Source organism: Oxalobacter vibrioformis (assembly GCF_027118995.1).
GTDB lineage: Bacteria > Pseudomonadota > Gammaproteobacteria > Burkholderiales > Burkholderiaceae_D > Oxalobacter > Oxalobacter vibrioformis.
This window is the reverse complement of sequence record NZ_CP098242.1, coordinates 1-55171: the sequence shown is the minus strand read 5'-3', so window position 1 is coordinate 55171 and position 55171 is coordinate 1. Positions and strand designations below refer to the sequence as shown.

63 protein-coding genes and 1 pseudogene (1 of these 64 cut by a window edge) are annotated in these 55171 nt (G+C 53.0%); 35 read left to right on the top strand and 29 right to left on the bottom strand.

Annotation, left to right across the window (positions count from 1 at the left end):
* On the top strand, window positions 1-387 hold the 3' portion of the coding sequence (locus tag NB640_RS00315; protein WP_269309154.1) for a PadR family transcriptional regulator. 57 nt of this gene lie to the left of the window's left edge; 387 of the gene's 444 nt are visible here — the last part of the coding sequence; its start codon lies beyond the left edge, outside the window; its stop codon occupies window positions 385-387.
* Complete coding sequence (locus tag NB640_RS00310; RefSeq protein WP_269309153.1) at window positions 384-2963, top strand: heavy metal translocating P-type ATPase; 2580 nt, start codon at window positions 384-386, stop codon at window positions 2961-2963. Before NB640_RS00315 ends, NB640_RS00310 begins: the two co-directional genes overlap by 4 nt.
* Before the next feature lie 93 nt (window positions 2964-3056).
* Here the strand turns inward: NB640_RS00310 and NB640_RS00305 are convergent, their stop codons facing one another.
* The 4 genes from NB640_RS00305 to NB640_RS00290 all read right to left on the bottom strand — a co-directional run bounded on the left by NB640_RS00305 (window position 3057) and on the right by NB640_RS00290 (window position 5387).
* Window positions 3057-3746 carry a phosphatase PAP2 family protein gene (locus NB640_RS00305; RefSeq protein WP_269309152.1) on the bottom strand — a complete coding sequence of 230 codons (690 nt, stop codon included), beginning with the start codon at window positions 3744-3746 and terminating at the stop codon, window positions 3057-3059.
* A gap of 179 nt (window positions 3747-3925) precedes the next feature.
* Window positions 3926-4171, bottom strand: a complete 246-nt coding sequence (locus NB640_RS00300; protein WP_269309151.1) for a hypothetical protein — start codon at window positions 4169-4171, stop codon at window positions 3926-3928.
* Window positions 4172-4279: 108 nt separating this feature from the next.
* Window positions 4280-4759, bottom strand: coding sequence for a Cys-tRNA(Pro)/Cys-tRNA(Cys) deacylase YbaK (ybaK, locus tag NB640_RS00295; RefSeq protein WP_269309150.1), 480 nt, complete (start codon window positions 4757-4759; stop codon window positions 4280-4282).
* 133 nt (window positions 4760-4892) lie between these two features.
* Window positions 4893-5387, bottom strand: a complete 495-nt coding sequence (locus NB640_RS00290; RefSeq protein ID WP_269309149.1) for a hypothetical protein — start codon at window positions 5385-5387, stop codon at window positions 4893-4895.
* Window positions 5388-5487: 100 nt separating this feature from the next.
* On the opposite strand from NB640_RS00290, the gene NB640_RS00285 reads away from it, so the two are divergent.
* Window positions 5488-5817: an MGMT family protein gene (locus NB640_RS00285; RefSeq protein ID WP_269309148.1), complete on the top strand. Its 330-nt coding sequence runs from the start codon at window positions 5488-5490 to the stop codon at window positions 5815-5817.
* Between the two features lie 97 nt (window positions 5818-5914).
* Here the strand turns inward: NB640_RS00285 and NB640_RS00280 are convergent, their stop codons facing one another.
* Window positions 5915-7045, bottom strand: coding sequence for an MFS transporter (locus NB640_RS00280; RefSeq protein WP_269309147.1), 1131 nt, complete (start codon window positions 7043-7045; stop codon window positions 5915-5917).
* Entirely contained in the window at window positions 7042-7485 is a 444-nt protein-coding gene (locus NB640_RS00275) for an MFS transporter (protein WP_269309146.1), read from the bottom strand. The genes NB640_RS00280 and NB640_RS00275 overlap by 4 nt, the downstream gene beginning before the upstream one ends.
* Window positions 7486-7738: 253 nt before the next feature.
* Between NB640_RS00275 and NB640_RS00270 the strand changes: the two genes are divergently transcribed.
* The gene (locus NB640_RS00270; RefSeq protein ID WP_269309145.1) at window positions 7739-8098 is read left to right on the top strand and encodes a hypothetical protein; all 360 of its coding nucleotides are present in this window, start codon (window positions 7739-7741) and stop codon (window positions 8096-8098) included.
* 11 nt (window positions 8099-8109) lie between these two features.
* Here NB640_RS00270 and NB640_RS00265 read toward each other — a convergent pair whose 3' ends face one another.
* The 4 genes from NB640_RS00265 to NB640_RS00250 all read right to left on the bottom strand — a co-directional run bounded on the left by NB640_RS00265 (window position 8110) and on the right by NB640_RS00250 (window position 13341).
* Window positions 8110-8856 (bottom strand): P-loop NTPase fold protein, encoded by a 747-nt coding sequence (locus tag NB640_RS00265; RefSeq protein ID WP_269309144.1) that lies wholly within the window; start codon window positions 8854-8856, stop codon window positions 8110-8112.
* Window positions 8857-8981: 125 nt separating this feature from the next.
* Complete coding sequence (locus tag NB640_RS00260; protein ID WP_269309143.1) at window positions 8982-11342, bottom strand: HAD-IC family P-type ATPase; 2361 nt, start codon at window positions 11340-11342, stop codon at window positions 8982-8984.
* Between the two features lie 89 nt (window positions 11343-11431).
* Window positions 11432-12007, bottom strand: coding sequence for a hypothetical protein (locus NB640_RS00255; protein ID WP_269309142.1), 576 nt, complete (start codon window positions 12005-12007; stop codon window positions 11432-11434).
* Window positions 12008-12087: 80 nt separating this feature from the next.
* On the bottom strand, window positions 12088-13341 hold the full coding sequence (locus NB640_RS00250) for a sugar transporter (RefSeq protein WP_269309141.1): 1254 nt from the start codon (window positions 13339-13341) through the stop codon (window positions 12088-12090).
* A gap of 214 nt (window positions 13342-13555) precedes the next feature.
* Here NB640_RS00250 and NB640_RS00245 point away from each other — a divergent pair, with 214 nt between their 5' ends.
* From NB640_RS00245 to gloA, 4 genes are all read left to right on the top strand, one after another.
* Complete coding sequence (locus NB640_RS00245; protein ID WP_269309140.1) at window positions 13556-14488, top strand: DMT family transporter; 933 nt, start codon at window positions 13556-13558, stop codon at window positions 14486-14488.
* A 224-nt stretch (window positions 14489-14712) separates the two neighbouring features.
* Window positions 14713-17106: an anaerobic ribonucleoside triphosphate reductase gene (locus NB640_RS00240; RefSeq protein WP_269309139.1), complete on the top strand. Its 2394-nt coding sequence runs from the start codon at window positions 14713-14715 to the stop codon at window positions 17104-17106.
* On the top strand, window positions 17087-17620 hold the full coding sequence (gene nrdG / locus NB640_RS00235; RefSeq protein ID WP_269309138.1) for an anaerobic ribonucleoside-triphosphate reductase activating protein: 534 nt from the start codon (window positions 17087-17089) through the stop codon (window positions 17618-17620). Before NB640_RS00240 ends, nrdG begins: the two co-directional genes overlap by 20 nt.
* Before the next feature lie 48 nt (window positions 17621-17668).
* Entirely contained in the window at window positions 17669-18049 is a 381-nt protein-coding gene (gene gloA, locus NB640_RS00230) for a lactoylglutathione lyase (RefSeq protein WP_269309137.1), read from the top strand.
* A gap of 49 nt (window positions 18050-18098) precedes the next feature.
* Here gloA and NB640_RS00225 read toward each other — a convergent pair.
* The 5 genes from NB640_RS00225 to NB640_RS00205 form a co-directional block, all read right to left on the bottom strand.
* A protein-coding gene (locus NB640_RS00225; protein WP_408637933.1) for an IS3 family transposase occupies window positions 18099-19459 on the bottom strand; the annotation gives its coding sequence in 2 pieces (ribosomal slippage) (window positions 18099-18976 and window positions 18976-19459; 1362 coding nt in all).
* Window positions 19460-19558: 99 nt separating this feature from the next.
* The gene (locus NB640_RS00220) at window positions 19559-19783 is read right to left on the bottom strand and encodes a hypothetical protein (RefSeq protein ID WP_269309135.1); all 225 of its coding nucleotides are present in this window, start codon (window positions 19781-19783) and stop codon (window positions 19559-19561) included.
* On the bottom strand, window positions 19780-20118 hold the full coding sequence (locus NB640_RS00215; protein ID WP_269309134.1) for a hypothetical protein: 339 nt from the start codon (window positions 20116-20118) through the stop codon (window positions 19780-19782). Before NB640_RS00215 ends, NB640_RS00220 begins: the two co-directional genes overlap by 4 nt.
* Window positions 20119-20161: 43 nt before the next feature.
* Window positions 20162-20911, bottom strand: coding sequence for an ankyrin repeat domain-containing protein (locus NB640_RS00210; RefSeq protein WP_269309133.1), 750 nt, complete (start codon window positions 20909-20911; stop codon window positions 20162-20164).
* 300 nt (window positions 20912-21211) lie between these two features.
* Window positions 21212-21346: a hypothetical protein gene (locus tag NB640_RS00205; RefSeq protein WP_269309132.1), complete on the bottom strand. Its 135-nt coding sequence runs from the start codon at window positions 21344-21346 to the stop codon at window positions 21212-21214.
* 161 nt (window positions 21347-21507) lie between these two features.
* On the opposite strand from NB640_RS00205, the gene NB640_RS00200 reads away from it, so the two are divergent.
* On the top strand, window positions 21508-22086 hold the full coding sequence (locus NB640_RS00200; protein WP_269309131.1) for a YdcF family protein: 579 nt from the start codon (window positions 21508-21510) through the stop codon (window positions 22084-22086).
* Here NB640_RS00200 and NB640_RS00195 read toward each other — a convergent pair.
* Complete coding sequence (locus NB640_RS00195; protein WP_269309130.1) at window positions 22079-22753, bottom strand: TetR/AcrR family transcriptional regulator; 675 nt, start codon at window positions 22751-22753, stop codon at window positions 22079-22081. The two genes, NB640_RS00200 and NB640_RS00195, sit on opposite strands and share 8 nt — an antisense overlap.
* Before the next feature lie 93 nt (window positions 22754-22846).
* On the opposite strand from NB640_RS00195, the gene NB640_RS00190 reads away from it, so the two are divergent.
* The 13 genes from NB640_RS00190 to NB640_RS00130 all read left to right on the top strand — a co-directional run bounded on the left by NB640_RS00190 (window position 22847) and on the right by NB640_RS00130 (window position 35514).
* Window positions 22847-24307: an efflux transporter outer membrane subunit gene (locus tag NB640_RS00190; protein WP_269309129.1), complete on the top strand. Its 1461-nt coding sequence runs from the start codon at window positions 22847-22849 to the stop codon at window positions 24305-24307.
* Between the two features lie 16 nt (window positions 24308-24323).
* Entirely contained in the window at window positions 24324-25280 is a 957-nt protein-coding gene (locus NB640_RS00185; protein WP_269309128.1) for an HlyD family secretion protein, read from the top strand.
* A gap of 28 nt (window positions 25281-25308) precedes the next feature.
* Window positions 25309-26832, top strand: coding sequence for a DHA2 family efflux MFS transporter permease subunit (locus NB640_RS00180; RefSeq protein ID WP_269309127.1), 1524 nt, complete (start codon window positions 25309-25311; stop codon window positions 26830-26832).
* A 262-nt stretch (window positions 26833-27094) separates the two neighbouring features.
* The gene (locus tag NB640_RS00175; RefSeq protein WP_269309126.1) at window positions 27095-27838 is read left to right on the top strand and encodes a Rossmann-like domain-containing protein; all 744 of its coding nucleotides are present in this window, start codon (window positions 27095-27097) and stop codon (window positions 27836-27838) included.
* On the top strand, window positions 27835-28389 hold the full coding sequence (locus tag NB640_RS00170; RefSeq protein WP_269309125.1) for a nucleoside-triphosphatase: 555 nt from the start codon (window positions 27835-27837) through the stop codon (window positions 28387-28389). The genes NB640_RS00175 and NB640_RS00170 overlap by 4 nt, the downstream gene beginning before the upstream one ends.
* Before the next feature lie 186 nt (window positions 28390-28575).
* The gene (locus tag NB640_RS00165) at window positions 28576-30453 is read left to right on the top strand and encodes a TonB-dependent receptor plug domain-containing protein (protein WP_269309124.1); all 1878 of its coding nucleotides are present in this window, start codon (window positions 28576-28578) and stop codon (window positions 30451-30453) included.
* Window positions 30454-30537: 84 nt separating this feature from the next.
* On the top strand, window positions 30538-31515 hold the full coding sequence (locus tag NB640_RS00160) for an ABC transporter substrate-binding protein (protein WP_269309123.1): 978 nt from the start codon (window positions 30538-30540) through the stop codon (window positions 31513-31515).
* 31 nt (window positions 31516-31546) lie between these two features.
* On the top strand, window positions 31547-32521 hold the full coding sequence (locus NB640_RS00155; RefSeq protein ID WP_269309122.1) for a FecCD family ABC transporter permease: 975 nt from the start codon (window positions 31547-31549) through the stop codon (window positions 32519-32521).
* Window positions 32518-33303, top strand: coding sequence for an ABC transporter ATP-binding protein (locus NB640_RS00150; protein ID WP_269309121.1), 786 nt, complete (start codon window positions 32518-32520; stop codon window positions 33301-33303). The genes NB640_RS00155 and NB640_RS00150 overlap by 4 nt, the downstream gene beginning before the upstream one ends.
* Window positions 33287-33712 carry a TonB-system energizer ExbB gene (gene exbB, locus NB640_RS00145; RefSeq protein WP_269309120.1) on the top strand — a complete coding sequence of 142 codons (426 nt, stop codon included), beginning with the start codon at window positions 33287-33289 and terminating at the stop codon, window positions 33710-33712. The genes NB640_RS00150 and exbB overlap by 17 nt, the downstream gene beginning before the upstream one ends.
* Window positions 33702-34073: an ExbD/TolR family protein gene (locus NB640_RS00140; protein ID WP_269309119.1), complete on the top strand. Its 372-nt coding sequence runs from the start codon at window positions 33702-33704 to the stop codon at window positions 34071-34073. Before exbB ends, NB640_RS00140 begins: the two co-directional genes overlap by 11 nt.
* Complete coding sequence (locus tag NB640_RS00135; RefSeq protein WP_269309118.1) at window positions 34070-34822, top strand: TonB family protein; 753 nt, start codon at window positions 34070-34072, stop codon at window positions 34820-34822. Before NB640_RS00140 ends, NB640_RS00135 begins: the two co-directional genes overlap by 4 nt.
* Before the next feature lie 89 nt (window positions 34823-34911).
* Window positions 34912-35514, top strand: a complete 603-nt coding sequence (locus NB640_RS00130) for a hypothetical protein (RefSeq protein ID WP_269309117.1) — start codon at window positions 34912-34914, stop codon at window positions 35512-35514.
* A 95-nt stretch (window positions 35515-35609) separates the two neighbouring features.
* Here the strand turns inward: NB640_RS00130 and NB640_RS00125 are convergent, their stop codons facing one another.
* The 11 genes and pseudogenes from NB640_RS00125 to NB640_RS00075 all read right to left on the bottom strand — a co-directional run bounded on the left by NB640_RS00125 (window position 35610) and on the right by NB640_RS00075 (window position 44421).
* Window positions 35610-35765: a hypothetical protein gene (locus tag NB640_RS00125; protein WP_269310471.1), complete on the bottom strand. Its 156-nt coding sequence runs from the start codon at window positions 35763-35765 to the stop codon at window positions 35610-35612.
* Between the two features lie 4 nt (window positions 35766-35769).
* Window positions 35770-35892 (bottom strand): annotated as a pseudogene (locus NB640_RS00120) (hydrolase); the annotation flags it as partial.
* Window positions 35893-35928: 36 nt separating this feature from the next.
* Window positions 35929-36213, bottom strand: coding sequence for a hypothetical protein (locus NB640_RS00115; RefSeq protein ID WP_269309116.1), 285 nt, complete (start codon window positions 36211-36213; stop codon window positions 35929-35931).
* A gap of 30 nt (window positions 36214-36243) precedes the next feature.
* Window positions 36244-36660: a hypothetical protein gene (locus NB640_RS00110; RefSeq protein WP_269309115.1), complete on the bottom strand. Its 417-nt coding sequence runs from the start codon at window positions 36658-36660 to the stop codon at window positions 36244-36246.
* A 302-nt stretch (window positions 36661-36962) separates the two neighbouring features.
* Complete coding sequence (locus NB640_RS00105; protein WP_269309114.1) at window positions 36963-37721, bottom strand: iron ABC transporter ATP-binding protein; 759 nt, start codon at window positions 37719-37721, stop codon at window positions 36963-36965.
* Window positions 37718-38677: an iron chelate uptake ABC transporter family permease subunit gene (locus tag NB640_RS00100; RefSeq protein ID WP_269309113.1), complete on the bottom strand. Its 960-nt coding sequence runs from the start codon at window positions 38675-38677 to the stop codon at window positions 37718-37720. Before NB640_RS00100 ends, NB640_RS00105 begins: the two co-directional genes overlap by 4 nt.
* Complete coding sequence (locus NB640_RS00095; RefSeq protein WP_269309112.1) at window positions 38674-39729, bottom strand: ABC transporter permease; 1056 nt, start codon at window positions 39727-39729, stop codon at window positions 38674-38676. The genes NB640_RS00100 and NB640_RS00095 overlap by 4 nt, the downstream gene beginning before the upstream one ends.
* Window positions 39730-39750: 21 nt before the next feature.
* Entirely contained in the window at window positions 39751-40752 is a 1002-nt protein-coding gene (locus NB640_RS00090) for a siderophore ABC transporter substrate-binding protein (protein ID WP_269309111.1), read from the bottom strand.
* Window positions 40753-41094: 342 nt separating this feature from the next.
* On the bottom strand, window positions 41095-42816 hold the full coding sequence (locus NB640_RS00085) for a methyl-accepting chemotaxis protein (RefSeq protein ID WP_269309110.1): 1722 nt from the start codon (window positions 42814-42816) through the stop codon (window positions 41095-41097).
* Window positions 42817-43100: 284 nt separating this feature from the next.
* Window positions 43101-44222 (bottom strand): MBL fold metallo-hydrolase, encoded by a 1122-nt coding sequence (locus NB640_RS00080; RefSeq protein WP_269309109.1) that lies wholly within the window; start codon window positions 44220-44222, stop codon window positions 43101-43103.
* Between the two features lie 22 nt (window positions 44223-44244).
* Window positions 44245-44421, bottom strand: coding sequence for a hypothetical protein (locus NB640_RS00075; RefSeq protein ID WP_269309108.1), 177 nt, complete (start codon window positions 44419-44421; stop codon window positions 44245-44247).
* Between the two features lie 19 nt (window positions 44422-44440).
* Here NB640_RS00075 and NB640_RS00070 point away from each other — a divergent pair, with 19 nt between their 5' ends.
* The 5 genes from NB640_RS00070 to NB640_RS00055 are packed head-to-tail and all read left to right on the top strand — an operon-like array spanning window position 44441 to window position 47694.
* Window positions 44441-45016 carry an AraC family transcriptional regulator gene (locus tag NB640_RS00070; protein ID WP_269310464.1) on the top strand — a complete coding sequence of 192 codons (576 nt, stop codon included), beginning with the start codon at window positions 44441-44443 and terminating at the stop codon, window positions 45014-45016.
* Window positions 45006-46136, top strand: a complete 1131-nt coding sequence (gene hcp / locus NB640_RS00065) for a hydroxylamine reductase (RefSeq protein WP_332880218.1) — start codon at window positions 45006-45008, stop codon at window positions 46134-46136. Before NB640_RS00070 ends, hcp begins: the two co-directional genes overlap by 11 nt.
* Window positions 46096-46653, top strand: a complete 558-nt coding sequence (locus NB640_RS12935; protein ID WP_332880217.1) for an anaerobic carbon-monoxide dehydrogenase catalytic subunit — start codon at window positions 46096-46098, stop codon at window positions 46651-46653. The genes hcp and NB640_RS12935 overlap by 41 nt, the downstream gene beginning before the upstream one ends.
* Window positions 46654-46685: 32 nt before the next feature.
* Window positions 46686-46985 carry a glycine zipper domain-containing protein gene (locus NB640_RS00060; protein ID WP_269309107.1) on the top strand — a complete coding sequence of 100 codons (300 nt, stop codon included), beginning with the start codon at window positions 46686-46688 and terminating at the stop codon, window positions 46983-46985.
* A 16-nt stretch (window positions 46986-47001) separates the two neighbouring features.
* Window positions 47002-47694, top strand: a complete 693-nt coding sequence (locus NB640_RS00055; protein WP_269309106.1) for an MOSC domain-containing protein — start codon at window positions 47002-47004, stop codon at window positions 47692-47694.
* Here NB640_RS00055 and NB640_RS00050 read toward each other — a convergent pair.
* On the bottom strand, window positions 47651-47929 hold the full coding sequence (locus NB640_RS00050) for a hypothetical protein (protein ID WP_269309105.1): 279 nt from the start codon (window positions 47927-47929) through the stop codon (window positions 47651-47653). The two genes, NB640_RS00055 and NB640_RS00050, sit on opposite strands and share 44 nt — an antisense overlap.
* Window positions 47930-48042: 113 nt before the next feature.
* On the opposite strand from NB640_RS00050, the gene acuR reads away from it, so the two are divergent.
* On the top strand, window positions 48043-48678 hold the full coding sequence (acuR, locus tag NB640_RS00045; RefSeq protein WP_269310463.1) for an acrylate utilization transcriptional regulator AcuR: 636 nt from the start codon (window positions 48043-48045) through the stop codon (window positions 48676-48678).
* Between the two features lie 36 nt (window positions 48679-48714).
* A complete protein-coding gene (gene acuI, locus NB640_RS00040) occupies window positions 48715-49701 on the top strand; it encodes an acrylyl-CoA reductase (NADPH) (RefSeq protein WP_269309104.1) in 987 nt (328 codons plus the stop codon).
* Window positions 49702-49854: 153 nt separating this feature from the next.
* Here the strand turns inward: acuI and NB640_RS00035 are convergent, their stop codons facing one another.
* Window positions 49855-50043 carry an LSM domain-containing protein gene (locus tag NB640_RS00035; RefSeq protein ID WP_269309103.1) on the bottom strand — a complete coding sequence of 63 codons (189 nt, stop codon included), beginning with the start codon at window positions 50041-50043 and terminating at the stop codon, window positions 49855-49857.
* Between the two features lie 251 nt (window positions 50044-50294).
* Between NB640_RS00035 and NB640_RS00030 the strand changes: the two genes are divergently transcribed.
* From NB640_RS00030 to NB640_RS00005, 6 genes are all read left to right on the top strand, one after another.
* Window positions 50295-50447: a hypothetical protein gene (locus NB640_RS00030; protein WP_269309102.1), complete on the top strand. Its 153-nt coding sequence runs from the start codon at window positions 50295-50297 to the stop codon at window positions 50445-50447.
* Entirely contained in the window at window positions 50438-51487 is a 1050-nt protein-coding gene (locus tag NB640_RS00025; protein ID WP_332880246.1) for a YbfB/YjiJ family MFS transporter, read from the top strand. Before NB640_RS00030 ends, NB640_RS00025 begins: the two co-directional genes overlap by 10 nt.
* A gap of 194 nt (window positions 51488-51681) precedes the next feature.
* Entirely contained in the window at window positions 51682-52107 is a 426-nt protein-coding gene (locus tag NB640_RS00020; protein ID WP_269309101.1) for a MarR family winged helix-turn-helix transcriptional regulator, read from the top strand.
* 16 nt (window positions 52108-52123) lie between these two features.
* On the top strand, window positions 52124-53227 hold the full coding sequence (locus tag NB640_RS00015) for an NADH:flavin oxidoreductase (RefSeq protein WP_269309100.1): 1104 nt from the start codon (window positions 52124-52126) through the stop codon (window positions 53225-53227).
* Between the two features lie 143 nt (window positions 53228-53370).
* Window positions 53371-53508, top strand: coding sequence for a hypothetical protein (locus NB640_RS00010; RefSeq protein ID WP_269309099.1), 138 nt, complete (start codon window positions 53371-53373; stop codon window positions 53506-53508).
* Between the two features lie 138 nt (window positions 53509-53646).
* Complete coding sequence (locus tag NB640_RS00005; RefSeq protein WP_269308866.1) at window positions 53647-55116, top strand: IS1182 family transposase; 1470 nt, start codon at window positions 53647-53649, stop codon at window positions 55114-55116.
* The last annotated feature ends 55 nt before the right edge of the window (window positions 55117-55171 follow it).

Below are 55171 nucleotides of genomic sequence, written 5' to 3'. Positions count from 1 at the left end.
GGTTGCCTGTGCGTGGCGCCTTGCGCCTGTCATGGCTATGGCCCCAAGTTGGAAGGCTTTCTTATCCCGTGCCTGCTGCTGTTTTTAAAGCGCAAGCCCGCCCACGGGTATGAACTGATGGAAGAGCTGTCCCGCATGCCATTTTTAAAGTCACTCCCGGACCCTGGTGTCATCTATCGCCAGTTGCGGCGGATGAAAACGGATGACCTGGTTCAGTCGCACCTCGAACCGGGCAAAAACGGGCCTGCCAGGACCGTTTATTCTCTTTCGCCGCAAGGGGTGGCTTACCTGCTGGCGTGTACGGCCAGCCTTGAAGGGATCAGGGCCATGATAGAAGGTTTTTTGGCATTTACACCGGCTTCACCGGATCAGGAAGATGCGCCATGAACAAGGACAGGTTTGATATTTCAGGCATGAGTTGTGCCGCTTGCGTGGCCAATGTCGAAAAAGCGGTGGAAAAGCTGCCGGGCATGCAGCATGCAGAGGTCAATCTGCTGACCAACAGCATGATGGTTCAATATGATGCGTCACAGGTTACCCCCCAGGCAATTGTCGATGCGGTGAAAAGGGCCGGCTATGCCGCTTCCCTGCGGGAGACTGCTGATAAAGGCGCATCTGCCCGGATGCCTGCCCATGATCCGATAAAGGCGGAACTGGCTGCGATGACGGTGCGCCTTTGGGTTTCGCTTGTCTTTCTTGTTCCCTTGATGGCGGTGAGCATGGGGGGCATGATCGGATTGCCGCTTCCCGGGTTTCTGGATGGCGTGGAAAATGCGGTCAGCTTTGCCCTGACCCAATTTTTGCTGTGCCTGCCGATTGTTGTGGTTAACCGGCGTTATTTTTTCGCGGGGTTCCGTTCTCTTTTGCATCGCACCCCGAATATGGACAGCCTGATCGCGCTGGGCTCTTCTGCCGCGCTGGTATACGGGGTGGTTGCCCTGTACCGGATTGGCTGGGCGCTGGGGCATGGCTACCCTGATGTGGCGGCACATTATACGCATGACCTGTACTTTGAAAGCGCCGCGATGATCCTGACGCTGATTACCCTGGGCAGGACGCTGGAAGCGATCAGCAAGGGAAAGACAGGGGCAGCCATTGAGTCCCTGTTGAACCTGGCGCCCAGGACGGCGCTCCTGATATATGACGGGGTGGAGCAGGAAATCCCGCTGGAAGCGGTAAAGGCGGGAGATATCCTTGCAGTGAAGCCCGGCGCAAAAATACCCGTGGACGGGACGGTTATCGATGGGGTTTCGGCGGTGGATGAGTCTGCCCTGACCGGTGAAAGCCTGCCTGTTGAAAAGGGGCCGGGTGATGCGGTGACCGGTGCAACCTTGAATACCAGCGGTTATTTCACCATGCGAGCAGACAGGGTCGGGGAAGATACCACGCTTTCCCGGATCATCGGCCTGGTTGAGGAAGCCAGTGCCTCAAAAGCACCGATTTCGCAACTGGCCGACCGGATCAGCGGCATATTTGTGCCGGTTGTCATTGCCATTGCCTTGCTGACGTTTCTTGCATGGTTTTTCATGGGACATGGCCTGGAGTTTTCACTGGCCCGTGCGATTTCGGTCCTGATTATTTCGTGCCCCTGTGCACTGGGGCTGGCAACACCGGTTGCCATCATGGTGGGAACAGGAAGGGGTGCGAAGGAGGGGATTCTCTATAAAAATGCCGAAACACTGGAAAACCTGTGCCGGATTGATACCGTCGTGCTGGACAAAACCGGGACAGTGACTGAAGGCCGTCCGCAACTGACTGACATCATTGCTTTCAACGGGGAAGAGGATGCGCTGCTGGCGCTGGCTGCCGGGCTGGAATCCCGTTCGGAACATCCCCTGGCGCTGGCGATTATGGAAGAAGCGAAAGCTCGCCGCCTGATCCCGGTTCCGGTGAGTGACTTTGCCGCATTGTCCGGTCTTGGCCTTTCAGGAAGCACCACTGACGGGCCATGTATTGCCGGTAACCAGCGGCTGATGCAGCAGCACGGTATTGATCTGGCATTGGCAGGTGATATTCCCGCGCGGCTTGCCCGGGAAGGGAAAACGCCGCTTTATTTTGCGCAGGATGGACAACTGGCGGGCATTATCGCCATGGCGGATTTGCCGCGTCAAACCAGCCGTGCGGCGGTGGCAGCGCTGAAAGCGCGGGGACTGCAGGTTGTCATGCTCACAGGAGATAATGCGGCAACCGGGGAAGCGGTACGGCAGACGGTCGGCATTGATCGTGTGATTGCTGAAGTCATGCCGCAGGAAAAGGATGAAGCGATCCGCCACCTGATGGATGCGGGTAAAAAAGTCGTGATGGTCGGTGACGGCATTAATGATGCCCCGGCCCTGGCAAGGGCAGATGTGGGCATGGCCATCGGGGCCGGGACGGATGTGGCGGTGGAGTCTGCCGATGTGGTGCTCATGAAAAGCGATCTTGCCGATACGGTCACCGCTTACGATCTTTCCCGTGCCACGCTACACACCATCAGGATGAATCTTTTCTGGGCATTTTTCTACAATATCATCGGCATACCGGTTGCCGCGGGACTGCTGTATCCGGCTTTCGGTTTGACATTAAACCCGATGATTGCAGCGGCGGCCATGAGCCTGTCCAGCGTTTTTGTCGTCGTCAATGCGTTAAGGCTTAACCTGTTTCAAAAAAGCGCTTTGCCTGATATGCCCGTATCAGAAAAAGGCGCTGTAACTCGCTCACCGCAACCCGAAAAAATGGTTGCACTGATTTCAGAAAGAAAGGAAATGCGCATGTCTTCCACCAAAACACTCAGTATCGAAGGAATGAACTGTGGCCACTGCAAGGCTTCAGTTGAAAAAGCATTGAATGCGCTGCCAGGTGTCAGGGCAGAAGTTGATCTGGAAAAGAAAGAGGCCCGCGTTGTATCCGATGGGCAGGTTTCCGGTGAAGAGATGGCAAAGGCGGTTACCGATGCCGGTTTTGAAGTAAAGGGCGTTGCCTGAACAGAGGCTCATCCTTTGCCATAAGCCCTGTCTACATCGGCTTTGGTCATTTTGAAGGTGCCCGGCAGGTTTTCACGCAGGATGGGGGCACCATCAGCATATTTGCCTGCTGCCTGTCCGGCGAAAGACCATGACAACAATCAGGCTGCCTACAACAATACCGCCAAGCACATCAATCGGGTGATGCTGGCCCAGCCATAGCCGGGAATAGCCAACGAGGGTAATGAGAAGCGACATGGCGATGAAAAGCCATCTTTTGCTGAAGTAGAAAGCCAGCGGAAGGGCCGCCGTCACGATCTGTACTGTATGTCCCGAGGGAAATGACACAAAATCATCCACAAAGCTGAAAGGGGCCGAGGGCAGATTGATACCGGGCCGGGGCATGCCAAAGGCTACCTTCATGGCCGCGGCAATCAGCAGTACGCATACCAGGCTGAAAACAAACCGGGCGATAAAAGCGATTTCCTGCCGGTTGTTTGTTCTGAGCGCATGGGCCAGGATCACGGCATAGGCGGCATACAGCATCCATGCCGATCCCCATGAAGTGACTAGCATCAGGCGCGTAAGGAGAGGATGGAGCTGGCGCATTTCCTGGTGCCACAAACGGATATTTTCACCCCAGAAACCACTGTAAAAGCCGACTGCCAGCATCAGCAATGCCAGCGGCAGCAGCATGAAAAAGAGAGTGGAAAAGGTAAAGCCGGGGTTTTCCAGGCGTTTTTGCCAGAGCATGCTTTCCTTCAGGAGGGCTGCTGTGCTTTGTGAATGGTGCGGGGTACTCATGGGTACATTGTATGCATCCTGTTTTTTTATATCAACTGATGATCCTGCGCCGGGCAGTACTCACCCTGAATACCTGCAATGCCAGCCGGATGATTGACTGGAACAGGTTGCTGAAACCGCAACAAAAAAGGCCTGACAGCGCGAAAAGCGGCTGTCCGGCCTGAAATGTCGTGAACGGGTTATTCGTCTTCTACAGCATACGCAAAGAAGCGGTCATTGCCAACGGTGATGTATTCTCCCCAGTCCTCCATATTCTGGACAGGCGCAACGCCGGTAGCCTTGCTGAAGGTTTCCTGGTAGGTGATATTCTGGCCCTCCCGCTTGAGGACGGTGATGGTATTGGTATTAAGACTGCTGCAGCTGCCCGGGGCGCTATCTGTCGCTTCACCGGAATATTTCATGCCTTCCCTGAATTGTTTTCCCATCCGATTTGCTCCTTCTCTTCGAAAACCGTTGTTTTTCCCATGTGGCTGTCATTTTTTACAATAACCAGCCGACTTTTTCCGCCTGTTTCAGTACCGGTATTTTAGCAGCTAGTTGAGTTTGGCAATGGGAGCGATGGTTGCTGCCGTGAGCCTCTCCAGGTCTTCGGCTGCCAGTTCGATGCTTAATCCGCGTTTTCCTCCCGAAACAAAAATGGTCGGGAAGCGCGCTGCATCCGCATCAATAACAGTCGGCAGGGGTCTCTTTTGTCCCAGCGGGCTGATACCGCCGAGCAGATAGCCGGTCACACGCTGTGCCATCTGGGGGTCAGCCATTTCTGCTTTTTTGGCGGAAAAGGCTTTTGCCACTTTTTTGAGGTCCAACTGGGCGGGAACCGGTGTGATGGCCACGGCCAGGTTTTTCGGATTGCCATTCAAGGAAACCAGCAGGGTCTTGAAAAACTGCTCTCCCTGCATACCCAGTTTTTTGACGGCTTCCTCACCGAAATGGCGCTCGTCACTGTCATGGTCATATTCATGCAGCGTGAAGGAGACCTTGTTTTTTTCGAGTAAAAGAACAGCGGGTGTCATGGCAGATGCTTCAAACAGAAAGGAAAAGGCAATGCTAGCATATATCCCCAAAGGAAATCAGCATTGCCATTTTCCTTCGGCCTTGCGTTTTTCAGCCATTGTCAGACTGTTTTGCAGCCGGCGGATGCAGGTATCACGTGATTTCCTCTTTTACCTCCTTTAAGGCAGTCTGCGTCTTTTTGCCGTATGCCTGGATGAAGTCATATTCCGGCTCGATGAAGGGAAGGGTACAGACGGCCAGCAGCGAGCGGTCGGCGCTTCCCTCCAGGCTCAGCACAGCCCGCGGGTTGTTTGACAGGGCATGTGCCAGTGAAACCATGTAGTCAGTTGTTGCGCCAGCGTCGGTACCGGGTGCGATGTAAATGGCAGCATACTGTATCCATTCCTTATCACCCTTCACCCCTTTGCCCATGATCATGTTCCAGTTTGCCGCGTTATTTTCATGCAGTTTTTTGACAATGGACACCACGCTGTAGCGATAATAGGCCATGCGCACTTCTTCATGCGTAACCGGGGTGGAAAAATCGGGAAGCGGCGCGTCATAAGGGTTTGGAGATGCCTGCAGATTTCCGGCAGCGGTAGTCAGAACACATGACATTGCCGCAATACTGAAGATCAGATGAAGCATTTTTTTTTCATGGTAAGTCCCCATTGGAAAAAATCATTCTTATGCGCATCACGTTTACCTATTGCCTATATACGTAGAATGCCGGGACTAAACATCTAAGATGAAAAAGACGCCTGATGAGGCCGTGGCGAATTTTTTTGAGCAGGTTTGTCAGGTGGTCGAGCAGGTGCCTTATGGCTGTGTTATCACTTATGGACAGATTGCCATGTGGGTTGGCCATCCCCGCCACGCCAGGCAGGTGGGGTATGCGCTTCACGCCACACCCAAAAACCGCAAGCTGCCCTGGCACCGTGTCGTCAATCGCCTGGGTGAGCTTTCTCCCAGACACGATTTCACGGCAAGACAGCGGGAACTCCTGAAAAAAGAAGGGGTGACATTCAACCGTAACGGGCGGATCAATATGAAAGAGCACCTCATCATGACATTATGAGGGGACACCGCTTCACGGGTTTGCCGATATCGGTATCCAGGGGATTCTCATTATCGCCAGCACCCTGATATCGTTTTTTCTTTTCTGACTGAAAAAATCAGGACAAGGTCCGGGGCGGCCGGTCCATCCCCCGGATGATCCGATGTCCTGCGACCCACACAAGGAGTGCAACAACGCCGGCTGCACAAAGCGCCATGCTGAAGCTGCCGGTATATTCCCTCACGGTGCCCAGGATCATGGTCAGCAGGACATTGGTGACATTGCCGACGAGATTCATGAAGCCGGATGCGGTTGCCATATAGGCCGGAGAAACACTCTGGCCGGTGAGGCTGAAAATAGAGCCGTAATTGGCGCCACCAAGCCATGCAAGCACGACGCCCACAGCCAGCCCGATCCAGGGATTGCCGGTGAGTCCCAATACGATATACAGAATGGCAATCAGAAGCACAGCCGTATTGGTAATGAAGCTTCGCGAGCGCCAGCGCAAAAGGCCACCGGCAAAGGCACGTGCCATGGTGCCGATCAGAAGGACAACGGCTGTTCCCAGGCTCCATGCTGCCACATCGCCTTTTCCATCCATATCCGCCAGGATGGAGGGCAGCCATTGTCCGAGATTATTGAGCGTACCGTACGAAAATCCATGGAAAACACCGATGGTCCAGATTGGCATAGAAGTCGAAACGGATTTGACCACCTGCCAGAGATCACTGGCCGTGGAATTGGAGACGCTGTGGGCATGGCGCACTTTGGCGGGAAGCTTTGTGGATGCGGCAAGCAGAAAAAGCATGATAAGGGCAGGTATCCAGTACGAATAACGCCAGGCATCTTCTCCCAGGTAGGGCAGGGTGACATAGGGCAGCATGATCCCCAGGCTGAAGGCCGCTCCCTGTATGCCCTGCGCCTGTGCCATTTTTTCCGGCGGCGCCATCATGCCGATGATCTTGACGCCAGCCAGAAACATCAGCCCGGAACTCAGTCCCGCACAAAAACGAAGGCTGGTTGCCAGGCCGAGATTTTCGGGCGAAATAAAGGGCAGGAGATTGGCAAGAAGCGCAATAAAAACAGCAATCAGAAATCCCCGGTAAATACCGAGTTTGTCCAGTATGAGTCCCGCCGGAAGCTGGACAAGTGCGTGTGCCCAGAGCAGACCGCTGAGAAAAAGTGACAGCCCGGCATATCCCACCCCGAACAGGGCCATGAACTGGTGCGCCAGTGGCGCCAGGCTCATGAACATGTAACCGGAGGCGACGCTGATGATAAAGGGAAACCAGATGTAAGAAAGCATGGGGTAGAAAGCGGATGTTGTCGTCTATTCCGTGATTTTACGTCATATGAAAGCCACCGGTATACAAGAAGCGCGATGATGCCCGTGGCGCATAATGCCATGCTGAAGCTGCCGGTATATTCCCGTACCACACCCAGAAACAGGGTCAAAAGCGCATTGGTGAGATTGGCAATAAGCGCTACGACACCGGAAGCTGTTGCCATGAAAGCAGGAGAAACACTGTTGCCAGCCAGGCTGAAAACAGAACCGTAGTTTGCACCGCCAAGCCAGGCTAAAACGATACTGACGGCGAGTCCTGCCCAGGGGTTGCCTGTCTCACCCCGTTTTTTACTGCCCTTGTGACGCTGATCGCTTTGCCTGCGGCTTTTGCATCGGGCAATCATGCCGGGAACGATTATCTGTACAACAGTCTTGCGGAAAAGGTACCGCCTCAGATAACACAGGAAGCCGCAAGGCAGATAGCATTGGACAAGTCAGGTGGTGGTAACATCGTGACATGCCAACTGGGCCGATGACAGGGATGCCGGTTCAGGAGCCAGCAGGCCCCAACACGGATCTTTCTTTTTCGCAAAACCTGATGACCTGATTCGCCTTACTCTTTTACCTGTCAATCCGGTATTTTTTAGAGGAAACGATATGCTGAAAAGAGATATTGACCTGAAAGTGGGTGAGGTGGTGTCATTTTCGCCACAGGCAACTGTCCATCTTTGGGATGAAAAAACGAGACAGATCAGTGTGTGTTTTTTCGTGGAGGATGAACTGCACATTCTGCCTTCTTATCCGAATGACATGTATGAATCTCTCGAGGCACCCAGCACCTTTATTCCAAAGGCAGGAGATCACGTTGTCTTGAACAGCGGAAGCCCTGTTTTACAGGTGGAACATATTGATGACACACACCAGCTTGCGCGGGTGGGCTGGACGCGGGAAAATGGGAAACAGGAAACCGCCCTGTTTTCATTTCCCGAATTGCAGGGACGGTATTACAAAGGTTGATGATGCCTGTGCTATGACATCTCGGTCAGGAGATCACTATCCCTGATGGCAGGCGGGCCGAATTTGAAGCGAAAGCCGGTCATCCGCTCAAGCCAGGCGACAGGATTGACTGAGGGGCCATAAAAAGCGGCGACAGATTCAAGGAGATGGCCCATGTCCGCGAGCAGGATGAATTGCAGGTGGCTGACCTTGAAGACAATATCGATGGTTTTGAGTACCTTGATGACAAAATCGGCAGAGCAGGTATCCAGACCGTCGATAAAGACCAGGAGAGGATGTTCAGCCGTATATTTTTCCAGGATGGTCCGGATGATGCGGATATTGCGCTGTGTCTGGAGGTGGGTTTGCAGCAGGCTTTCCACATCGGCCCCTGAAATGGCTGTCGCTAACGCGTCATCACTTTTTCTCCTGAGATAATTTTCCAGCATCTCCTGTTCTTCGGTTGCCAGGCGCATGAGCCATTCCGCCGCCTGAAAAAAACGCTTCCGTTCTTCATCCGGAAGACCCTGGGCGAGATCGGCAAGGAAGCGCATCATATCGATCCTTTTTCCTCCGGATTCACTGAGATCAATACTGATGGTCTGGTAGGGCGCGCCATGCTGTCTGAGAAAATGGATAAACCGGGGAGCAAAGGCCGTTTTTTCCTCGCGGTTTTTTCCATCCAGCACAAGGGGAGATATTTTTACCTCATCGGCCAGCAGGGCCGCCAGCTTGGCGGCAGCCATTTTCTGTGTTTCTTCATGCGGCGCAAAATCCATTGCCCCCTCCCGAAAATGGTGTTGACAGGCTGGCATTTATTATAGGGAACAGTAACACATAAGGTTGTTTCAGAGAAATAATTTGCCGGTGCCTGAAAAGCGGGGAAGGGGAATACGGACTGCTTTTATTCCCTGGCGATGAGGTACTTTATAAAATCATTGATAAAAAAGGTGACGACAAAGGTATAGGCCATGATCAGCAGCGCATGGTTCAGGGAAATGGCCGTAAACCCGAGCAGCCCGGCAATCGAGATGACCAGGCCAAAGGAAAGCGTGATCAGGAAGACCAGGAAAAGTGGCCAGCTGGGGCGGGAACGCCAGAAAAATCCTCTTTCGCGGACGCTGAAAACGAAAAAAACCGTGAAAAAGAGCATCAGCAGAAAAGAGAAGGTATTGAGTGTGCCGTCAGAAGCGTCCAGATTGAAATAATCCCACCCGAAATAAAGCAGGCCACCCGCTTCGCCGATGAGGATAAGACCCATAAAGACACCCGTGAAAGCCTGTTTTCTGATATGCCAATGGTCAGGGTGAGGCGGCGCATTTTCATGGTCTGTTGCCAGTGCCGTTTTGACGTAATCCGAGAGAAACATGAGAATGAGGGTTGCCGCTGCGGTAATGATGTAGTCGCCAAGAATAAGGAAGCTCAGGATAATGAATCCGGTCTTGAAGGTGATCCCCCCCATTTTGGACAGGATCCACGCATTGAGGCACTCGAATACATTGCGCCCGCCATTGACTGCACTGACAATTCCTCCCAGCCCGTCTCTTGTCAGGACAATGCTGGCGGCGCTTTTGGCAAAGTTGGTGGCGCTTTTTATCGCGATGCCGACATCTGCCTGCCTGAGTGCAGGAGCATCCGTTACGGCATCTCCTGTAAACCCGATAATGTGTCTTCTTTCCTGGAGGGCCTTGATCATCCAGATCTTGTCCTCGGGGTAGACATTGGCGACCCCATCACACGTTTCAAGCAGTTCCACCCAATTGTCGCTTTTGACCAGCGCTGTCACATCGATGATGTTACTGCCCAGCCCGATGGCCCGTGCCACCCGCTGCGCAATCGGCAGCGCTTCACCGGTGATCAGCTTGAGCCTGATTCCCAGTGCGACAAGTTTTGATATCTGCTCTGCCGTATCCGTGCGGGTGACGTCCTCCAGCCCGGCCAGGCCCACCAGCTCCATTTTTCCGGTGAAATCCGATTTGGCAACGGCAATGGTCCTGAATCCGTCCCGGGCAAAATTCGCGACGATCCTTCTCCACCTTTCGAGTTCTTCCGGGCCCATGCCGCAATCCCTGGCGACGGCTTCAAATGAGCCTTTGGAGAGGCGATACTGCACGTCATCGGTAACGATGGTGGCTTTTGCCTTGCGGGTCTGGGGGTTGAAGGGAAGGAAAGTCGTCGGCGTAATGGATAGCGGCATCAGGTCCATTTCGCTCGCTCTTTTGAAAAAGGCATCGTCAATCGGGTTTTCATTGACTTCGTCTGATGTCATGGCGCCATACTGGATGACGTCATAATCCGTGAATGCGCCTGCCGGTATGATCCTGACAATGTTCGGGTGGTTGACGGTAAGGGTGCCGGTCTTGTTCAGCAGCAGGATATCCATGCAGGCGGCATCATTCGGGGCATCGAGCCGGGTAACAAGGGCGCAGCTGCCGGCAAGGCGGCGGGAAGTAATGGCCATGCTGAGCGAAAAAACCGCTGACAGGGCAAGCGGGACGGAGCCCAAAAGGAGCACCAGCATCAGGGGGAGTATCTCAAACAGACTGATCCCCCGTATCCAGGAAACGATGACGGCGATCGTCAAGATGAAAAACGACGTAAACATGGGCCATTTTTCGAGTTTCACTGCGATTTCATCCAGCAGGGAGACTTTTTTCGCCGAGATAAGCTCTTCGATAGTCTTGTGGTAAAGCATTCTTTTCCCGGTGCTCCCCACTACGGCAGACACCCAGCCACGGGTGATGACAGAACCTGAGTAAATATTCTCCTTGGGGTGCTTGATGACCTCGCGTACATCCCCGGTCAATATGGATTCATTGACGCGCGCCAGTCCTTCAATAACCAGGACATCCGCAGGAACGACTGATCCGGTTTTCAGGCGGATAACATCTCCCGAAACCAGGTCCCGGTACGGCTTTTTGACCCATTTGCTGTCGCGCAGGACAGAAACCAGATCCTGCAGTTGGCCATGAAGCGTCTTTACGGTTCTTCTGATGCTGTAATCCCGCAGGAAGTCAACGAGCGCGCAAAAGATCAGCAGGCCAAAAATGATGAGGGTATCGGCCATGCGCTCCTGAAAGACGGAAATGATGATGACAGTGCCCAGCACCCAGGGAATCGGGCCCCAGAATTTTTCAAGCAGGAGCTCAAAGACGTTTTTCTTTTCTTCAACGACTTCGTTTGGCCCGAATTCCTTCAGCATTTTTTCTGCTTCTGCCTGCGTGAGGCCAGTCGCGTAATCGGTTAGTTTCAGCTCGGTACTCATGCCGGAATCTTTCTGTTGGCAACCTTGTTGTCTTTCGGGTTGCTCTGATGGATGTGCTGACAAATGCATGTCAACAGTTTCGCCGCGTTTTATTCAAGTCTGTGTGTTCTTTTTAACGTATCAAGCAGTTGTTGATACAGGGCATATCCCTGGTCAATATACTCCCCCGGTGTGATCTTCATGGCTTCCATTGCCTGTTCAACAGGAATGAATTGCATGGCAGCGACACCCACCTCATCGCTTTTGCAGGTTTCTTTATACTCACCGTCACAAAGCCGGTCAAATTCCAGCTTTTGGGCATAGACTTCCTCGGGCGTATGTTTTTTCCAGGGCTTTTGCGGGCCGGTGCCATCGCCTCCGGCCAGCATGTCGTCTGCCATGGCAATGAGCCCATCAGCAAGCGTGCACAGGGTTTCCTGCTTGGATTCATCGCTGCCGTTTCCTGCCATCACGTCGGCACGGTAATCCGGCCAGTTTTTCCCGTTCAGCCGGGGTATTGTCTTTTCGACAAAATCATCATATTTTTTTTCCTGGCTTTTCAGGATATCCAGGCGAAAACGAAGCTGTACGGTCTCTTTCTCTTCAAGCGCTTTTTCCGTGCAGGCGGCATGAGAAAGCAGGGGAAAGGAAAGCGAAATGAAAAGGGCGGGGAGGATTTTTTTCATGCGGTATTTTTAAATTTATTATTTAAAATAATGCATTACGCGTTTTTTTGAATGCTTTACTTCAAGGTTTGCCGGGCAGATTATCTGGCTTCCAGTGCGGCAACCGCTTTTCTGAGCGAGAGTTTCAGGGCAATCATCAGTGCCTGGGCAATGAGGACAAAAAGGAAACCGGCATAGCCGACATTGCCCAGTCCATACTTATTGTATACCTGCCCGCCGATCAGTGCACCTGCGCCAATGCCCACATTGTAGATACCGGAATAAATGGAGGTGGCCACATCGGTGGCGTCATGGGCGAGCTTCAAGACCTTTGATTGCAGAACCAGGCCAACACCTGTCATGGCTGCGCCCCAGACAAAACAGATAGCATAGGCGGAAAGCAGGTCGACCATCCCGACTTTCAGCGTTAAAAGCGAAAGGGCGACCAGCGTCATGGGAAGGTAAAACATGATGACGGGATATCGTCCGATGGTGTTGCTCAGCACAATACTGCCGATAACCCCCGCACCTCCCATGACCAAAAGGATGACAACGACAAGCTGCGGGGAGAAATGGCCAATGTCTCGCAGATAAGGGGTCAGGTAGGTGTAGGCAATGAAGTGGCCGCACACGACAAGCATAGTCAGCAGGTAGGCCATGAGCAAAGGCGGGCGTTTCAGCAGGGTGGGCAGGCTTTTTAAGGAGCCGGCATTGCTGCTGGGCAGCAAGGGCAGGATCAGGTACATCACCACAAGAACAACCGTGGCGACGATACTGACAGCGGCAAATGCCCAGCGCCATCCCATGCTGTGCCCGATGGCAGTGCCAAGCGGCACGCCCAGCACGGCGGCGAGCGAAGCGCCTGCCACAACCAGCCCAAGTGCCTGCGCTTCTTTCCCTTTTGGCGCTACCCGATAGGCCAGGGGGGTCACAATGGACCAGAAAATCGAATGGGCCAGGGCAATGCAGATCCGGGCAGCCAAAAGCACATTGAAGCTGGAGGCGATGGCTGCCAGGACATTACCGGCAATAAAGACCACCAGAAGGGACAGCAGCAGCTTTTTTCTTTCCAGGTTGGCACTGATGATCGTCAGGGGAAGTGACATCAGGGCCACGGTCCACGCGTAAAACGTCATGATCATGCCCATTTCGGGCAGGGTTCTTTCCAGTCCCGCCGCCATATCCGGCAAAAGTCCTACCGGCATGAATTCGGTGCTGACAAAAATAAAGGTGGAAAGTGAGAGGCTGAAAGCCGGCAACCAGGCTTTCAGGTGGCTTTTGAGCGTGTAGGGATTGTCCTGGCGTGAAACCGGCGGGGTGTTTTTTTCGTTTTGATCGGGTGGGGATGTGCTCATATCAGAAAGACGCCGCTTAGCGTAGCGCAGTCATAAATGTTCCTTGCCGGCATTCTACTCTTTTTCATGTATTTTCATTGCATAACTGTTTTGTGTCTTTGAGAAATCCCAATCAGGAAATGGTCAAACTGTCCAGATCAGGATATGCTTTTGTCACTTGATTTATGGCAGTGCCATAAACGGAAATACGGATCGCTATTGAGGAAAAAAGATCATGAACGCCGTCAAAATGATTGATGGCCGGGCAACCGCGCTGATGACCATCATCTGCGTTATCTGGGGCATGCAGCAGGTCGCCATGAAAGCGGTGGCAGATGTCATGTCGCCGATCATGCAGATATCGCTTCGCTCAGGGATTGCCATGCTGTTGATCTGGGGGCTGATGATGGCAAGAGGGGAGCGCATCCGGCTGAGCGACGGCACCTGGAAACCGGGGCTTGTTGCGGGTTTCCTGTTTGCGCTGGAGTTTTTGCTGGCCGGCGAGGGGCTAAGGCACACCACGGCTTCTCACATGGGGGTTTTTCTGTATACGGCCCCGATTTTTGCGGCCCTGGGCTTGCAGTGGCGCTTGAAGGAAGAAAGGCTGCAGCGTTTGCAGTGGTTTGGCATTGCGCTGGCTTTCATCGGGGTTGCCATTACATTTGCCGGGCGTTCGGGAAGCGAAGCGGGTCCGGCACTGATGGATATGATCTGGGGAGATTTCCTGGGCCTTCTGGGGGGGATGGCATGGGGCGCAACCACCGTGGTCATCCGCACGACCAGTCTGTCAAAGGCTTCAACAAGTCAGACCATCCTTTACCAGCTTGCCGGTGCTTTTGTGCTGCTGTCCGCCGCAACCCTTTGCCTGGGGCAGCAGGCGTTCATTTCAACGCCTTTATTATGGAGCAGTCTTTTTTACCAGATTGTGATTGTTTCCTTTATCAGCTACCTGGTCTGGTTCTGGCTGCTGCATGTTTACCTGGCTTCCCGGCTGGGAGTCCTGTCATTCATGACCCCGCTTTTTTCCATTATTTTCGGCGTATGGCTTTTAGATGAACCGCTGGAAGCGAGTTTTATGGTCGGTGCATTTCTGGTCCTGACAGGGATTGCCCTGGTCAGCGGGTATGAATGGATCATGCACAAATTGATCCAGGTCAAGAAATATTGATTCACATCAAAAAAAAACGGATTTTTTCCGTCCCGCTGCCTGTACGGGTTTATGCGGCTTTCCCGGACGTGCTGTTTTTTTTGGCACGCAAAAATTGACGCAATTCATTGATTTTAATGCGATATTTGTAAATTCTGAAGCGTGCTGAAGGATTTGGAATTGAAGGCTATAATGGAAAAATTGGGTGACGAGTTCAGATTATAAATTTTTAGGAGAGGGGGAAAATGTTCCACGCTATTCAAGAGTCCGATTCAGATAATCAGCTGAAAAAAAACCTCAAAGGCGCAGAAAAAGTATTTGAGTTCATCCAGAAACGGGATGGACGAAAGGTGCCATATGACATTGCCAAAATTGCAGCGGCCATCAACAAGGCCTTAACGGCGTGTAACCGGGGAAGTGTGGATGAAAGCATGCGCCTTGCCAAAGGAGTGGAACAGAAACTGGGTTTCAGGTTCAAGGGCAATTCCCCCAGCATTGAAGATATCCAGGATACCGTGGAAACCATCCTGATGGACAATGGCTACGCCTATGTAGCCAAGAAATATATCCTCTACCGTTCTGAACGCAGCCGGGTTCGCGCGCGCAATACCAGCCTCATGCGCATTTTTGACGAACTGACCCACAAGGAAGCCAACCTCTCCGATATCAAGCGTGACAATGCCAATATCGATGGGGACACCGCCATGGGTGTCATGCTCAAGTACGGCTCGGAAGGCGCAAAGAATTATTATGAGAATTTCGTCCTCGCACCGCAGCAGGCCAAGGCCCATTCGGAAGGCGATATCCATATCCATGACTTTGATTTTTATACCCTGACGACCACCTGCTGCCAGATTGATATCAAGAGGTTGTTTGAAGGCGGCTTTTCAACCGGGCACGGCAACCTGAGGGAGCCAAACAGCATCCAGAGCTATGCGGCACTGGCCTGTATTGCCATCCAGTCCAATCAGAACGATCAGCATGGCGGGCAAAGTATTCCTAATTTTGATTATGGCCTGGCGCTGGGCGTGGAAAAGTCCTACAAGAAGAATTATGTTTCCAACTTCTTCAAGGCCATGAAACTGCTGGCGCCGGCGGTTGCCCTGACGAAAGATGCAACCCGGGAAAAATTTGAGGCCATTGAAGCAGAAACGAGGCTTTTCCCGAGTCTCGCAATAACAGAAGCTTTCCAGGCAAAAGAAACAGAAGTCTTTTCCGCCATTGTTGACGATGCAGCCACTCTCTCTGCCATTCAGGCTTTTGCCATCGAAAATGCCGAAGCAGAAACGGATCGTGATGTCCGCCAGGCCATGGAAGCGCTGGTGCACAACCTCAATACCATGCACAGCCGTGCCGGTGCGCAGACACCATTTTCCAGTATCAATTACGGCACAGATGTTTCCCCGGAAGGTCGTATGATTATCCGCAACATCCTGCTGGCAACGGAATCCGGCCTGGGCAATGGTGAAACCGCCATCTTCCCGATCAATATTTTCAAGGTCAAGGAAGGGGTGAACTATAATCCGGAAGATCCGAACTATGATCTTTTCCGGTTGGCCTGCAAGGTAAGCGCCAAGCGCCTCTTCCCGAATTTTGCTTTCCTGGATGCGCCGTTCAACCTGCAGTACTATCGCGCGGGCCGTCCGGAAACCGAGGCGGTGTATATGGGCTGCCGTACCCGTGTCATGGGCAACTCCTATGACCCGGAAAACGAGATCGCTTTTGGCAGGGGTAACCTGAGTTTTACCTCGATCAACCTGCCGCGCATTGCCTTGAACAGCAAAGGCAGTATTGAATGGTTCTTTGATGAGCTGGAACGCAGGATGGAGCTGGTTGCCAAACAGCTTTTAGACCGTTTTGCTATCCAGTCATCCAAAAAAGTCAGAAATTTCCCGTTCCTCATGGGGCAGGGTATCTGGCACGGTTCGGAAAAACTGGGGCCCAATGATGAGGTGGGCGAGGTATTGAAGCACGGTACGCTGTCAATCGGCTTTATCGGCCTGGCAGAAACCCTTGTTGCACTGACAGGCAAGCATCATGGTGAATCTCCCGAGTCACGCAACCTTGGCCTCGAAATCATCGGATTCATGAATGATTTCCTGGACAGGAAGACGCAGGAAACGGGCCTGAATTTCTCTTTGCTGGCGACACCGGCAGAAGGGCTTTCCGGCCGTTTTGTCCGCATGGACAAGAAGAAGTTCGGCGTGATTGAAGGTGTGACGGATCGCGAATACTACACCAACGGTTTTCACGTGCCAGTCTATTTCCCGATCCCGGCCTTTGAGAAGATCCAGATCGAAGCGCCTTACCACGCCCTGACAGCGGCAGGCCATATCACGTATGTTGAACTGGATGGTGATGCCTCCAACAATGCCAAGGCATTTGAAAAAGTGGTGCGCGCCATGAAGGAAGCCGGTGTGGGCTATGGTTCTGTCAACCATCCGGTTGACCGCGATCCGGTCTGCGGTTACAACGGCATCATTAATGATGAATGTCCGAAATGCGGTCGCAAGGAAGAAGAGCATGTCGTGAAATTTGAGCGTATCCGCCGTATTACGGGCTATCTGGTCGGTACACTGGACCGCTTCAATAATGCGAAGCGGGCCGAGGAGTCCGAACGTGTCAAACATAATATCTGAGACCATTCGTGTTGCGGGCATAGAAAATGACTCGATAACAGACGGCCCCGGGCTGCGCTTTACACTCTTTGTCCAGGGATGCCCACGGGTATGCCCTGGATGTCACAACCCCCAGTCCATTCCCCTCGAAGGGGGAGAACGTTATACAACGGAAGACCTGATCGGGCGGATTCGCAACAATCCGCTCCTCACTGGCGTGACATTTTCCGGGGGAGAGCCCCTGATTCAGGCCGTCGCACTGTTGCCATTGGCAAAAATGATCCATGAAGACAACCTGGATCTGGCGATTTATACCGGCTATACCTTTGAAGAGATTCTGAGGGAAAATGATCCCGAGGTTCTTGCACTGCTTTCATTTGCCGATATACTCATTGACGGGCCGTACATCATCAGAAAACGGAATCTCTCCCTGCGCTTTCGCGGATCAGGCAACCAGCGTATCCTGGATGTGCCGAAATCACTCGCTGCAAGGGAAGCGGTATGGACCGATGACAACGACTGGACAGGGGAATAGCCCCATCCGGTTTCATTGAAGAACAACAGACACAGGAAAGGACTCCACATGCGCTTTCTTCATACGATGATCAGGGTAGGTGACCTGCAGCGGTCGATTGATTTTTATACCAATGTGCTGGGCATGAAACTCTTGCGGACCATGGATAACCCAGAGTTTGAGTACACCCTGGCTTATCTGGGCTATGGCAGCAATCCCGAGCATGCTGAACTGGAGCTCACCTGGAATTACGGGGTTTCCAGCTATGACATGGGCACAGCCTATGGACATATCGCCTTGGGTACCGAGAATATTTATACTTTCTGTGACAGCATCCGGGCAAAGGGTGCCAAAATCACCAGGGAACCCGGCCCTGTCAAGGGCGGCACGACTGTGATTGCCTTTCTGGAAGACCCGGATGGCTACCGGATCGAGCTGATAGAGACATGACGATTCATTATTAAAAAAGTGAACTGACCCCGTAAAGTTGGACATTTATTTAAGGGGACAAATTGGATTGAGTTCTGAATTGCACAGGACTCAGGCCATTTAGTTTCAAAGAGATTCTATCGTGATTATAGTAGTGGATATACTCCCTTATTTCTGATTCCAGTTGTTCGACAGAATCAAACTTTTTGATATAAAAGCACTCTGACTTCAGCGTACCGAAGAAACTCTCCATCGCCGCATTATCCAGACAGTTTCCCTTGCGCGACATGCTCTGGGTGATTTCATGCCGTTGCAGGATTTTTTGGTAGGGTTTCATTTGATATTGCCATCCCTGATCAGAGTGGAGTAGTGGCATATCGCCCGGTTTTAGACGGGAGATTGCTTCTGAGAGCATCTTTTGTACCATATCAAAGTGAGGACGCCTGGCGAGCTCACAGGAAACGATCTCGTTGTTATACAAGTCCATGACTGGTGACAGATAAAGCTTTTCTCCAGAAACATTGAATTCAGTCACATCCGTTACCCATTTCCGATTCGGCTGCCCTGCTGCAAATTGCCTTTGCAGCAGGTTGGGCACAACCTGCCCGACATGCCCCTTGTAAGAACGATATTTTTTGATGCGAATGAAGGATGCCAGGTTTAGCTGCTTCATCAGCTTTTGGACTGTCTTGTGGTTAATCATGTAGCCTTGTTGTCTCATGACACAAGTGATCCGGCGATAGCCATAACGCCCTTTGTGCTGATGAAAGGTACTCTGGATGGCTCGCTTTTCCAAGGCATACCTGTCCGGCTCCGCTTTCTTTTTGCAATGGTAGTAAAAGGTGCTCCGGGAAAGGAGAGCCACTCTCAGCAAATCATAAAGTGCATGTTTCTGCCTTAACTCATCAACTATTTGCGCCTTGACTTTGGCGCAGACAGCTTCCCTTGCTGAGCTAAGGCTTTGAGCTTTTTTAGGTAATCAACCTCGGCACGAAGATATCTGACTTCGGCCAGCAGCTCCTTTGGACTTTTTTCTTCATCCAGCTTTGAAGCAGGCGGCTTTTTATGGGGCTGGGACATGGGGGATGGGCGCCCTCGTTTGGTGTTTAACAAGGCATCTGTGCCTCTTTCACGGTAGATTTTATCCCATAAGGCGACTGTGCTAAACAAGACATTGAAATGCTTGGCAGTCGCATTTAATGAAAGATCGTGTTCATGCATGTGTTCTACAACCTGGCGCCTGAATTGGCCATCATAACGGCGGCCTCGATGGCTCAGGCCTTCAACGCCATTTCGCTCGTAGGCACATATCCAGGTGCGAACGTTTATTCTAGGTATGCCAAATTGCTGGGCCGTCCTGATGGTACCGCCTTGTCCGGATAGATAATAGTTAATAACTTTTAATTTGAATGCCTCGGGATATTTTGACATGAAAACTGCACCTCCAATTCGTCAGACTTTGTCCAACTTTTGGGGGGCAGTTCACTCAAGGCTGGCTTTTTAATGCGGGCTGAACCTGATGAAGCGTATTTACTTCTTTTTTTGCGATTCCAGTTTCTGGAGCAGGCGTCCGGCCCGGCACTGACGCTGTTTTTTCGCATCCGATGTTGCAACAGTATCATACTCGGATGGATCAAGCCCCTGGGCCAGTTCAGCCAGTTTCTTGCGAAAAGCCGACGTATCAAGTCCGACAGCCTCACCCGCCCATACCGCATCATAGCGAACCCATTCCATCGGGTCATCCAGCCCTCTCATGATGGTCCGGGTAATCTGTCTTCTTGAAATCCTTGCGTTTGGGTGGTATAGCCCACGCGGCGGACAAACCCCCATTTATCGGTTGAGCGGGTCAGATCCTGATCAACAAGCTTTACCGTGAGTTCCGGATCGGGCGCTTCGGCAAAGCGGGATGCCAGATTGAAAATACGGATGGGCATGATGGCTTCCATTTGAGCCATTTCTTCGGCTTCAGCCATCAGCACCGGATAGGGAGCCGGAAGTTTGCTGTAATCAGTTGATAGCGCAAGAGAAGGGATCAATCCCACGAGAAAGGCTGCTATCGCAAGCAGCCGGACAGGAAGTAATGTTTGCATAGATTTCCTTTCAGGAGTTAAATATCGCTTGTGATAATAGTGACTAGTGCGGTTTGACCGCATCCATATCGGCTCCAGCCTTCTTAAAACCTGCAAGCACTTTCGGATTCATTTTTCCGCCATTTTCTCCTGAACGGTATGCTGTAGCATACAGGCGCAGCTTGCGGGTGTAGAAGGTTTTCTGATCCATGTCGGCAAGCGTGAAAGGCAGGGAGGCGGCCGCATCCAGCAGGGGCAGCATGATGTCTTCCCGGGGTTTGCCGTCAAAGACTTTGTTTTTGCCTGTTTTTCCGGCAATCGCATAATCCAGGGCGGTATTGTACTGGATATCAATCACATACAAATCAGGCTTTCCCTTGAGAAGCGCCTTGACCACAGGCAGGGCATTTTTATTGAAGAGGATTACCTGGTGAAGGGCGGTACGATTGTAGTTTTCCCCCCTGTGCCTGATGTCTGCGCCTGCCTTGAGCAGCAGGGTAACCACAGCCGGGTCAGGATTGTTTCCTGCCGCCATTGTCAAAGGAGGGGTGCCGCCATGCTCCGGGTCTCCGGCGTTCGGGTCTGCTCCTGCCTTGAGGGCTTTCTGAACATCGGCACGGGTGCCATAGGCACAGATCAGGTAAAACCCCTTCAGCGGTATCTTGGCCAGTTCCTGCATCTTTCTTTCGTGAACCAGCCGGGCAATATCTTCGACCGTCACACTGCTGACCTGGGCAAAAGCCAGGCTGCCTGTCAGGGCAAAAAGCATCCCGCCCAGGGCGATGATGAAACGCATGCGTGGAAAGGGTTTCATGGCGGCTTGTCCTCCCGGAGGATCCTGTTTTCCAGACGCTTAGCATAACAGAATATCCCTGATTTTCCTGACATGGGCTGACAGGTTTTTTAAGCGGGGCACTTGTTTTTATCATGCGGAAAAGGGTGCTGATCCGTTTTTTTGCATCCGAAGAGACCGACTTACTATGAGCGCATAGTATACAAAGAAAGACGGATCAGCAGAGAAAGCGCGATACACAGGAAGCGGCCTGGCGGGGAAGTGAAAAGCGGCTGCTGAAACAACATGCCGGGAGCGTATTCCCGGCATGTGTTGTGTTCCCTAGCGTACCGTCTGAATGAGGATACGGCTGGTGCCATTCAGCGAAGCAAGTACTTCGGCTGAAGCAAATGTATTCACTGTGGCGAACGTGACGCCGACAAGAAGAATTAGCAGTGGTACAAAATAGTTGCGCATGATTATTCCTTTACTTCTGATGCTTGAAACGCTGGTTTCGCCAATGCGCTGAAATAACTTGCTGCAGGGTGAAACCATCCGGATAATGTTCTCTCCATGCAAATCATTCTACGCCGGTCTTTTTCTCTTCGTGATTGTTTATATCAATGGTTCAATAACTGATGCTAAATAAACGGATCCGCATTCTTTTCCTTGTTTTGGCCATGCCCCTTGTGCTTTGCCTGTCTGTTGGAGGCCTTATTGCCTGGAAAGGTTTCAGTGACAGGGTTTTTATGGCCGATGTCGGGGTTGTGCTGGGCAACCATGTTTATGCCGATGGAACGCCATCTCCCCGCCTGGCATCCCGTCTGGACAAGGCAGCCGAACTGTACAGGAAAGGATTTATCCCTCTTATTATTGTCAGTGGTGGAAGAGGGAAAAACAAACGGGAAGAAGCGCCTGCCATGAAGCAATATCTTGTCGGGCAGGGGATTCCCGCAGGGGATATCGTGGAAGACCCGAATGGGGTGGATACCCGTCAGACAGCCGTGTTTACGGCCGCTTTTCTGAAGCAGAACGGATTAAAAAGTGCGATTGCGGTCAGCCAGTATTTCCATTTGCCGCGGTGTGAACTGGCCTTTGAAATGGAAGGGGTGCCTGAAGTTGGTACGGCTCACGCTGATTACCGCGAGTGGCGGGAAATCTATTCACTGCTGCGCGAGATTCCCGGCTGGCTGGCATACCGTTTAAGGCTCAAGTAGCGCCGTAGGCTGCCATGAAGACATCCACTGCTGAGGCCACCATCTTTTTGATACGGGATGCAGGCAATGACTCTCCCACATCCAGCATATAGTATTCATAGCACTCGGCATCAAGCAGGCTGCGTATATGGGCGGCGGCAACCCACGCATCTGTCTTTTTCAGATAACCTGCCGCCATTGCCTTTTCCAGATAGTCGGCAACCCGCTGCCGGGCTCTTTTGGGACCGTTTTCATAATAAAGCCGGCCGATTTCTGATTGCCGGGATTCGGCAAACAGCAGGCGGCGAATGGCCAGGACTTCCGGCATGTAAATGAAGCTGATGAAGTTTTCTCCAAAGCAGCGCAGCGTTTCCGGCACATTGACTACCGGCCCCTGCAGTGCAGAAAGCGCTGTCTCAATCCGGTTGCGGGTGGCATCGGTAAGTATCGTTATCCTCAGATCAATCATCGGGGCGACGTCCGGGTTCTGAACCTGGGTAATGTCCCGGACAATCTCGAGAAATATCGCTTCCTTGGAAGGAAAGTGGTTGTACAGTGTGGTTTTGGAGCCGCCTACCCGCGCTGCGATGATGTTCATCGACGCATTGTGGAAGCCCATTTCCCGGAATACCTGCACGGCGGCATCCAGTATGGCCTGTCTTTTTTTGCTTCGCGTTTTGCTGGTCATGTCTGTAAAAAAATAGTGAATTCGGCTTGACTGTATCTTTAATTTGCGTATTATTGTACCGTACTGTACGGTTCAATTTTATAGAAAAATCCGATGAAAAGAAATCCCTTTTCTGCTATTTCCAGCCATCAAGGCCTGATTCGCCATGGCCTGATTGTCCTTTGCATCAGTCTGTTAGGCGGATGTGCCTGGATGCCTGATCTGGAAAGCCAGGCTGAAATCAGGCCGATTGAACAGTACGAGAGTGAAGAAAGTCTGAAAGGGGATAACCCCGACTGGCCTGAAGATAAATGGTGGGTGGCCTATGGTGACGCCCAGCTTGATCAGCTGATCGAGGAGGGGCTGACCAACTCTCCCAACATGACCATTGCCGCGGCGAGGCTCAGACGGGCCATCTCCATGGCCCAACTGGCGGGCTCCGCACTGTATCCGGATGTGGATGCGAATGCGTCGGTTTCGCTGGAAAAACAGAGCTACCGGTACACCATGGGCAGTGATGCCAAGCATGGCTGGCGTGATTATGGACAGGTGAGCCTGGATTTCAGCTGGGAAATTGATTTCTGGGGGAAAAACCGCGCAGCGCTGGCTGCCGCCACCTCAGCGGCAGATGCGGCGGATGCCGACAGGTCGGAGGCCGAGCTGGTACTGACGACTTCCATTGCATCGGCTTATGGTGAACTGGCCCGGCTGTATTCGGCCCACGACACGGCAACTGCGGCTATCCGGGTGCGCAGCCAGAACCTGAAGCTTTTCCAGAACCGTTTCAGGGAAGGGATGGAAACGCTTGCCAGTGTCCGGCAGGAAGAAGCCCGGCTGGCGGCGGCAGAGGAAGAACTGCTGGAGCTGGAAGAGCTGATCGCCCTGCAGAAAAACCGGATTGCCGCCCTGATGGGTGCCGGGCCGGACAGGGGGCTTGCCATTTCGCGTCCTGTGCTGGATGTGAAGGGGTTTGGCCTGCCTGAACAAATGCAGCTGGCGCTTCTCGGCAGACGCCCGGACATTGTGGCTGCCCGCAAAAGGGTGGAGTCGGCTGTCAGCACGATTGACCAGAGAAAAGCCGAGTTTTATCCCAATGTGAATCTTTCGGCCTTTATCGGTTTTCAGGCACTCGGCATCAATCATCTCGGGAGTTCGGGAGCAGATTTTGGCGGCATCGGCCCGGCGATTTCGCTGCCGATTTTCAATGGCGGGCGGTTGAGGGCACAGCTTTTTGTCGCGCAGGCCGACCTGGAAGAAGCGATTGGCAATTACAACCTGACGCTGACCCAGGCGTTGCAGCAGGTGGCTGATGCGGCTGTCAGCCAGAAAGCGCTCGGCCGGCAACTCCTCAAGATCAATGAGGCGGTGGTTGCCGCCCGTGAAGCGCACCGTATTGTCAACAACCGCTACCACGGCGGGCTGTCCAATTATATTGAAGTGCTGGCAGCAGAAGAAACCCTCCTGGCCAATCTGCGCCAGCAAAGCGATCTCCAGTCCCGCTCCTTCACACTGGATGTCGCACTGATAAAAGCACTGGGTGGCGGATACACGGCGCCATCTGAAAACAGGGAATAAAAGAAAAGAGACGTTTATGACGCAATCATCCGAGTCTTCTGAAAAATTTGAAAAACCGGCCGCTGTCCGCCGGAAAAAAGGCTTCATCCTGCTGGGCTGTGTCGTGCTTGTCTGTGCGGTGGCCTGGGGGATTTACTGGTTTTTCTGGGGATCATACTTCATCGAGACAGACAATGCCTATACCGCTGTCGAAGTCGCCCAGGTGACACCTTCTACGGGCGGCACGGTGCAGGAGGTGAGGGTGGTGGACACCCAGCGCGTGAAGGAAGGTGAAATCCTGGTGGTGATTGATGAGGTGGATGCCCGGCTGGCGTTAGCCCAGGCAAAAGCGGATGCCGAACACGCCGTTGCCGAGCTTGCGATTGCCGAATCGGATTATGCCAGGGCAAAGATTGACCTCAAACGCAGGCAGGCACTGGTGAGAGATGGCTCGGTTTCCGGTGATGAACTGACCAGGGCGCAGAATGCCTTCTCTTCAGGCAAGGCATCCATCCAGGCCGCCAAAGCTGCAATCGAACAGGCAAAGGCGCGGGTGGATCAGGCCGAGGTGGATTTTGGGCGGACCACGGTGCGTGCGCCGGTGGATGGCGTGGTGGCAAAACGGAGTGTCCAGGTGGGACAGCGTGTTGCCGCCGGGGATGTGCTGCTGTCGGTTGTGCCCGTGCAGGAAATGCATGTGAATGCCAATTTCAAGGAAGGGCAACTGGAACGCGTGCGTGCCGGACAAAAGGCCAAACTGTATGCCGATCTTTATGGTTCGTCTGTTATCTATACCGGCATCGTGGAAGGTTTTTCCGGTGGCACAGGCTCAGCTTTTGCCATCATCCCGGCACAGAATGCGACCGGTAACTGGATCAAGGTGGTCCAGCGCCTTCCTGTCCGTATCCGTCTTGACCCTGAAGAGCTGAAAGCCAACCCGTTGTCGGTAGGGCTTTCCATGACGGTGACGGTGGATACGCGCGATGCACCGTAACGGCCGGCACTGACAGGACAATTCGACCATGCCAATCCTGGACAAGCCATTTGAAGGAAAAAAGCTGTGGATGATGGCCATCCTGCTTTCCATGGCCAACTTCATTGCTGTTTTGGATATGACGATTGCCAATGTCTCGGTCACCAGTATTGCCGGTGGCCTGGGCGCCAGTACCAGCCAGGGGACGTGGGTTATTACCTCTTATGCGGTGGCAGAGGCGATTATTGTTCCCCTTACCGGCTGGCTGGCATCACGTTTTGGCTCTGTCCGCTCGTTTACCATCGCCATGTTTCTTTTTGGTCTTTTTTCCGCCATGTGCGGTCTGGCCAATTCGCTGGGTATGCTGGTGGGTGCCCGCGTGCTGCAGGGGCTGGCTGGCGGCCCCATGATGCCGCTGACCCAGACACTGCTTTTACGTATTTTCCCCCGGGAAAAAGCGATGACCGCCACCACGTTATGGGCAATGACCACGGTGATTGCCCCTGTCTTGGGCCCGCTCGTGGGCGGATGGCTCTGTGACAACTATTCCTGGCACTGGATCTTTTTGATCAATGTGCCGCTTGCTGTTGTCTGCAGCGGGATTGTCTGGCGGGTGCTGGGGCGTCTCCCCCAGAAAACCGAACGGGCTCCCATTGATATTGTCGGCCTGGTTCTCCTCATTGTCTGGGTTGGCGCATTGCAACTGATGCTTGATGAAGGCAAGGATCTGGACTGGTTTTCTTCCAACTACATCGTGACACTGGCGATTGTTGCCGTTATCGGTTTTTTTGCCTTCCTGATTTGGGAGCTGACAGAAGAACATCCCATCGTTAATCTCCGGGTATTTAGGCATCGCGGGTATACGGCCTGCCTTTTCACGATCGCGCTGGCCTTTGGTTGCCATTTCGGACAGAACGTGTTGACACCGCTGTGGTTGCAGAACTTTATGGGGTATACACCCACCTGGTCCGGGAAAACCACGGCATGGGGCGGGGTGGCGTCTTTCCTGATTGCCCCCGTGGTGGGGGTGCTTTCCCATCGCGTTGATCCTCGCAAGCTGGTGTTTCTTGGCGTGGCCTGGATGGCTATCATTGCGTTTTCACGCTCCTTTTACAATACGGATGTCAGCTACTGGTGGATTGTTGTCCCGATCATGATGCTGGGGCTGGGAATGCCTTTCTTCTTTGTCCCGCTGACCGGGCTGGCCCTGGCAAGCGTGGATGAAAATGAGACGGCGTCAGCTGCAGGTCTTATGAGCTTTGTGCGGACCCTGGCAGGCGCTATCGCTACATCCATTGTCACAACGAAATGGGAAGACAAGGGCAATTACCTGCATGCCGAACTGTCCGGGCTGCTGGACCCTGCCGGGGAATATTTTCGCCAGCTCACCGAATCGGGCATGTCACATGAAATGGGGCGGGAAATGTTGAATAACATGGTCACCACGCAGAGTATCATGCTCGCAACCAACGAGATTATGATGACGATCAGCGTACTGATGCTCATTGCAGCTTTTGCTGTGTGTATCGTGCCTCGGCCCAGATCAGGCATCGATACGAGTCCCGGTCACTGATAACACTTTCACCTGAAATTTCCTTTGACAAGCAAAATACTTGTCAAATAAATATTTTTGACTTTATAATAGCGCTATTCCGTTTTGGAATAGCGCTATTATCCGTGTAAAGATACAAGCACATTGCTTTTATACCACAGGATCATTTCGCGCTCATCCTGATTTTCGGGATTAATCATAAAAAATGGTATGACATCGCTCTCCTGGCATGCAGCAGGGCGGGTAGGGGGAGTTTTGTTTTCATTTTTGGCTGGCGAAGGTTATGGCAATCCGGATTTACGAAAATATTGTGGATGAAGCGCTGGCGCAATGCCGCGATGATGTCGTAAAAGATTGCGCTGTCGGTGAGAAAACGCTTGCGGTGGAAAGCGGGAGTGGTATGGGCATTTCCATGCTTTACGCGCGCTCCGGCTACAGCCGGCAATGGGCGCATGACCTGGAAAATGAAATCCGTGGCATGGATATCGGGGTACTTGCCCGGCGATATCTGGAAAACGACCCGGTATATGCTTCCCTGGCACTGGCTGCCATTAATTCGATACTGGTTGGCAACGGAAGCACCCCGGCGCCGGACTATCACGATGTGATTCCCTCAAAGGCGCGGTTGGGTCTGGTGGGCTGGTTTTCTCCCATTGTGCATTACGCGAGAGACCACGGTGTTGACCTGACGATTTTCGAACTGCGTGATCTTCCCGGCACCTTCCGGCCGGAGGAAGCCCCAAAACGGATGCCCTTGTGTGACATCGTTATTTTTACGGGCTCGGCTTTTTCCAACCGGAGCATCCATCATTATCTGCCCCATATCGATCCTGATGCGGCGGCTTATATCCTCGGGCCAAGCACCCCCCTGGCAGACTGCCTGGGACGTTTTCATCTCGGCAGCAGCAGGGTACTGGACAAGCGCCGGGTTTTTGATGCGGTCAGGGAGGGTTTCAGCTGTGGTGACATCCGCCTGTGGCTTCAGAAAACCGGACGCACAGCAATAAAGGACAGGATGACCCCATGATTATTGTTGTAACCGGTCCCCGCGGGGCCGGAAAGAGCCTTGTGCTCGAAAAAGTGGCTGAATCACTTCGCTCCCGGGCCATAAGCCTGGGCGGGGTGATCAGCCGTGGCCTTGTCGAGGACGGAAAACGTCTGGGATATGAGCTGGTCTGCCTGGCAGACAACCGTGTGCTTCCTCTGGCAAATGCAGCCAAAAGAGCAGGCAACACGCCCGGTGACAACCGGGTGAACTATGGAGCCTATGACTTTTGCGCAGAGGCGCTCCGGATCGGTAACCAGGCTGTCTTTGATGGCATGGGCCGTGATTGTCTCTTTGTGGACGAGATCGGCCGCTGGGAACTGGAAGGCGGCGGCTGGAGCAGGTATCTCGGTATGTTGAGAGAAAGGCAGGGACCCGCTTTACTCGCTATACGGCAGGACATGGCCCTGGCGGTGGCAGAAAGGTGGTCGTTGACTATCGCACGGATTTTTGATGTGCATTCACTCGGCATACCGGCAGTTATAGATGGCGTACTCAGAGAACTAAAAAAAACATTGACGAGAGAGAGATGAAGGATTTCTTGAAAACAAGCAAAGGCAAATACTTACGTAAACCCCTGTTTGTGGCACCGCTTTTACTCATTTGCGCTTCCCCGCTTCTGGCAGGTGAGCCGGCTGATGAAGTGCCCGATGTCCAACTGGAAGGCCTGACGGTCACTGACAGGAAAGATACCACGACGTATCTCACCCAGACGGATTTTGAACGAAAGACCGCCAACACCCCAGTGGGAAGGTGTCAAGGGGGTTCCCGGTGTCTTTCAGGGCGAGAGTGCCGGACGCGGCGAAAACACCATCACCATCCGCGGTTCCAGCCGTTACCAGGTGGGTATGTATGTGGATGATATTCCGGTTGCCACCGCTTACCGCAATGAGTGGAACGCGGATAATACCCTGCTTTTTGACCTGGAGTCGGTAGAGATATCGAAGGGTTTTTCTTCTCCGCTGTTAAGCAGTAACAACGGGCTGGCTGGCACCATTAACCTGCGCACGGCCAAACCGGTCAAGGAGCTGGATTTCAAGGCGAAGTACATGAACTATTTTGACAACCAGGCCAATGACCAGGGACGCATGATGGGTTTCAGCCTGGGAACGCGCCAGGAACTGTTTTATGCCAAGATCAGCGCGGTTGAAAACCGCCGGGATCATTACCGGCTTTCCAGCGATTTTGACGGCGGGCGCTTCCAGGGCAAAGGTAAGCGTGTCGGTTCAGATTATCGCAACCGCAGCATGAATGCGATGGTGGGTCTCACACCGACCAAAGACATTGATGTGATGTTCGGGTATACGGTACAGCGTTTTGAAAGAGGGCAGCCCATCAATGCCGCCAAGGATGCACCGAATCTGGGCAGCGGGGGCAGCCAGACCCGCACCTGGCGCTGGCCGATTTATGACACGGACCGGTATTACATGAATGCCGACTGGAATATCAATGAAAAGGCGCACGTCAAGTTCATTGCCTACTACGACAAGCACCAGGACAAGACATACGACTACAAGGACAAGGATTTTACGGTCAGGAATATCGAGGGTGACCAGCACTATGACCAGCATACTGCCGGTGCACAGGTGAAATTTGACTATACCTTCAACGACAGCAACAAGCTGGCGACTTCGGTGGGCTATCGGGAGCTGTCGCACAAGGGGTATCGCTGGACCAGTGCGGGCAGCAAGTACCTGAGTGACGATATCAAGGAAAACTACTGGGATGTGGGCGCGGAATATGAATGGAAACCGATCCGGCCGCTGACGCTGGTGCTGGGCGGCAGCTATACCTGGATGGACCCGGACAGGTCTAACACCTATGCAGCGAACGGAACCAAAAGCCGCATGGACACCGGTGGTCTTTCCGAAGATCTCTTCACCTGGCAGCTTGGCGCTTTTTATGATGTGACCAAAAACGATCAGGTATTTGCCACCGTGGCAAGAAAGTCGCGCATCGGCACCATGCGCGAACGCTTCATGGGATACCGGAACAATGCATCCATGCCAACGAGTGCCGACCTGAAGCCGGAAAAAGCGATGCACTATGAGCTGGGCTATCGCGGTGTGGTCATGGAAAAACTCAAGCTTAACACCAGCGTGTTTTTCAGCGATTCCAAGGACCTCATTATCTCGACGCAGGACGCCGGAAAAAACACCTATTTCATCAATGCTGACGAGACAGAGGTCTGGGGCGGTGAACTGGGGGCGGAACTCCTCCTTAACCGCTACCTGAGTGCGGGCGTAACTTACAGTTATATGCACTGGGATACGAAGAAGAGTACCAGTGTGCAGTACCTCACCTTTACGCCGAAGCACAGTGGTTCAGCCTATCTGGTGATTTCTCCGATGAAGGATCTGTCCATCATCCCGGAACTGTATTTCACGGACAAGTTTTACTCAAGCAGCTCACGGTCAGACAGCAATGCAAGAACGCCGGGATTTACCACCATGAATCTGAAGGCCATGTATGAGTTCAAGGATAACTACACGGTTGAAGTGGGTGTCCAGAATCTTTTTGACAAGAACTATTACTATTCATACGGGTATTACCAGCCCGGCATGACATTGTTTGCCGGACTGACAGTCAAGTATTAGCAGAGGTGTTACCGCAAAGCCCCATAAACCGCAATAAAACGGTTCATGGGGCTGCGCTGTATCTGTAAAGGAAAGAAACAGGAAATGAAAAGGGTTATTCTCGCCGTGATGTTGTGCTTTATGAGCATCACGGCTCATGCCGAAGAAAAGCTGCCTCGCGTATACGGGGCGACCTTTCCCTCCAGTTTTGCGCTGTATGTCTTCAATCCGGACCTCCTGGCGGGGTGGAATGGCATTTTGCGGGATTATGAAAAGAAATATATCCCGGAAAAATACCAGAAGCTGCCGGTGCTGGGGGGCTGGTATGGCAAGGGCATGATTCCGGATCGGGAAATCCTGCTGAAGAGTCATCTGGATATGGCATTTCTCTTGAGTGGTGACCGTGCCCGGGGGGACGCCATCATTACATCACTCAGGCAGTTGAATATCCCGTTGGTGGTGATGCCCAATGTCACACTGGAGGACAATATCAGCATGTTTCGCAACCTGGGCAAAACCTTCAATATGCCTGATCGGGGCAACGCCCTGGGCGGCTATGGGGAAGATGCCCTGAAAAAGGTTGGCGGAATGCTGAAAAATCTACCTGAAAAAAAGCGGGTGCGTGTCTATATGGCGCAGGATGTGGATGGCCTGACAACCACCTGCGATGGCTCCACCCGCTCAAAGGCGATCCGGCTGGCAGGGGGGAGCAATGTGCACCAGTGCCCGCACGAGATGCGCGAATCCATCATGAAGATCTCCTTTGAGCAGATCATGAATTACGATCCGGACGTTATCATAATCAATCACCCGACATTCCAGGCGCGCTTTTCAGCAGACAGCCGGTGGAAGGTGCTGCGGGCGGTGCGGGAGGGCAGGGTATATTTTGTGCCGCATGAGCCTTTCAGCTGGCTGGACAGGCCGGCGTCTTTCATGCGCTTTATCGGCATTCAGTGGCTGGCCGTCAAGCTGCACCCGGATTTATGCCCGATTGACCTGCCGGAGGAGACAGACCGTTTTCTCCGGCTTTTCTTCCGCCTGGATTTGTCCGGGGAACAGATAAAAACTATCCTGAAGCAATGAGACGATTGGCCCTGCCGCTTCTTTTTTCCTGATGGCGCTCACAGCGCTGACCGTCCTTTTCATCGGGCGTTTCAGTGAGCTGACACCTGCCCATGCGGTGGAATTGTTTTATGCGCTTGTGCGGGGGGAATCCCTGACTGCCCTGCAGGAAAACCAGTATATTGCGCTCATCTATGTCCGGCTGCCGCGGATCGCCGCTGCCCTGCTGGTGGGAGCTGCCCTGGCGATTTCGGGTGGAGCCTACCAGTCCATGTTCATGAACCCGCTGGTTTCTCCCGGTATTTTAGGGGTATTGGCAGGGGCTTCTTTCGGTGCTGGTATCGGGATGGTGTTTTTTCACGATTCCTGGATGGCCACCCAGATCCTGGCCTTTCTTTTTGCCTGCGTCGCGGTCGGATTTGCGCTTTTCTTTTCGGCTTTTTTTCGCTGGCGGTCGATTTTGATCCTCCTGCTGGGCGGTATTATCAGCGCCTCCTTTTTTACTTCGCTTACCGCCCTCATGAAATTTCTGGCGGACCCGGAAAAGCAACTGCCGGAGCTTACTTACTGGCTGATGGGCTCGTTTGCCCGTGTGGAAGCCCATACCATTTTATGGGTCGGCATTCCCATGCTGCTGTTGACCGGGTACCTGTGTACACAGGGCAAGGTCACGAATGTGCTCAGCATGGGAGATGAGGAAGCCCTCTCGATGGGCGTTGCCGTCAGGGCGGCAAGGCTGCGTATTATCCTGTGTGCGACATTGCTGAGTGCCTTTACCGTTGTGCTGGTGGGCATTGTTGGCTGGGTGGGGCTGGTGATTCCCCACATCATGCGTTTTCTGACCGGGCCGGACAACCGTATACTGCTTCCAGCCTCTGCCATGGCCGGGGCAATATTCCTGCTGGTCACCGACAGCATTGCCCGGACGGTATTTACTGCTGAATTACCCATCGGGGTCTATACCTCGCTGGTCAGCCTGCCGGTGTTTGTCGTGTCGCTTTACATGAATCGCAGGAGCTGGCAATGATCGAGATAAGTAATCTGTCATTTTCCTATGGGAAAAACACACCGGCGCTGGAGGATATCTCGCTGTCGGTCAAACCGGGGGAGATCGTGAATATCCTGGGGCCCAATGGCAGCGGGAAATCCACCCTGCTGAAAATCATACTGGGGCTTTTGCCGGTAAAAACAGGCCGTGTGTGTATTGACAGAAAAGACATTGCCCTTATGCGCCATGCCGAGCTGGCCCGGATGCTCAGTTATGTGCCCCAGCAGCATCACGGGGTTTTCAACTACAGCGTGCTGGATATGGTGCTGATGTCGCGAGTTTCAGGCGCTTCCTGGTTTAAGTACGCCCAAAGCGATTATGACGCCGCCCATGATGCGCTGAAAAAAGTCCGTATCGAAAAATTTGCGCAGCGTTCATACCTGGAACTTTCCGGGGGCGAGCGCCAACTGGTACTGATTGCCAGGGCACTGGCGCAGGGCGGAACGTATTTCATCATGGATGAGCCGGTTACCGGGCTGGACTATGGCAACCAGTTTTATCTGCTGGAAACCATCCACTCATTATCAGCCGCCAGCACGAAGGAAAAGGGTATGGCATTCATGCTGACAACGCATCACCCGGAGCATGCGCTGTTTCTCGGCGGGCGCGCCATCCTGATGAATGAAGGACGCATTATTGCAGACGGCCCTGTCGGGGAAATCGTCACGCCTTCTGAAATTTCCTCACTGTATGGCTTGAAGCCTTCGCTTTTACAACAAATTATCACTACTTACGGAAAATACGATGGAATGGCTGGCTGATCTGATTGATTATGGGGTTATCGGGGTGCTTTTTCTGCTTTCCCTGGTTGTGGTGGCGCTGGCTGTGGAACGTTACCTGTTTTATCGGCGGGTCGATCCTGTCGCCTATGCCTCGCGCAACCGGCTGGAACTGCAACTGGCAAAAAACATTCACTTTATCGGCACGGTTGCCAGCAATGCGCCTTATATCGGGCTTTTGGGAACGGTGCTGGGGATCATGCTCACTTTCTACAACATTGGGGCAACATCCAGTATCGAGACATCGATCATCATGCTGGGGCTGGCGCTGGCTTTGAAGGCCACGGCAATCGGGCTGGTTGTCGCCATTGTTGCGGTTGTCCTGTATAACTTCCTTGCCAGAAAAGCGCGGAATATTCTGCTGGAATGGGATATCAGCCATGAGGGATAACTTTGCGGAAATCAATGTCGTCCCGCTGGTGGACGTCATGCTGGTACTGATCGTCATTGTGCTGGTAACAGCAAACTTCATGGTGAGGGGCGTGATTCATGTGAACCTGCCCACAGCCGAATCCGGACAAAACACGACCCAGGCCGCGCTCCATCTGGAAATGGCGAAAGACGGCTCGGTTTACCTGGATGAAAGAAAAATCGATGAGGCACAGCTGGTGTCGCGCCTTTCGGAAGAAAGCCGGGATAAAAATATCCTGATCAGCGCGGACAGGGAGTTGCCTATCCAGCCCTTTGTCACGATGGTGGATCTTCTCAAAAAACAGGGATTTAACCGGATCAGCGTCCAGACGGAAAAATGAACCGCTATCTCAAAGGCGCCATCGCGTCACTGACGGTGCATCTGGTGGTTATTGCCGCAGTTTTCGTGCTGATGACCGATGGCGCGCCACCTTCCAGGGAGATGCTTGTGGTGGATTTCTCAACGGTTGCCTGGGGGCCACCCGATGCGGGGGGTGACCCGGAAATCACGTCCGGCGATATGCCGGAAACCCAAGGGCTTGAAACCAGAAAGAATACCCGAAATAACAGCCGACGTCCCGAAGGAAAACCCCGGGCTGAATCCGGCGTGAAAACCGCATCAGCCCTATCCGCGCGCCCGTCTCCAGATAACACACCCGTCACATCGGCGGGCGAGGGAGAGACAGAAAAAGCAGGGACACCGGCACAGGGGGCAGATGAGGGAAAAGACAGTAATGGCGGCAATCCCGAAGCAGGAATGGGGCAGGGGAACCGTACTGGCAGCGGCTCCGAAGAGGGGGAAGGCCTGGCCCGGAGCTACGTCCGGCATAACTACAGTTATATCCTGCTGCATATCAGAAAACACTTGGCCTATCCCTCCCAGGCAAGGCGTGTTGGCATAACGGGAACCGTTACCTGCCAGTTTGTTATCAAAAAAGATGGCCATATTGACGCACTGCGGATCAAAACCAGCAGCGGCCATGAATTACTGGATGAGGCGGCGCTGAAAGCCATCCAGCGCGCCAGCCCTTTTCCTGCGCCCCCGGTGCCCGCACGGATAAGCATGCCTATTGTTTTTTCGCTGAGATAAAGGCGTTTTTTCAGGCTGGCACTTTTGCTTCTGATGGTTTAAGGTAACAGGATAAGTGTCTTGTCTCATCAGCAGGAAAGGGATCGGAAATGGGAAAACATCTGGTATTTGTTCTCATGCTGGCGCTGGGTCTTCCGGCAATGGCCCAGGCGCCGTGCACGGAAGAAACACTGGACTTCAAGAAGGATCAGGCGCTCCGTCTCAGGATGCATGCCTTGCAGGGACAGGGAAAGCTGACAGAATACATGCAGCTCGGGTCGGAAGTCGGGCGGGATTTTTCCACCCTTTTTGCCGAATACCAGAAAGACAAGGCAAAAGGGCAGCCTTACCTTGACCGGATGTGCGCCATTATCGACCGGATTATTGTCATTGCGGATGACCTTCTGGCCGGTGGGGACGGGCTGGGCAGCAATACCCCCTGGATGAGCCACCGCCCGGAAACCCTCCTCAATGAGGTAAAGGTGTTTGCGGCATATTGTGAAACCTCCGGGGCCTGCGAGGCAGGCGAAGGCCAGGCTATCCGGGAAAGCCTGGCACGGCTGCCCGAGGTGCTGGTCGGCGGGGCCGAGCCGACGAGACTGGTGGATGAGCATTACGAACATATCCACGATTTCCTGGAAAAAGAGAAAGAGAAAAACCAGCCCGCGGTAACAGATCAACCTGCAGTAAGTGATCAGCCTGCGGCAGCATAAGAAGCCCAGAGGCAATGATGAAGCCATTTCGGCGCCTTTTATTACAATCCACCGTCCGCAAACTCGGCGCGCGGCTCGGCTGGTGGGATGCCCGGTTACCTCAGGGTGTTAAGGAGTAAAACCATGCGCAGGATTTCTTCATTTTTCCGCTTCAGTCCTGTCAGGCTGATGGCATTTCTTTTGCTGGCGCTGCCGGTTTTTTCCTCTGCCGGGTCACAGCCGGACCCGGATTTGGAACAACGGATTCGCACGATCAAGGGCCTTCAGGGTGGGGAAGGTCAGGCAGGCTTCAGTCCACAGGGCAACCATCAGGCGCTTTTTGCGGCCCGTGGCTTTGACTGCCTCATAAAATTCCCTGTCTTCCCAGACATTGATTGTAAAGGGGCATAAGCCCATCGGCATGACAAAATGTCATCATGTCTTTTCCAGGCTGTCCCTTGATGTCTGACGGACTTTTTCCAATGCATTTCTGACCATCTGATCCGGCATCACAGGAGAAGCTGAAATAATTCTCCGGTGCTGGTGCCGCACCTTTCGCAGCAAGGAAAGATCCGCCGCATCGCCGTTTATGATCCCGGCAGGCAGGGGGCAACAGGGCTGCCCCTCCATGATTTTTTCAAAAACGGCATTGACGGTACTTTTACCCGGATCAGGCGGGGAGGAAGCATCCTCTCTAAAAGAAGGGACATTGCGTTTCATTGTTTTTCTCCGTTCTGCCGGCTTGTGCCATCAAGCCAGCTTTGTCAGCAACCCGCCTATTTTTGACAGGTCCATCCTGTATCTTTCGCTTACCTGGAATTCAGGGTTGTTTGCCTCTTCTCCAGTCGCCTGTTTGGCTTGTTTTGCCAGTTGGGTATCTTCCAGCGCCATCATCAGCAAATCATCCAAAAGTGAAAACTCCGCAGCATCCATCTTGAACAGCGGGGAAAGCCCAAGCAGATCGGTTTGTTCTGACGAAGGATGCTGTTTTTTCGGAGAAAGGCTGTCTGTGGACAGCAGGTTTGCCTTGTAATGGGTTTCAACGGTTTTCAGCTCTTCCTGTATCTTCAGGAGGATGTCTTCAAAATCGGTCCCTGAACTTTTGCTCTGGTAGGCGGGGGCAGCAACGCCAAACTGGATTTTAGCGGCAAGTTCTTTGATGCTCATGGTCTCACCTTGATTGAAATGACTCTTAAGTTATATCTTATCCGGATATCTCCTAATCAAAACCGGGAACAAAGGGGCCTTTTTCAGCTTATTCTTTGATAAGGTCTTTTCTGCACGATATGTGATGTCATTTCGATATCAAGTGTTATTTTTATCGTGAAAAATAGTTAATAAACAAATAGCTGTAGCGTGTTTTTGATGTTTATCATTAGAATTGTGGCGGGAAAGGGAAATTTAAAAAAGCCATTGTTTTTGCTGCCACCGGCTTTGTTGCCGCCAGACGGTAATTGGCCCGGTCCGGCTTACGCATAATAAATCGCAATGGGTATGCCGTTGATTTCCTGGACGTTGATAGTCATGTCATAAATGGCACGCAGCGCTTCGGCATTCATGATGTCGGCAGGCGGCCCCTGCCTGATGACGCGGCCATTTTTGAGCGCAATGATATGGTCGGAATAGCTGGAGGCAAAGTTGATGTCATGCAGGACGATGACGATGGTTTTGCCGAATTCGACAGCCAGGCGGCGAAGCAGCTTCATCATGTCCACCGCATGGCGCATATCCAGGCTGTTCAAAGGCTCATCCAGGAGCAGGTAATCCGTATCCTGACAGAGCACCATGGCAACAAAAGCCCGTTGCCGCTGCCCGCCGGAAAGCTCATCCAGAAAGCGTGACGCAATGTCATCGAGCGCTAAAAAGGCAATGGCGCGATCAATGTATTCCCGGTCTTTTTCTGTCGGGCGCCCCTTTGAATAAGGATAGCGGCCGAAAGTCACCAGATCACGCACGGTAAGGCGAACCGACAGCACGTTATCCTGGCGCAGGAAAGAGAGCTTTTTCGCCAGGATATCCCCGGCGGTAGTGCTGACATCGAGCCCGTCCACGGTCACGGTGCCGCCTGTCATGGGTGTGATACGGCTGATCATGGAAAGCAGGGTGGATTTTCCGGCGCCATTGGGACCGATCAGGGACGTGATACCCCCCGCGGGAATGACAAGGGAAATATCATCCACGACGGGCGTTTCGCCATATACCTTGCTGACGTGGGAGAGTTCGATCATTGTGAGCCTCCTTTTACCAGGAGACCGATGAAAAAGAGGCCCCCAATGAATTCAATAATGATGGAAAGGGCGGTATTGAAGGCGAAGAAATGCTCCAGGATCATTTGTCCGCCAACCAGGAAAATGACGGAAAGCAGGACGGCAACCGGCAGGATGACACGGTGCCTGAATGTTCTTGCCAGATGGTAGGCCAGATTGGCCACGATCAGCCCGAGAAAGGTTATCGGCCCCACCAGCGCGGTGGAAACGGAAACCAGGATGGTAATGATCACCAGTACCACCGTCACCGTGCGGCGGTAATTCACGCCCAGGCTCGTTGCAGTTTCGCGCCCCAGAGCCAGCACATCATAAAAGTGGCTGTAGCGCAGCCCGAAAAGTGAAACCAGCAGAACAATTCCGCCGGAAACCGCCAGAAGGCGGGTGTCCGTGACATTGAAACTGGCAAAAAAACGATCCTGCAGTACAACGAAATCATTGGGATCAATCATCCGTTGCATCAGGGACGAGGCGCCCCGGAAAAGAAAGCCGAATACAATCCCTGCCAGAAGCAACAGATGCAGGCTGTGCGATCCCCTGGTGAGCATCCAGCCATACAGCAGGCAGCCAAAAGCAACCATGACAACAACCTGGCAGAAAAAGAGGAGCAGGGAAGGGAAAGACGAGCCGACAAAAGCCCCCAGAAGAAACACGAAGACGGTCTGGATGAAAAGGTACAGGCTGTCAAAGCCCATGATGGACGGTGTCAGGATGCGATTGTTGCTGACGGTCTGGAAAAGCACCGTGGAAACGGCAACAGAGTAGCCTACCAGCACCAGGGCAGCCAGCCTGACACTCCTGAAAGGCAGGATAAAATCCCAGCGTCCATGTGCATTGACTGTCATGAAGGCGATGATGGAGAAAAGCGCCAGAAAGGAGAGCGAAACAAGGACAGGGGCAGGGCGCAAGGTTATTTTCACTGCACACCTCCCCGTTTTTTCAGGATGATGAACAGGAATACCGCGCCCCCCATGACCCCCATCAGGGCACCCACCGGGATTTCATACGGGTAGCGGATAACACGCCCCAGCAAATCACAGGCCAGTACCAGACCGCCGCCGAAAAGCGCGATACAGGGCAGGGTTTTTCGCAGGTTGTCACCGAAAAGCAGGCTGACGACGTTGACAACGATGATGCCAAGAAAAGGCAGCATACCGGCGGTAACCACCACACTGGCGGTAACCATTGAGACGATAACCAGCCCGAAAACCAGGACACGCCGGTAATTCAGCCCGAGATTGGTGGTGAAATTCTCACCCAGCCCGGCGACGGTAAAGCGGTCTGCGGCAATATAGGCGATTATGCTAAGTGCAAAGGAGAGCCAGAGCAGCTCATACCGGCCGCGCAGTACCCCTGAGAAATCTCCGGTTGTCCATGCGGAAAGGGACTGGATAAAGTCATACCGGTAGGCGATGAAAGTGGTAATTGCATTGACGATCCGGCCAAGCAGGATACCGACAAGCGGCAAAATAAGGGGAGAACGCAGGGGAATCCGCTTGAGAACCAGCATGAAGAGGGCGCTGCCGGCAAGCGCAAAGACCGAGGCGGACAGCATTTTTCCCATGACGGGCATTTCCGGCGCAAACAGCATGATGACAAGGATGCCTAGCGTGGCTGATTCAACCGTGCCGGTGGTGGAAGGATCGACAAAACGGTTACGTGCCAGCATCTGCATAATGGCGCCGGCAACTGCCATGGACATGCCCGCCAGCAACAGGGCGATTGTCCGCGGGATGCGGCTGATCATCAACACTTCCAGCGCCTGACTGCTGCCTGAGGAAAAGAAGACCGAAGGGGAGACATCGCTGGCGCCGACAAAGAGGCTGACAACGGCAAGACCCGCGACAAAAAGGCAGGCAAGCAGAAACAGCAGGACACGCTTTGAGGCCGCAATCCGCTCGGATGATTTATCCACGGCGGTACGGCTTTTTGTGGAAAGGATGATCGTTTTGCCTGGAAGCCCGTTTTTCATCAACTGCCCTCGCAACGCGCTTTAGCGCTTTGCTTCGAAGGTTTCCAGCAGGTCATTCACATTTTTCTGCATGGCGCCAAGGCCGCCGCCAATGAGATACCAGCCGGCCGGATCAAGGTAAACCACCTGGTTTCTCTTCCATGCCCTGGTATTCCTGATCAGTTCATTATCCAGCAGCTGTTTTGCCGATACGCCTTTCTTGCCGATGGCGGCATCCCTGTCCACGACAAAGAGCCAGTCCGGATCAACCTGCCGGATAAATTCAAACGACACCGGCTGCCCATGGTTTCCTTCACTGATGCCGGGGGCAGCGGCAGAGACTCCATATTCGTCGTGTATGACACCAAAACGGGAACCGGACCCATAAGCGCTGATCCGGCCACCTGTCGTGAGAATCAGCAGACCTTTTCCTTTATCAGCCGTTTTCGTTTTGAGTTCTGCGATGGATTTTTCCAGCGCCTGGATTTTGGCTTCGGCTTGCGTGACTTTTCCGAAACGCTGCGCCAGTGTCCGGATATTGGCAAAAACGCTCGATTTGAAATGCTTGATATCGACAGGCAGGTCAATGGTCGGCGCTATTTTGGCCAGATCGGCATATTTGGGTGACGAACGGCCTCCCACAATGATGAGATCGGGGGCCAGGGCATTGACCGCTTCATAATCCGGCTCAAACAGCGAGCCGACTTTCTCGTACCGGTCACTGGAATAGTCTGCCAGGGCAGGCGGGTAAGTAAAGGCGGGAACGCCGGTGATTTCCACATCGAGCGCTTTAAGCGTATCTAAGGAGGCGAGATCAAACACCACGACGGTTTTTGGGATCGTGCCATTTGCCGGAACAGCGGCAGCCGGCTTGTCAGATGGCTTGCACCCGGCTAAAAGCGCCATAGAACAGAGGACACTGGCTACCAGTGCCGCCTTTGCACGTCGGGGAAATGAACGGAAAAACAAGGGGGATATCTGCTGCATCAGGGGAGTCGGAAAACGGTAATACAAAAAGGAATTATCAATGCAAATGATAATCATTGTCAATTGATGGTGAGGGAAGGATAGTCAATGCGGATGGCAAAGGGAGCCGGGGGAACAGGTTTTTAAAACATCCGGTTATGAACAACAGGCAGCCTGTTTGTTATTTATGCCCTGACTTTATCAGCAGCGGGAAATTCTGTGTGGATGCTGTGTTGCCGCTTTTTACCCCGGGAAAACGGTTTGATTACTCCAAATTAATTCACATGCGTTTTGATTGCAAAACAATATGTTATTAAAGTTTATCCTTGATAAGGATCCCTGGTGTTTTTTCGATGGGTTCCACAAAAAAACCGTCAGTTCATGAGGTACTGGCGGTTTTTTTGGTAGATCCGGGGGGAGTCAGAATTCGTCCCAATCCTCACTGTTTTCCGAGGCCGGGATATCAGAATGTGTGCCTGAGGATGTTTTCTTGGGAGGTGAACTCAACTGCCGGGCCGGTGCAGCCGCTTTCTTTTTGGCATGGGAGGAATGCGTGTCAATATGCATGCGCTTGCCGCCAATATTAAACAGGTTTACGACGCCGACAAGGGTTTTGGCCTGATCCTGCAGGCTCTCCGCAGCAGCGGCAGCTTCTTCAACCAGTGCCGCATTCTGCTGCGCGGTAGTATCCATTTCGCTTACAGCCAGGTTTATCTGCTCAATACCCTGTACCTGCTCCTGGGTGGCTATGGTAATTTCGTTCATGATGTCATTGACCCGGGTAATGCTTTCCCCGATCTCCAGCATGGTGTCGACTGCGTTATTGACAAGCTCGGTGCCGGTCGAAACCTTGTGGACAGAATCATCAATGAGATTCTTGATTTCGCGTGCTGCTGTCGCACTGCGCTGGGCAAGACTCCGCACTTCGGTTGCCACCACGGCAAAGCCTCGTCCCTGTTCGCCTGCACGGGCAGCTTCCACGGCGGCATTTAAGGCCAGGATATTGGTCTGAAAAGCGATGCCATCGATCACGCTGATGATGTCGACAATCTTGCTGGAGGATTCGGATATGTCGTTCATGGTGTGGGCGACATGCCTTGCCGCTTCTCCACCGCGTGTTGCCACCTCCGCCGCCTGGGAGGCCAACTGGTTGGCCTGCTTTGCATTGTCGCCATTCTGGCGTACTGTGGTGGTAATCTCTTCCATGCTGGATGCGGTTTGCTCAAGTGAACTGGCCTGCTCTTCGGTCCGGGCAGAGAGATCCTGGTTGCCTGACGCAATTTCAGAAGACGCGGTGGCGATGGTTTCTGCACTCTGGCGCACCTGGACAATCGCTTCAAACAGGCATTCATTCATGTTTTTCAGCGCCTGCATGAGCCGCCCGGTTTCATCCGTGCTGCTGACCTCGATATGGCTGGTCAGATCACCGGAGGCAACCGTCTCTGCCACTTTCAGCGCGTTATCAAGCGGACGAGTGATACCAACTGTCAGCCGCCATGCCATGATGAGGGCGACTAAAACGGCAGCAATTGAAATAACGATCATGATGATAAGCGCCCGGCGATAGCCCGCATACATGCTTGTTTCCTGTTCGTACGATTTTTTGATTCCAAAGTCGCGGAAATTATCGACGGCTTTGACATAGGCATCTCTTGCCGGTATGACTTTCGTCAGGAGATGTTCCTTTACTTCTGAAAAAGGCGGGTGCTCGCCAAGCAATTCTCCCGTTGGGCTGACGTTTTTCAGCTTGAACAGCGTCATCGCGACGTCACGGAAGGCGGTGCGCTTTCCCTCGATATCCTTGAGCATGTCTTCTTCTTCTTTTGTGAGGGAGGATTCGTAAATATATTTCATCTCATCGTCGATGACTTTACGGTAGCCGAGGTATGTGGTGACAAAATGCTGAAGCATTTCCGGTTCGGTCGCATAAGACAGTGCACAAACGGTCGCGCCTTGTGACGCGGCGGCTCTTGCCCATTCACGTGCCCGGCGTTCTACACTGATGGTATTTTCCATCATGTTTTCTATGCCCTGGTTTATCAAGCGCATTTCAAAGACGCCAGTTCCTGCCATACCGATCAGAAGCGCAATAACAACCAAAAAACCCAGGATCAGTCTGGAGCCAATTTTCATGTTTTTCATATTCGTTCTCCAAGTGTTTCCGACAGCTGCCAACACAGGCTATTTGAGATGCTGCAACACGTAAAATGCTTCAGGATGCCTTTTGGGATAAAACAAAAGCTAGCAGCAAGATAACGGGCGAGGAAAAAGGAATCCGGAAGCGGCAGTACGAAACCTGATAATGTCCGGATGAGTATATTGAGTATGCCAGGGCGCGATATGCGATATCTCAACCTTGTGAGCTGCTTTTTCCAGCATTGCGCAAGAAATTTGACCGGCTTGCCATTGACTCACGAAGGGGGATGTTATTCCATGCCTTCCCACCAGTATGGGAAAAGCTGGGTTTCGTCTTCAAGGTCCACCCTGTCACCGATCACTGGCGTCAGCAGCCGGTAAGGCTTGTCTTCGCTGGCTTTGGCTATCCGGATGAAAGGGTCATCCCAGGCATGGTATGAAATGGAAAATTTGCCCGAATGGGCGGGAAGCAGGGCCTTTGCCTTGAGTTCAACAGCCGCCTGCGCGGTTTCTTCCGGCATCATGTGGATGGTTGCCCAGCGTTTGTCATACTGGCCGTTTTCCAGGATGGCAAGATCGAATCCGTCAAACCGGTTGCCGATTTCGGCAAGATGGGGGCCATAGCCGGTATCACCGCTAAAGTAAATCCGCCTGCCGGGCGACTCCAGGGCAAAGCTCACCCAGAGGGTCTTGTTGCGTGTGAGTCCGCGTCCGGAAAAATGGCGGGCCGGGAGGATGTGGATGCGCATGCCGTCTTCCAACTCAAGCGCGGTATACCAGTCCGCCTCACGGATCTTGTGCTTGGGATATCCCCAATAATCCAGGTGAGAACCGACGCCCAGCCCGGTGATGACACGTTTGACACGCGGCTTTAGCGCCATCACCGTCTCATAATCGAGGTGGTCCCAGTGGTCATGCGAAATCAGCAGGTAATCGATATCTGGTATGTCTTCAGGAGAATAGACATTGCTTTCCTCAAATGCCCGGTTGGTAAAGGAAAAGGGGCTGGCGTAGGGACTCAGTACGGGGTCGATGAGGATGCATTTGCCCCCAAGCTGCATGTAATAGGAGGAATGTCCCAGCCAGATAACCACGTCTTTATCCCGGGAAAGGGCGTGCAGATCGGTCTTGGCGGAGGGGACAGGGCCTTTGGGCACTGGCCTTTCCTTGCTGGTAAAAAGGCTCTTTAACAAAACGGAAACAACCGTGCTGTCATCCGTAAACATCGGGGTAGGGGTAAGATTTTTGAACTCTCCCTCTACATAGTGCGGAGACTTTTCGGCAAACGCCAGATGTTCTCCTTCCGGATGCCTGCCGAATTTGCTCTGGCTCATAATGGCGCATGCGCCCAGCATCATTGTGCCTGCGGCGACAAGCAGCGCAAGAATCCCTTTCCTTCCCTTTTTTTTCATCGATTTTCTGATGCTTTCTGGGCTATGATTGCAGCAATTTATCCAGCCATGTTTCAAGTTCCGCGTCCGTTGCTGCCGCCTTGCTGCGTGTTGGCTTGAAGATGTCTACTCCTTCCAGAACCGAGGCAGGGGATGCCTGTTTTTCAAAATGGGCAAAATACTGCCCCAGCCCGCCCATGTGGGTGCAGAATGCGGCCACTTGTTCCCCTTAACAACAGATACGATACTCTCCATTTTATGTTTATGAAGCGTCACCGGAAAAGCCTTTTCTGGTGATGGCGCTGAATGTGGACAAATTCCTGGCCACCCAGCTGGCGGCAGAGATTTTGCCCCAGACGAGGCTGGAATCGGATGAAGATGAAAAAAACATCTCCATTGCCCGAGTCGATCCGGATGTGCTCGATGCTTTCCTGCGGCTTCTGGAATTGCTGGAAAAGCCGGACCAGATACCTGTGCTTTCGCCCATGATCATCCGGGAAATCCATTACCGCATGCTGATCGGGCCGCAGGGCGGCTTCATGCGCATGGTCAATACGCTGGATAGCCAGAGCAACCGGATCGCACAGGCCATCACCTGGCTGAAAGACAATTACGGGAAACGGCGGCCCTGCACTAGACTAAGCCTAAACCTAAACGCCACTTTCTCGTCTTACCGCAAAGCCCATGACAAGGTTATGGGCTATTTTTATGGAAAAAACAGCAGAAGACCCCCTTTCGATAGGGGTTTTTACGCCATTGCCGCATTGATAAGCTGGATGACAATGAAACAGAAAGGAACCCATCATGTTTTGTAACCAGTGTGAACAAACCCTGCCTGTCACGGGCTGCATTGCAGCAGGGGTATGCGGGAAAAACCCGGAAGTGGCGACTTTGCAGGACTTGATCGTGTATACCCTGAGGGGACTGGCTGTTGCCGGATTGGACGCGTCGGCAAAAGGCCATGACATAAAGGAAGCCGGGCGGCTCTGTGCCCGTGCGCTTTTTTCCACGCTCACCAATGTCAATTTCGATCCAGCGGCGCTGACAGCCATACTTCATGAGGTGGCAGAAAGCAGAAACCGGATGATGTCGCCGCATGATTCCGCCTCATCGCTGCCTGTCAGCGTTTTCCAGCCGGCAGACAAGCGGGCCGGGTTGATCCGGCAGGCCAATCTGGTATCAACGCAAAAGCTGGCGGATGACCCGGATTGCCATTCCCTGGCACAGACGCTGTTATATGGCTTGAAAGGGGTAGCCGCCTATGTGGATCATGCTGCGATCCTGGGCCATGAAGATGAGGCGCTGTATCTGGATCTGTTCAAGGGGCTGGCAATGGGGTTTGATGGCGCCAATCCGGCGCTCCCTGAATGGGTTGATGCCGTCATGGCATGCGGGAAAAGCAATCTGGCAGCTATGAAACTGCTGGATACGGCCAATACGGGCACTTACAGACATCCGGAACCCGCCAGTGTCTCCCTGTCTCCCAGGGCGGGAAAGGCCATCCTTGTTACGGGGCATGACCTGAAGGATTTGTACGACCTGCTGGTGCAGACGGAAGGAAAAGGCATCAATATCTATACCCATGGCGAGATGCTGCCGGCACATGGATACCCTGAGCTGAAACGCTTTGCCCATCTGGCAGGGCATTTTGGCACGGCATGGCAAAACCAGCAGACAGAAATGCCGCGCTTTCCCGGCGCCATCCTGTTTACAACCAACTGTATCCAGCGCCCCGGGCCGGACTATATCAATAATGTCTTTACGACAGGTCTTGTTGGCTGGCCTGGTGTTGCCTATGTCAAAAACGGCGATTTTTCCGCTGTCATCGAACGGGCACTGGCGCTTGAAGGGTATACGGAAGAAGCGGCTTCGGCTTTTCCGCAAAAAAAGCGTCATGACAGGGTTTGCGCACCATGCCGTCCTGGGACTGGCTGAAAACATTGTGGAAAAGGTAAAATCAGGGGCAATCCGTCATTTTTTCCTGGTGGGCGGCTGTGACGGCGCCAGGCCCGGTCGCAATTACTACACGGAGTTTGTGGAAAATGCGCCATCTGATACGTTGGTCCTGACGCTTGCCTGCGGGAAGTTCCGCTTTTTTGATCGTGATCTGGGAGAAATTGAAGGGATTCCTCGTCTTCTGGATATCGGCCAGTGCAATGATGCCTATAGTGCTATCCTGATTGCACAGGCGCTGGCGGATGCCTTTGGCTGCGAGGTGAATGATCTGCCGCTTTCTCTTGTGCTGTCCTGGTACGAGCAAAAAGCGGTCGCCATTTTGCTGACGCTGCTTTCACTGGGTATTCGCGGCATTCGCCTGGGACCGACTTTGCCGCAATTTATGACGGATAATGTATTACAGTTGCTCGTTGAGCAGTTTGGCATCCAGCCGGTCAGCAATTCGCCGCAGGCGGATATGGAAATCATGCTTCATCCGGCCAGTGTGAAGCATTGATGGAAAAGAAAAACTTCGAAAAGAATAAAGACATGACATCCACTACTGAAGAAAACACCGCACGGATTATCCGGATTGAATCCCTGGATAACAGTGCCAGTGAAAAAGGGCCATGCGGGCTTGGTGCCTTCCCGACGCCATGCCGTATCCTGTGCGGAAAGGAAGACGGGGATGAGGCAGCCTGTTTCGTGCATAGCCTGGCCTTGACGGAGCGCATTACCACCTGTGCTGAAAAAACCGCATCCCTTGTCAGGAAACACCCCTTGAAAAGCCTGGCAATCGCTGGTGTCGCCGGCCTGTTTATCGGTGCGCTGCTTTTCAGGAAAAACTGAAACGGAACTGGAAGGCATGCGCAAACTGCGGGTTTTCAGCGGCAGGGTAAAAACCTATGCCAACGGGTTAACAAGCGCTATCGGCAAATCAGAAATAATGCTGCCGTTGATGCTCACCCCTACAGGTCTTGCCAGCGATGAGCAGGAAATGAAGCGGCATCATGGCGGGCCGGATCGTGCTTTGCTGCAGTATCCCCCGGCGCATTATGACTGGTGGAAAAAACGTATTCCGGAACACAGTGCCCGCTTTGAGCCGGCTTTATTCGGGGAAAACCTGTCTGTTGCCGGTTTTGACGAAGGTGATGTCCATATTGGCGATATCTTCAGTTGGGGCGAGGCACTCATACAGGTAAGCCAGCCCCGTTCCCCCTGTTACCGGCTTGACATGCATCTTGACTGGCCAGGGCTTGCCCTGATCATGCAGCAACAGGCATGTTGCGGATGGCTGTACCGGGTATTGAAAACCGGCATGGTCAGCAACGACATGCCTTTTTCCCTGGCAGCACAGGGCAGCAATATCAGCATCAAAGAAGCCATGTTCATCATGTTTGGCAATGAACATGCCGCCCCCGCTCATGATCCTGTCATCTGGCGGCGCCTCATGGAAACAGAAACGCTTTCAGAGAGCTGGAAGCAGACACTGGCAAGAAGACTGGAAACCGGCGCTATCGAATCGTGGAAGCATCGCCTGGAGATACCGTCGGCGTAATGCGAAAACCGACATCCCGTTCCCACTCATATTCGTCGCAATCCTTTCCATTGTCAGAACAAAACCGCTCAACACCCTCGGTATGCCCCGGATTTTCCGCATTCATGAGCGCATCCAGCCCCGGATAGCCTGTTGAATAACGGATGCGGGTAGTGGCGGCATCATCGGTTATCAGGGTCGTGGTATCTGCCAGGCACCATACGCCACAGGCCGCACGTTTGTTGAGATGTTTCATGGCGGATCTGTCCGGTTGGATGTCAGGTATCAGTATAGCCTCAATCCAGAGGCCTTCATCGGGTGTCAATGACCTGTTTGACTTTTTATAGACGATCGGTCTAATATATGGCTATGCAATACGACACACCCGTGCCGAAACGAAGAGGGCGTCCGCCAAAACAGCCCAAGCCGCTTCAAACGCGCGATTTGCTGTTGCGCACCGGTCTTGAGATTGTCACGGAGAAGGGCTTTTCGGCATCCGGGCTGGATGAGATACTGAAACAGGCCGGGGTGCCCAAAGGCTCGTTTTATTATTACTTCAAGAGCAAGGAAGCTTTCGGGCTGGAGCTTATCCGGCAATACGGCGATTTTTTTGCGCACAAGCTGGAAAAGCATTTCAGTCATACGGCCAATACCCCGATGGCACGGCTGCAGGCTTTTGTGGAAGATGCCAGGGAAGGTATGGCAAAATACCGGTTCAGGCGCGGCTGCCTGGTTGGCAAGCTCGGGCAGGAAATCCCGGTTTTGCCCGACAGTTTCCGGGAAGGGCTTACCGCCATTTTCGCTGACTGGAAGGCGCGAGTCGCGGCAGTACTGCTGGCCGCGCAGGAAGCCGGGGAAATTTCCCCGCATGTGGACTGTGTCCGGATGGCCGCTTTTTTCTGGACAGGGTGGGAAGGTGCCGTATTGCAGGCGGGGCTGGAACAAAGTGTTGCACCGCTTGATTTATTTACCCAAACCTTTTTTGACGGCTTGAAAAAGGTCTGACTTTTATTGATTGATCGACACCATAAGGAGAAAGCGATGTTTCGAGGCATACTCATAGAAAAAGATGATTCAGGCTACCGTGCTGCTGTGAAAGAAATTTCAGAAGACCAGCTGCCAGAAGGTGATGTGGTAGTCAAAAACATCTTTTCTACCCTGAACTACAAGGATGCCCTCGCCATTACCGGAAAAGGCCCTGTTGTACGTCGCTTTCCGATGGTGCCCGGTATTGACCTGGTTGGTGTGGTGGAAAGCTCCGAAAACCCGCTGTATAAGCCCGGAGACACCGTTATTTTGAATGGCTGGGGTGTTGGCGAAAACCACTGGGGCGGCCTGGCTGAAAAAACCCGTCTGAAAGGAGAGTGGCTGATTCCGCTTCCAAAAGAATTCACCCCCTTGCAGGCCATGTCCATCGGCACAGCCGGCTATACGGCCATGCTTTGCATCATACGTCTTGAACAACTGGGTATCACACCGGACAAGGGCGAGGTGGTGGTTACAGGCGCATCCGGCGGTGTGGGCAGCATTGCCGTTTCCATTCTGTCCAAGCTGGGCTATGAGGTGGTGGCAGTTTCCGGCCGTGACGCGGAAAGAGGCTTTTTCCTTTCCGGGCTTGGCGCCAGGGAAATCCTGCCGCGTTCGGAATTTGACTCCCCGGGCCGTCCGCTTGGACGTGAGCGCTGGGCTGCCGCTATTGATGTGGTCGGCGGCCATACCCTTGCCAATATCTGCGCCACCATGAAATACCGCGGTGTGATTGCCGCATGCGGCCTGGCCGGGGGGATGGAGTTCCCGTCTACCGTAGCCCCGTTTATCCTGCGCGGCGTTACCCTGGCTGGTGTTGACAGTGTGATGTGCCCGCGTGAAGAGCGTATTGAGGCATGGCGGCGCCTGGCACAGGATCTGGACCCGGCCAAGCTCAAACAGATCGGCAACATGATCAGCCTTGACGAATCGATTGCCTATGCCGAGAAGATCATGGAAGGCAATATGCAGGGCAGGGTGGTGGTCGACCTGAGCCGGTAAAACGTCTTTTTCCTTGCGATCACCCCGCTCTTTCATGCGCAATGACCGGGTTGATTTTTAATAAAAAAGCAGGACAGTGATGTCCTGCTTTTTGCTTTTCACCGGTGTTACCGGCTGAGCGTTAGCGTCACCTCAAAATCACCCGCCCAAGGATCACCCGCCATCAGGCATCGTGATCTGGTCTAACCGGATGTTGGCCCACTGATCCGATGACACCAGTTTGCCTGTCAGCTTTTTATAGTCTCCGGACGAAAACTTCAGGGTGACGGATTGTCCTTCTTTTTTGTGTATTTTCAGACGGACAGTGCCATTTTGTATATCCAGGACAACTCCCCCGCTCATTCGCAATTCTTTCGTCATCCTGGCCGGTACAGACAGCTTCTTCAGCGTGCTGATCGATTAGAGGCAGTTAGATCGTAAAGAAACACCGAAGGGAAATGTCTTCATTTCAGGGATACGGAGCCTGTTTCATTCATGGCGTTTTTTCATGGTTTTTGCGATATGTCGTTTTATAGATAGTATTTGTCATACTATCGAAAGCATGACATGCTCAAACTGAATAAACTGGATATCAGTAAAACCAGAAGCCATTTATGAGTACACCCGGTATTGCCATTACCCGTCCCACCAGAACGGAATATTTCAAGGTCATCTGCGCTGGCCTGTTTGCCCTGATTTTAAGCGTGGGGCTGGCTCGCTTTGCCTATACGCCGCTCTTGCCGATCATGCTGCGGGAATCCCCCTGACGGACATTCAGGGCGGATGGCTGGCCGCCCTGAATTATGCCGGTTACCTGAGCGGGGCATTGCTGGCGGCATGGAGCAGCAACCTGAGATTCAAATACACGCTTTACCGCATCGGGCTCGTTACAGCGCTTGTCACGACATTTTCGATGGGATTTACCACCAATGTGGTTATCTGGCTTGTCCTGCGATACCTGTCGGGGATTTCCAGCATTGCCGGTCTTCTGCTGGCTTCCGGGCTCGTAATGAACTGGCTGCTGCGAAAAGGATTCAAGCCGCAACTGGGGGTTCACCTTATCGGGCTGGGTCTCGGTATTGTGGTATCCGGCATTGCGGTTGGCTGGATGTCGGGACGGCTCACCTGGGATCAGCAGTGGATCGGCCTGGCAGTTCTGGGACTCTTTTTCTTCGTTCCTGCCTGGCTGTTCATGCCGCAGCCGGAAGCAATCGTCTTTTCATCAAGGCAGGTGCAGTACCCTGTGCCGGACAGGACATGGTCGATCCTGTTTAACCTGATGTATTTCTGTGCCGGTTTCGGCTTTGTCATTTCCGCCACCTACATCGTTTCCATTCTTGAGGCATCCCCGTTTTTTGAGGGGAGGGGAAGCATGGTCTGGATCGTTGTGGGGGCTGCCGCGGCACCTGCCTGCACTATCTGGGACAAGGTAGCGGGCCGCCTGGGAGAAAACCGGACGCTGATTTATGCCTTCATCGTACAGACGGTTTCCATTTTGCTGCCGGTATTCAGTGATTCGGCATGGGCCGGTTTTGCCAGCGCCATTCTGATGAGCGCATGGATGGGCATTGTCAGCCTGACACTGGCTATTGTGGGCCGTATCTACCCGAATGACCCGGCCAGAGCCATGGCAAAACTGACCCTGAGTTACGGTGTGGCCCAGATTATCGCCCCGGCGATCACGGGCTATCTGGTAACAGCCACAGGCAGTTACTCATCCATTCTGGTCATTACGGCAGCCATTATGGGAGCCGGTATCGGGCTGCTGCTCGTAATCGAACGCGTGCAAAGCCGCAAAGATGATTAATGAAGGTTGCGGATAATGATACGCGCATGCGTTTTATTTAAATTTTAAATAAAACAAGTAAATAAAATCGCTTTTTAATTTAATTTATTAATTTTATATCCCGCGCTTATTTCGGTATTTTCCCGCTTTAGCATGTTGACAAGCCTGTATAATTTATCATATGGTGTATATACATCATTTGAAGGAGGCAAGGCATGAATCCGGCAGAAGAGACAACCGTCAGCCCATGCTACTGCATACGAATGCGGCGGGCAGCAAACCGGATCACCGGCTATTACGCTGAGGTGCTGGCAGCAACCGGACTGACAGCAAACCAGTTTTCCCTGCTGGTTGCGCTAAACCGGATTCAAGGATGCGGCACCGGCCAACTGGCTGAGGCTGTCAGCTTGGAAAAAAGCACACTGGTTCGTACACTGAAGCCCCTCATCAAGGCAGGCTGTATCGCTGACGGTGCTCCGAAAAACAGCCGCAGCCGTCGGTTGCATCTGACGGAAAACGGCAGGAATACGCTTGCCCAAGGCACGCTGCTCTGGAAAGCGGCACAGGAAAATATCCGCCACAAGCTGGGAAAAGACCACCAGCAGATTATGGAAATGCTGGCTGCTTTTGACCAACTTTGAATATGAGGAGAAAACGATGAAAACCCTGCATGACCCGATCAGTCTTGGCGGCATTGCCACGCAAAACCGCATCGTCCGGAGCGCCACGTTTGAGTTTTCACATCATGCAAAGGGGGATTACAATCCGGAATATGCCCGGATATACGAAACCCTGGCAAAAGGCGGCGTGGGCATCATCATCACCGGCATGGTCGCGGTTGATGCCAATTCGCCCATTAATGCGCAGATGATCAGGGCGTATGACGATCAGTTTGTCCCCGGATTACGCCAGATAGTCGAGCAGGTTCATGCCAGTAAAAGCCGCCTGGTCGTGCAGATAAGCCATTGTGGTGTGCATGCAGGCCATATTGAGAGCGGTGGCCCGCGTTTGGGGGCTTCTGCCATGCAAACCACATCAGGTGCCACGGTTCAGGCCATGACGGCTGAGGATATCGCCGGTGTTGCGGCTCATTTTGCCGGTACCGCAGCCCGGTGCAGGGAAGCGGGCGCTGACGGCGTACAGTTGCATGCAGCACATGGCTACCTGCTCAGCCAGTTTCTGAGCCCGTATTACAACAGGCGGGACGATGCCTATGGTGGGGATATTGCCGGACGAAGCCGGATTGTCATGGAGGTTTATGACGCTATCCGGGAACGGGTAGGGCCTGATTATCCTGTCTGGATCAAGATCAACAACAGTGACAGGACGACACCCGGCCTGACACAGGAAGAGTGTCTTTGGGTATGTCAGGCGCTGGAAAACCGGGGCATCCATGCCATTGAAATCAGCGGCGGCCTCTCGGTCACGCCGGAATCGTCGGCCGTACCCATGATCAAAACGCCTGAAGAAGAGACCCCTTACGCTTCTGCTGCGCTGTCAATAGCAGAAAAGATCTCAGTTCCTGTCATCAGCGTATGCGGTTATCGCACGCCAAAGAGCATCCATGAATGGTTAAACAGGGGCAAACTGGAAGCCATCGCACTTTCCCGCCCCCTTATCGTGGAGCCGGACCTGCCGAACCGGTGGAAGGATGGCGACACCAGCCGTGCCATCTGCATATCCTGTAACCAGTGCTTCAGGCCGAAGGAGTCATTCGGTTGCCAGAACCCGGCTTTTGCCGGCAGAACACAACGCAGGTGATAAGCAGGATTTGGTGCCATTGCCGCAGGCAATGTAAAGCAGTCCGTTTTATGTCCGCTTGTCCTGTATCAATCAATGAAACAGCGCCGGGAATCTTTCTTTTCCGTGTCCGCCTAACCAGTGTCTTTTAACAGGAGGTCAACATGGAAAAGAAACAAGCTCAGAAACCCGCCAAACCGGCACAACACAGCAAAACGGCCAAGAGTCCTTCCAAACAGGCTGCTCCGGCCAAAAAGCCCAAACAGGATGAAACACACAAACGCGGTGGCAATTCCTGGTAACAGGCAGTCACAAAAAGATAAAAGCCGGATTCTCCGGCTTCAGACTGCTGACAAAGTATTGCAAAGTCCCTGGCGTTAAGCCGGGGATTTTGCTTTAATGGAATTGCTTATAGATATCCGCATAAAAGGCAGGCTCTGATGCTAAAGACACCGACACCGCAGCAACACGAATTGGAGATGGTCACCCTTGAAGAACTGGTTCCCAAAGACCATCTATTAAGACTGATAGACCGCCACATCCATTTTGACTTTATCAGAGAGCACACCGCCCATCTTTACAGTGCGGACAATGGCAGGCCCGCCCTTGATCCCGTAGTTTTATTCAAGATGCTCTTCATTGGGTACCTATTCGGGATAAGATCAGAGCGCCAGATAGAGCGTGAGATTCAGGTTAACGTAGCCTACCGCTGGTTTTTAGGCTTACGCCTGACAGACCGTGTTCCAGACGCCAGCACCCTTTCCCAGAACCGCCGTCGTCGCTTTGCTGGCACAGACATAGAACAAGTCATTTTTGACGAGATTGTTGAGCAGTGCATCCGTCATGGATTAATAGGCGGTCGCGTTTTTTACAGTGACAGCACACACCTCAAAGCCTCGGCCAACAAGAACCGTCACGAACGTCACCTTGTTGAGCAAAAGCCCGTTGCCTACCTTGCAGAACTCAACAGCGCCATAGAAGCCGACCGTTATTCCCATGGCAAAAATCCCCTTTCAGACAGAGACGACGAACCGCCCTCACAAAAAGAAATCAAAGTCAGCCCGGCAGACCCTGATGCTGGCTACCTTGTTCGTGATGGCAAGCCCAAAGGTTTTTACTACCTGGACCACCGCACCGTTGACGGCAAGTACGCCCTGATCACAGACACCCATGTGACGCCGGGAAATGTCCATGACAGTGTTCCTTACCTGAAGCGTCTTGACAGGATGCAGTCACGTTTTGGATTTGAGATACAGGCCGTAGGCTTGGATGCAGGTTATGACACACCACACATAGCCAAGGGACTCATAGAGCGAGGCATATACGGCGTTATCGGTTACCGTCGTCCGAATCACAAGGCGGGCTACTTTTACAAGCGGCAGTACAGCTATGACCCTCAAGGAGACTGTTATCTCTGTCCCAATGGAAAGCTTTTACCTTACCGTACGACCAACCGTTCAGGGTACCGGGAATATGCCTCTCAACAAGGGCAATGTACGGACTGCGCCTTTCTTATGCAGTGTACCCAGAGCCGCAACCAGATAAAACTGATCACCCGGCATATTTGGCAGGGCTTCAAGGAACAGGTTCATGACAATCGCCTGACGGCAAAGGGCAAGGCGATTTACCGTCGGCGACAGGAAACGGTAGAGCGCAGTTTTGCGGATGCGAAAGAGTTGCACGGTCACCGTTATGCGCGTTACCGTGGTTTATCGAAAGTGAAGGGGCAGGCGCTTTTAGCGGCAGCGTGTCAGAACATGAAGAAGATGGCACGCCTGCTTGAGGCAGCAAGCCTTGCTTTTTTGCGCCATTTCCCGGGAAGATTCGGCCTTGTCATTGGGATATTTCGGCCAAGGGGGCTTAATGGAAAATGTGATAGCTATTTTAATTTTGTTTTGATCTCCCGATAATGCGCCAATGAAAAAACCCCACTTCGAAAAAAATGGGGTTTGTCAGCAGTCTGAA

Bases quoted from the DNA above. Each gene is read 5' to 3' on its own strand.
- NB640_RS00310 (WP_269309153.1), top strand. From the start codon at position 384: ATGAACAAGGACAGGTTTGATATTTCAGGCATGAGTTGTGCCGCTTGC.
- NB640_RS00155 (WP_269309122.1), top strand. From the start codon at position 31,547: ATGGCGCTCACAGCGCTGACCGTCCTTTTCATCGGGCGTTTCAGTGAG.
- NB640_RS00285 (WP_269309148.1), top strand. From the start codon at position 5,488: ATGAAAAAGACGCCTGATGAGGCCGTGGCGAATTTTTTTGAGCAGGTT.
- NB640_RS00255 (WP_269309142.1), bottom strand. From the start codon at position 12,007: ATGAAAAAAATCCTCCCCGCCCTTTTCATTTCGCTTTCCTTTCCCCTG.
- NB640_RS00105 (WP_269309114.1), bottom strand. From the start codon at position 37,721: ATGATCGAACTCTCCCACGTCAGCAAGGTATATGGCGAAACGCCCGTC.
- ybaK (WP_269309150.1), bottom strand. From the start codon at position 4,759: ATGACACCCGCTGTTCTTTTACTCGAAAAAAACAAGGTCTCCTTCACG.
- NB640_RS00055 (WP_269309106.1), top strand. From the start codon at position 47,002: ATGCGCAAACTGCGGGTTTTCAGCGGCAGGGTAAAAACCTATGCCAAC.
- NB640_RS00250 (WP_269309141.1), bottom strand. From the start codon at position 13,341: ATGAGCACATCCCCACCCGATCAAAACGAAAAAAACACCCCGCCGGTT.
- NB640_RS00220 (WP_269309135.1), bottom strand. From the start codon at position 19,783: ATGAGAGGGCTGGATGACCCGATGGAATGGGTTCGCTATGATGCGGTA.
- NB640_RS00260 (WP_269309143.1), bottom strand. From the start codon at position 11,342: ATGAGTACCGAGCTGAAACTAACCGATTACGCGACTGGCCTCACGCAG.
- NB640_RS00150 (WP_269309121.1), top strand. From the start codon at position 32,518: ATGATCGAGATAAGTAATCTGTCATTTTCCTATGGGAAAAACACACCG.
- NB640_RS00185 (WP_269309128.1), top strand. From the start codon at position 24,324: ATGACGCAATCATCCGAGTCTTCTGAAAAATTTGAAAAACCGGCCGCT.
- NB640_RS00015 (WP_269309100.1), top strand. From the start codon at position 52,124: ATGAAAACCCTGCATGACCCGATCAGTCTTGGCGGCATTGCCACGCAA.
- NB640_RS00215 (WP_269309134.1), bottom strand. From the start codon at position 20,118: ATGCAAACATTACTTCCTGTCCGGCTGCTTGCGATAGCAGCCTTTCTC.
- NB640_RS00190 (WP_269309129.1), top strand. From the start codon at position 22,847: ATGAAAAGAAATCCCTTTTCTGCTATTTCCAGCCATCAAGGCCTGATT.
- NB640_RS00200 (WP_269309131.1), top strand. From the start codon at position 21,508: ATGCTAAATAAACGGATCCGCATTCTTTTCCTTGTTTTGGCCATGCCC.
- NB640_RS12935 (WP_332880217.1), top strand. From the start codon at position 46,096: ATGACAGGGTTTGCGCACCATGCCGTCCTGGGACTGGCTGAAAACATT.
- NB640_RS00060 (WP_269309107.1), top strand. From the start codon at position 46,686: ATGACATCCACTACTGAAGAAAACACCGCACGGATTATCCGGATTGAA.
- NB640_RS00130 (WP_269309117.1), top strand. From the start codon at position 34,912: ATGGGAAAACATCTGGTATTTGTTCTCATGCTGGCGCTGGGTCTTCCG.
- NB640_RS00265 (WP_269309144.1), bottom strand. From the start codon at position 8,856: ATGGATTTTGCGCCGCATGAAGAAACACAGAAAATGGCTGCCGCCAAG.
- NB640_RS00175 (WP_269309126.1), top strand. From the start codon at position 27,095: ATGGCAATCCGGATTTACGAAAATATTGTGGATGAAGCGCTGGCGCAA.
- NB640_RS00020 (WP_269309101.1), top strand. From the start codon at position 51,682: ATGAATCCGGCAGAAGAGACAACCGTCAGCCCATGCTACTGCATACGA.
- NB640_RS00030 (WP_269309102.1), top strand. From the start codon at position 50,295: ATGAGTACACCCGGTATTGCCATTACCCGTCCCACCAGAACGGAATAT.
- NB640_RS00160 (WP_269309123.1), top strand. From the start codon at position 30,538: ATGAAAAGGGTTATTCTCGCCGTGATGTTGTGCTTTATGAGCATCACG.
- NB640_RS00300 (WP_269309151.1), bottom strand. From the start codon at position 4,171: ATGGGAAAACAATTCAGGGAAGGCATGAAATATTCCGGTGAAGCGACA.
- NB640_RS00280 (WP_269309147.1), bottom strand. From the start codon at position 7,045: ATGAGCCTGGCGCCACTGGCGCACCAGTTCATGGCCCTGTTCGGGGTG.
- NB640_RS00035 (WP_269309103.1), bottom strand. From the start codon at position 50,043: ATGAGCGGGGGAGTTGTCCTGGATATACAAAATGGCACTGTCCGTCTG.
- NB640_RS00180 (WP_269309127.1), top strand. From the start codon at position 25,309: ATGCCAATCCTGGACAAGCCATTTGAAGGAAAAAAGCTGTGGATGATG.
- NB640_RS00005 (WP_269308866.1), top strand. From the start codon at position 53,647: ATGCTAAAGACACCGACACCGCAGCAACACGAATTGGAGATGGTCACC.
- NB640_RS00050 (WP_269309105.1), bottom strand. From the start codon at position 47,929: ATGAAACATCTCAACAAACGTGCGGCCTGTGGCGTATGGTGCCTGGCA.
- NB640_RS00140 (WP_269309119.1), top strand. From the start codon at position 33,702: ATGAGGGATAACTTTGCGGAAATCAATGTCGTCCCGCTGGTGGACGTC.
- NB640_RS00210 (WP_269309133.1), bottom strand. From the start codon at position 20,911: ATGAAACCCTTTCCACGCATGCGTTTCATCATCGCCCTGGGCGGGATG.
- NB640_RS00240 (WP_269309139.1), top strand. From the start codon at position 14,713: ATGTTCCACGCTATTCAAGAGTCCGATTCAGATAATCAGCTGAAAAAA.
- acuI (WP_269309104.1), top strand. From the start codon at position 48,715: ATGTTTCGAGGCATACTCATAGAAAAAGATGATTCAGGCTACCGTGCT.
- NB640_RS00095 (WP_269309112.1), bottom strand. From the start codon at position 39,729: ATGAAAAACGGGCTTCCAGGCAAAACGATCATCCTTTCCACAAAAAGC.
- NB640_RS00115 (WP_269309116.1), bottom strand. From the start codon at position 36,213: ATGAAACGCAATGTCCCTTCTTTTAGAGAGGATGCTTCCTCCCCGCCT.
- NB640_RS00270 (WP_269309145.1), top strand. From the start codon at position 7,739: ATGCTGAAAAGAGATATTGACCTGAAAGTGGGTGAGGTGGTGTCATTT.
- NB640_RS00135 (WP_269309118.1), top strand. From the start codon at position 34,070: ATGAACCGCTATCTCAAAGGCGCCATCGCGTCACTGACGGTGCATCTG.
- NB640_RS00090 (WP_269309111.1), bottom strand. From the start codon at position 40,752: ATGATTATCATTTGCATTGATAATTCCTTTTTGTATTACCGTTTTCCG.
- NB640_RS00290 (WP_269309149.1), bottom strand. From the start codon at position 5,387: ATGCTTCATCTGATCTTCAGTATTGCGGCAATGTCATGTGTTCTGACT.
- gloA (WP_269309137.1), top strand. From the start codon at position 17,669: ATGCGCTTTCTTCATACGATGATCAGGGTAGGTGACCTGCAGCGGTCG.
- NB640_RS00205 (WP_269309132.1), bottom strand. From the start codon at position 21,346: ATGCGCAACTATTTTGTACCACTGCTAATTCTTCTTGTCGGCGTCACG.
- NB640_RS00080 (WP_269309109.1), bottom strand. From the start codon at position 44,222: ATGAAAAAAAAGGGAAGGAAAGGGATTCTTGCGCTGCTTGTCGCCGCA.
- NB640_RS00195 (WP_269309130.1), bottom strand. From the start codon at position 22,753: ATGACCAGCAAAACGCGAAGCAAAAAAAGACAGGCCATACTGGATGCC.
- NB640_RS00245 (WP_269309140.1), top strand. From the start codon at position 13,556: ATGAACGCCGTCAAAATGATTGATGGCCGGGCAACCGCGCTGATGACC.
- exbB (WP_269309120.1), top strand. From the start codon at position 33,287: ATGGAATGGCTGGCTGATCTGATTGATTATGGGGTTATCGGGGTGCTT.
- NB640_RS00275 (WP_269309146.1), bottom strand. From the start codon at position 7,485: ATGATTGCCCGATGCAAAAGCCGCAGGCAAAGCGATCAGCGTCACAAG.
- NB640_RS00305 (WP_269309152.1), bottom strand. From the start codon at position 3,746: ATGAGTACCCCGCACCATTCACAAAGCACAGCAGCCCTCCTGAAGGAA.
- NB640_RS00010 (WP_269309099.1), top strand. From the start codon at position 53,371: ATGGAAAAGAAACAAGCTCAGAAACCCGCCAAACCGGCACAACACAGC.
- hcp (WP_332880218.1), top strand. From the start codon at position 45,006: ATGTTTTGTAACCAGTGTGAACAAACCCTGCCTGTCACGGGCTGCATT.
- NB640_RS00085 (WP_269309110.1), bottom strand. From the start codon at position 42,816: ATGAAAAACATGAAAATTGGCTCCAGACTGATCCTGGGTTTTTTGGTT.
- NB640_RS00110 (WP_269309115.1), bottom strand. From the start codon at position 36,660: ATGAGCATCAAAGAACTTGCCGCTAAAATCCAGTTTGGCGTTGCTGCC.
- NB640_RS00170 (WP_269309125.1), top strand. From the start codon at position 27,835: ATGATTATTGTTGTAACCGGTCCCCGCGGGGCCGGAAAGAGCCTTGTG.
- acuR (WP_269310463.1), top strand. From the start codon at position 48,043: ATGCAATACGACACACCCGTGCCGAAACGAAGAGGGCGTCCGCCAAAA.